Origin of the sequence: Nocardioides zhouii (assembly GCF_004137345.1) — a bacterium.
GTDB classification, from domain to species: Bacteria; Actinomycetota; Actinomycetes; order Propionibacteriales; family Nocardioidaceae; genus Nocardioides; species Nocardioides zhouii.
Genome location: NZ_SDWV01000016.1, coordinates 1 through 56,760, shown reverse-complemented (window position 1 = coordinate 56,760; position 56,760 = coordinate 1). Strand labels below are relative to the sequence as shown.

The window sequence follows — 56,760 nt, the reverse complement described above, 5'->3', positions numbered from 1 at the left end:
CGGGACGGTGACCGACGTCGAGCGTCCCTGGGTGGTCGGGAACTTCTCCTCACAGACGCCCACCAGGAACACCGTGTGCCACTCGAGGCCCTTCGCCCGGTGGACGGTCAGGAGCTTGACGGAGTCGGCCTCGCTGGGCGTCGCCACGTCGAGCCCCTGCCCGAACTCGTCCTCGGCCTCGAGCCACGCGAGGAGGGCGGCCAGGGTGATCTGGCCGTCGAGACCCTGGAACTCCGAGACGGCCTGGACGAAGAGGTCGAGGTTGTCGCGACGCGCAGCGGCCGCCGGCGAGCTCGACGAGGCGAGCTCGACGTCGATCCCCGTCACGTCGATGATGCGCCGGACGAGATCGAGGAGGGGCTCGCCCGCCGCCTGGCGCAGCCTCCGCAGCTCGTCGGACAGCAGCGTGAACCGCTCGCGCGCCTCGGGGCTGTAGTCGAGGTCGCCCGGGTCGGCGAGGGCGTCGGAGAGCGACGCGATCTCGGTGGGGTCGGCACCGTCGACGGCACCGAGCAGCTCGGTCTCCAGCGGCACCTCCGCGCCGTCAGACCCGTGCCTGCCGGCGATGTCGCGCGAGCGTCGGCCCAGGAGGGCGAGGTCGCGCGGCCCGACGGCCCAGCGGGCGCCGCTCAGGACGGTCAGCAGGTCGGCGTTGGCGGTGACGTCGCCGATGAGCGTGAGCATCGCGACGACCTCGGCCACCTCGGGCAGCCGGAGCAGCCCCTTCAGACCGACGATCTCGACGGGGATCTCGTGCTCGCTCAGCCGGTCGAAGACCGCCGCGGCGTGCGAGTTGTCGCGGGTGAGCACGCCGATGCCACGCCAGGCGGGCTCGTCCATCGTCGCGTGCGATCGGCGTACGCGGTCGGCGAGCCAGTCGAGCTCGTCGTCCCACGTCGCGTGGACGGTCACACCGACCTCGCCCGGGCCTGCATCGTCTGCCGGGACGAGACGTCCGGAGTCCGGCGTGGTGTCGTAGAGGGTGGCCGCGAGGTGGTTCGCGGTCTCGAGGATGCGGCGGTCGGAGCGACGGTTGACCGCCAGCGTGAAGCGCCGGGCGCGCCCCTCGCGGGCGGGGAAGTCCTTGTCGAAGTCGAGGATGTTGGAGACCGAGGCACCGCGCCAGCCGTAGATCGCCTGGTTGGGGTCACCGACCGCCGTCACGGCATGTCCCCGACCGTGCTCCGCGTCGGTGCCGGAGAAGAGGCGGCTCAACATCATCGCCTGGGCGACAGAGGTGTCCTGGTACTCGTCCAACAGCACGACCTTGAACTTGTCGCGCTCGGCCTCGCCCACCTCGGGGCACTCCTGGGCCAACCGCGCGGCAAGGGCGATCTGGTCCGAGAAGTCGACGAGTCCGAGCTGCGACTTGAGCGACCTGTAGCCGTCGATGAGCTCGAGCAGCTCCGCGCGACGGTCAATGGCGCTGATGGCCTTGAGGTTGCGGTCGAGATAGGTCTTGCGTGACTCCCCCACCATCCCCTCTTCGAAGCGCGCGCGATCAGCCGCGTCGTGGGCGCGCAGCACATCAGGGTCGACGAGGTGCTCGCTGAGCTGGCCGTCGAGCGCCAACAGTCCTGCGATCGCGTGGGGCGGGGAGTCGGTGAGGTGCTCGACGGGCCGTACGTGGCGCTGCACGGCACGCCCCGCGAGCTGGTAGCGGAGGGCGTCGGCGATGAGCCGGGAGTCGGGCTCGTGCCCGATGCGGAGACCGTGCTCGGCGAGGAGGTTCGCTGCGTAGGAGTGATAGGTCGAGACGGTCGGCTCATCGGCCTCGTCCGGTTCCTCCGCGTCGACCGCGCGCTGACGATCGGGGTCGATGAGGCGTGCCCGGGCGAGGTTGTCCCGGATTCGCGTGGCGAGCTCGGCCGTCGCCTTGGTGGTGAAGGTGAGGCCCAGGATCTCGTGGGGGGCGACACGTCCGGTCGCGATCAGCCAGACGACCCGGGCCGCCATGACCGTGGTCTTGCCGGAGCCGGCGCCGGCGATGATCACGGCCGGCTCGAGGGGCGCGGTGATGGCCTGGAACTGCTCGTCGCTGAAGACGAAGTCGGCGTCCATCACCTCGCGGAGCTGCTCGGGCGTGGTGATGTCGACGGGGGGCGGGGCGAGGGTGGTCATGACAGCACCGATCCGGAGGCCTTGGTGGGGCAGACGGCGTGGAACGGACACCGCTCGCAGTGGGGTCCGGGGCGCGCCACGAAGTCCTCGCTCCGGACCACCTCTGCCGCCTGCATGAGCTGGCGCTCGATGGTCAGGAGGCCGTCGGCGTCCGCGACCTGCGGTGCCTGCTGCTGCACCTTGGGAAGGTCGCTGCCCGCGCGCAGCTGCACCAGCGCGGCACCGGATGCCCGGGTCGGGCCGCCGAGGAGCTCGTCGACGGCGCCTGCGTTGACGGCGTACTGGTAGAGACCGAGCTGCGGGTTGTCGGGAAGCGACTTGTCAGTCGGGAGGTACTTGCCGGTCTTGAGGTCGATCACCACGACCTTGCCGTCGTCGTCGACCTCGAGGCGGTCGGCACGGCCGTTGAGCAGCACCCGCTGCCCGTCGGGGAGGCTCACCTCGGCGCGGAACGAGACCTCGGTCTCGACCCGGGTCGACGCCCCGGGTCGCCGGTGCCAGGCCAGGAAACGACTCAGGGCCGCGTGCAGCGCCACGCGTTCGCGGGACCGCGACCACGGCGTACGGAACGCGAGGCGGTCCCACACGTGGTCCACGTGCGCCATGAGGTCGTCCACCGCGGCGGCGACGTCTCCGTGCTGGGCGATCTCCCCGCGCGCCACCCGGTCGGCGAGGGCGTGCACGAGGTTGCCGAAGCCCTGGCTGGCCGAGCTGGTCTGCTCGCCACCGGCCTCGCGGGCGAGGAACCACTGGGCCGGACAGGTCAGCAGCCCGTCGAGGGCGCTCGCGGACAACGCCACCGGGGTTGCGTCCGGTCGCACCGGGCGGTCGGATCGCGAGAGGGCACGCATCCCCCACCAGGTGCTCGGGTCGGCGGCAGGTACGACCGGACGACCGTGCGCCTCCGTGTCGGCCAGGCGTACGAGGCGTTCGGCCGCCGCGTCGCGGAGGGCAGGCGCCGCCCCCGGGTCGCCGAGCACCTTGCGCAGGTCCGCGACCAGCCCCACGAGGGACAGTGGCCGCTGCGGTCGGCCGACCGCGTGGATCGGCTGGTGGCCCAGCTCGGCGAGGAAGCGGGACGGCTGCTCGCCGTCGTCGTCGGGAGACTTCTCGGCGGTGACGACCAGGCGCTGGCGAGCCCGCGTGCAGGCGACGTAGAACAACCGTCGCTCCTCCGCCAGCATCGCCGACCGGGTCACCTCGGGCAGGAGACCGTCACGAGAGATCCGGTCGGCGCCAAGCAGGCTGCCGCGTCGCCTGAGGTCCGGCCACCCGCCCTCCTGCACGTGGGTGACGACGACCAGGCGCCACTCGAGGCCCTTGGCGCGGTGGGCGGTGAGGAGTCGCACCGACTCGCCGCGTACGCCGTGGTCGGCGAGGGTGTCCCCCGGGATCTGCTGGGCGCGCAGCATGTGGAGGAACTCCGCGACCGACGACCGACGGATGCGTTCCTCGGCGCGCGCGGCCGTCTCGAACAGCGCACACACGGCGTCGAGGTCGCGATGGGCAAGCCTGGCCCCGTGTCCACCACGCTCGGTCAGGGAGCGCAGCCGCGCTCCCCATTCGGTGCCGGACCACAGTGCCCAGAGCACGTCCTCGACGGTCCCGCCCGACTCGTCGACCTCAGCGGCAGAAGCGAGCAGGCGCGCGAGGCGACGAGCCTTGTCGACACCGGCGACGACCTCGACCTCGTCGAGGTAGGTGGGATCCAGCACGGCACGCCGGACCAGCTGGGGAGACGATGCGCCGGTGTCGTCGTTCGCCCGGAGTCCGCGCGCCAGGCCCCGCAGGTCGGTCGCGTCGAGGCCGCCGAGCGGTGACACGAGCAGCGCCTCCACCCGCTCGGGCGTCACGAAGTCGGGGTCCTGGGGGTCGTCGACCTCCCGGTCCACCACGAGCCGGAGCGCATCGAGCAGGGGCACGACCGCGGGTTCGCGGACGAGTGGAACCTCGTCGCGGGCGACCTCGACGGGTATCCCGGCCGCGACCAGCGCCCGCCGCAGCGGCGGTACGGATGCGCGACCCGACCGCACCAGGACGGCCATCTCCCCCCACGGCACGTCGTCCTCGAGGTGGGCACGCCGGAGCAGGTCGGCGACGTGCTCGACCTCGGCGCGCTGGGTGTCGAAGGTGAGCACGTCGACGCGGCCGGGACCCCACTCGGTGCCGGCCGGCTCGGGGGCGCGGAACCGCTCGAACGCCTCGACAGGGATCGAGCCGCTGACCGCGATCCGGCCCGCCACCCGCCGGGAGACGGCGAGGAGCCGGGAGCCGAAACGGCGTGTGGTGCCGAGCGCGACGACCTCGGCGGGGCGACCGTCGGCCCGGGGGAACTCGCGGGGGAAGTCGAGGATGCCGCGCACCTCGGCGCCCCGGAAACCGTAGATGGACTGGTCGGGGTCGCCGACCACGGTGAGGTTGCGCCCGTCGCCGCAGATCTGGTGGAGGAGCTCGACCTGGCTGGGATCGGTGTCCTGGTACTCGTCGACGAAGACGTGGCCGAACTCGGCCCGCAGCTCGTCGCGGTGTCTGGTCGCCTCGATCACTGCCCGCGCGATCAGGTCGGGGTAGTCGATCGCGCTCTGTGCGGCCATCACGTCGAGGAACTGCTCCATGAAGTGGCCGGCGGCCTCGAACACCGGGAGGCCCTCCGCGCGGCCCAGCTCTACGAGGTCCTGTGGGTCGAGGCCCCGCTCGCGTGCGCGGGCGAGGACGTCCTGGACCTCGCGGGCGAAACCGCGGGTGCCCACGGCCGCTCGCAGGCCGTCAGGCCACACGACCGACTCCGGCGCCGTGGTCAACAGCTCGGACAGCACGACGTCCTGCTCGGGCGCCGACAGCAGTCGCAGCGGCGCGGCGTAGAGCTCGGTGGGCGCGTAGCGCCGCACCAGCGAATAGGCGAAGGAGTGGAAGGTGCTGCAGGTGATCGCCGTCGTGGTGGCGCCCATGCGCGCGGTGACCCGGTCACGCATCTGCTCCGCGGCCTTGCGCGAGAAGGTGAGCGCGAGGACGCCGCCACCGTGGTGGGCGCGGTCGACGATCGCCTCGACGAGGGTCGTCGTCTTGCCGGTGCCGGGTCCGGCGAGCACGAGGAGCGGACCGCCCTCGTGGTCGACCACGCGCTGCTGGTGCTCGTCGAGCTCGGGCACCACGACCTCGCGGTCGGGGGCCACCAGCCGGTAGCGCGTCGTCGTACTCACAGGGTCACCCCATCACGCGGGACCGACACTGCGGCGTCGGCCCCGCGGAGGGGTGTGGAGAAGATCAGGACATGTCGACGATCGCGGCGACCGGGCCGCCACCCTCGGGGCCCTGGTGGGCCGCGGAGACCGACACGAAGACGGCGGGGTCGCCGGTCACGGCAGCAGTGACGCCGCCGACGCACGCCTTGATCTGGCGGTGCCAGTGCACGTCGGAGTCGTCGAGCATCGCGTTGCGGCGCCCGCGGACCATGCCGTCCTGGCTGGCCTCGCACTTGAGGAAGACGTTGACCAGCTTGCCGTCGAGGTCGCTGGTGCGCGGGCGCTCGGGCAGGTCGAGGCCGGCCGAGCGGATCGCGTCCCAGATGCCGTCGGCGTCCAGCGCGTCCTTCATGACGGAGTGGCCGATGCGGTAGCGGCCGCCGACGCCCTTGGCGTTGCCGACGACCACGATCTGCGCCACGTCGAGCTCGACGCCCGAGGAGCACGAGGCGACGGCCGAGTAGAGCTCGCGGTTGTGCATCACGTCGGCGTCGGTGGGCATGTCGATCTCGCCGAGGGCGACGGCGATGCCGAGGCCGGTGGTGCCGTTGGAGAGGTCCATCGACTCGTGGGTGTGCTCGGTCCACACGCTCTTGCCGCGCGACTTGGCGTCGCGGATCGTGTGGATGGTGAGCAGCGGGGTCTTGGTCTGCACGTAGTGCACGTCGGCGGGGTCGGTGATGCCGGCGCGCTCCATCGCGACCTTCACGCCGGCGGCGACCTTCTCCACCATCGCGACGTAGCCGATCTCCTCCGGCAGCAGGGGCTCGCTCATCGCGAAGCCGGCGGTGAGCCGCATCTCCTCGCGCGACGGGTCGTCCTCGGGGACGTCCGTCGTGGCGAAGATCGTCGCGTGTGGGCTGATCACGCCGTCGGTGCCGCCGGACCACACGATCGGGACGCCCTTGACCTGCTCGGGGTCGGCGCCCTTGGCGACGAGCGCCTCGCGGAACGCCCGGTCCGCGATGATCCGCGTGTAGTCGTTGACGCCGCCGTTGCCCTCGGTCTTGCCGATGATGGCGAAGACGCGGTCGGCCGCGATCACACCGTCGTCGATGAGCTTCGTCAGCTCCGAGGCGTCGGCGACGGAGTGGATGGGGACCTTGCGGACTTCGATGGCGCTGGGCATGGGGTTCCTTTCAGGAGGGGCGTACGACGGTGCCGGCATCGCCGGCGACGGCTGAGGTGATCTGGTCGAGGCTGGTGATGACGCCGGTGCGGCCGGTGGACTCGACGAAGCGGCAGACGGCGTCGACCTTCGGGCCCATCGAGCCGGACGCGAAGTGACCGTCGGCGGCGTGGGCGCGCAGCTCCTCGACGCTCAGCCGGCCGAGCGGCTCGGCGTCGGGTTCGCCCCAGCGGATAACGGCGTTCGGGACGTCGGTGGCGATGACGAGCACGTCGGCGGCGGTGGTCTCGGCCAGCAGCGCGGCGCCGAGGTCCTTGTCGATCACGGCCTCGACACCGGCGAGCGACCCGTCGGGACGGCGTACGTGCGGGATGCCGCCACCACCGTTGGCGACGACGACGAAGCCGGCCTCGATGAGCGCGAGCACGGCGGGCGCGTCGAGGATCTCCAGCGGCTCGGGCGAGGCGACGACGCGGCGCCAGCCCTTCTCGCCGCGGTCCTCCCAGGTCTCGCCATGGCCCATCAGGAGCTTCGCCTCGGCCTCGGGCAGGTGGCGCCCGATCGGCTTGGTCGGCGTGGTGAAGCCCTCGTCGTCGGCGTCGACCAGCGTCCGGGTGACGACCGCGGCGCTGCGGCGGTCAAGGCCCCTCAGCGCGAGCTCGCGGTCGAGGGCGTCCATCAGCACGAAGCCGAGGGTGGCCTGCGTCTGCGCGCCGCACCAGTCGAGCGGGACGGGGGGTACGACGGCCGCGGCGAGCTCGTTCTTGACCAGCAGGTTGCCGACCTGGGGCCCGTTGCCGTGGGTGATGACGACCTCGTGGTCGTGCTCGATGAGACCCGCGACCGCGGCCATCGCGACCTCCGCCGCGGCGATCTGGTCCTCCGGGCGCGCCCGCCCGTCGGCGTTCGTCATGGCGTTGCCACCGAGTGCGAGCAGGACCCTCATGGCGCAACCGTAGTGTCGCCGCTCACGCCGACCCCACGGCACCATCAGCCAACAACGCGGGGTTTCGCTGGCAATGTTTGATACTGCTCGGGTGGGCGTGCGCAACTACCTGGTCGAGGGCGTCTCGACCGCCGGGAAGACGACGGTGGCGACCGAGCTCGAGCGGCGCGGGCACCATGTCGTGCACGGCGACCGCGTCCTGGCCTACCAGGGCGACCCGGTCACGGGCGAGCCGCTGCCCGGCTTCCACCACGAGCACCACGTCTGGGACGTCGCCCGCGTACGCGAGCTGGCCGCCGACCGGAGCGAGCCCGTCACGTTCTTCTGTGGAGGCTCGCGCAACCACGCCGCCTTCGTCGACCTCTTCGACGAGGTCTTTCTCCTCGAGGTCGACCGCGACACGTTGCTCGAGCGGCTCGACGCACGCCCCTTGGACGAGTTCGGCGCCCGGCCCGAGGAGCGCGAGCTGGTGCTCCGGGTGCACGCGACCCGCGAGGACCTCCCCGCCTCCGGCACGTCGATCGACGCCACCCGTCCGCTGGCCGACGTCGTCAACGAGATCCTGCGGCTGGCGGGCGTTCAACCCTGATAGGGCGGCGCGACGCCCCAGCCCCAGCGCGGCGTGGGTGCCTGCGCGGGTGGCTCGGCGCCGGGCTGCGAGTTCTCCATCGCCAGTCGCGTGCCCCACTCGAGGTAGCCGATGACCGCGGCCCGGAACTCCGGGTCGGCGGGCAGGCCCGCGTCGTCGGCGGCGAGGCTCATCGTGGCCGCGAACCGGTGCCGCTGCGCGGGTGTGATGGCGAGGCCCAGGTGGTGGCGGAGCATCGACTCGTAGCCGCCGTGGCGTTCGGTGTACGTCGGCGGCCCGCCGAGCACCTCGGCCCACCAGTCCGCGACGTGGGCGCGGTGGTGCTCCGAGACGCCACCCGGAAAGAAGCCGGCCAGGTCGTCGTCGGCCTCGACCCGGTCGTAGAAGCAGTCGATCATCCGGCGCAGCGGGTCAATGCCGCCGGCCCACTCGTACAGGGTCGGCAAACCCAGTTCGTCCACTCCTGCCATGCGGCCATTCCACCGCACTCACGCCTTGCGCGCGAGGTGCAGCCTGATGTCCCCGACGACGTGCACCCGCGGCGGCAGCGAGGCCAGCACGCTGCCCAGGGCGGCCTCGCGGTCGGCCGGTTCGAGCTCGAGGTAGGCCGAGACGGTCGACAGGAGGCCGACGTAGTCGCGCGCCGACACGGTCGTCCGCTGCTCGATCACGACCTGCGTGACATCGGTGAACAGGCCGGAGACGGCCATCTCGGTGCTCGGCCACTGCAGCGTGCAGTCCTCGGGCGTCCCGTCGGGTGGTGGCACGTCGTCGGCGGCGAGCCAGGGCGCGCGGGCGGCGCGTACGGCCTCCTCCAGCTCGGGATCCGCCAGGTCCCGGGGCGAGCCGAACGACGCAACGACGCCACCCGGACCGAGCAGCGCGGCCATGCGCTCCCACCGACCCTCGGGCCGGGTCCAGTGCAGCGCGGCCGCGGCGTAGACCAGGTCGTACGTCGTGGTCAGCGGCAGCTCCTCGAAGGTTGCCCGGACGGTGGCCACTCCCGGCACCCGCCTCCGCAGCTCGGCGAGCATCGCTGCGTCCGGCTCGGAGGCGGTGATGTCCAGACCGCGCGCGGCGAACGCGCGGGTCGCCTTGCCCGTGCCCGCGCCGATCTCCAGTGCCGTCGCGACGGGGCGCCCGGCGTACGCCAGCACCCCGTCGACGAGGTCCTCGGGGTAGCCGGGCCGGTAGCGCTCGTACGCCGCCGCGACGGATCCGAAGGTGAGGGCGCGCGCGGTCACGGCAGGTTCCACCAGGTGTCGAGGCGCGGGACGGCAGGCGTCGTACGCCCCTCGTGCAGCACCCGGCCCAGCCGCAGAAGGTAGGCCGCGATGCCGGCGGTGCCCTGCATCCAGCCGACTCCCGGGGGAAGCAGCGGGTCGTCGTTGCGGTGTTCGGTGAAGCGCCAGCAGGCGCGGTCGCCGTCAACGACCGCCCGCTCGACAAGCGCGTCGCCGAGCACCTGCGCGAAGGCGAGGTCGTCGTCCTCACCGCGCCGCTGCCACGCGTCGAGGACCACGTCGCCGACCCCGGCCGTGCCGCAGCAGCGGCCGTCGTTGTCCCAGAAACCCGGGTGCAGCCGCTCGGGGATGCCGGACGTGCGGAGGCTCTGCAGGCAACGGCGGTGCCACTGCGCCGTTGTCTCCCCCGCGACGTCGTCGACGCCGGCGTGCTCGAGCGCAGTGAAGAGCAGCGAGGTGCCGGTCGGGCCGTGGCACCAGGTGAACGTCACGTGGTCGACACCGGCCTGGTCCGGGATGACGTGCGGAACCACGAACCCGCCCTGTGCCGTGTCGCCCAGGGTGACCAGGTGCTCGGCGCCGCTGCGCGCAGCCTCGACGAGGTCGGGGCGTCCGAGCTCGGTCCCCGCCACCGCAAGGGCTGCCGCGATTCCCGCCAGGCCGTGCGACCAGTTCGGCATCTCGCGGTCGCGGCGTGCGGGCGGGACGTCTGCGGTGAACCGCCGCGGCACGAACTGCCAGTTGGTGCCCGCATCCGTCGGCTCGGCCTCGGCGAGCAGGATGCTCGCGGCCCTGGTCGCGAGTTCCTCGGCTCCCGGGATGCCGCGCCGGTGCGCCCACACCGCACCGAGCAGGTTGCCCGCGGTGCCGAGGGTGGCGTCGTTGATCCGGCTGTGCGGAGCGAACGGTGGGGACTCCATCCACGGCTGCTCCCAGCCGTCGTCCGTGGCGAGCTCCGCCAACCGGACGATCGCCTGCTCCGACCCGTCCGCCTCCAGGGCCGACAGGACGCCTAGGTCGCTGACCAGTCCGTCGAAGTACGAGTACGCCGTGGTGGTGGCGAGGTTGGCGCGGATCCGCGCGGCGATCCCGTCGGCGAGTTGCTGCTCCTCGTCCGTCCACGCACGGGCCTCGCGGACCTCCGCCAGCACGTGCGCGAGGCCGCCGATGCCGCTGTGCATCCCGTCGCGGTCCTCCGGCGGCCCGCCGTCGTACGGCACCGACTCGGGGATCCAGGGCCCGTCGTCGTCCCACCTGACCTGGTCGAGCACCCAGCGCCACGCGGCCTCGCCGAGGTCGGCGTACGTGTCCGAGGTCGTCACGCGCCGATCATGGCACCCGGTCATGCGCGCTCGCGACGTCATTCGGACGGCGTCGGCGCTGGCCCCGTCCATATGACGTCCTGGGATCAGGCGAGGAGGGAGGCCAACACTCGCGTGCCCACCGGCAGTCCGTGGTCGTCGTAGTAGGCGAACATCGCCGTCAGCCACGGATGGGTGCCCGGGTCCGGCACCTGCCGCACGTCCACCCCCGCCTCGGAAGCCAGCTCGCGCACTGTCGCGACGCGGGAGGCGAGCTCGTACGTCGCGCCGACGTGCCCGTCCTCCGTCAGCACCAGCGCCGCGACCGCGCCGAGGTCGGCGAGGTCGAGGAAGCCGAAGGGCACGTCGGGTGAGTACGGCAGGTCGATCGGCCCGCTCAGGTCGAGGTTCTGGAGGTAGGCGCCCGGCTGGAGGATCGTCCAGTCGAGGCCGGAGCGCCGCACGAGGTCCTCGCTGACTGCCTTGCCGAGGTGGTGCGGCATCGCGGGGATGTAGGGCGAGGCGACGGAGTGGTAGACGACGAGCCCGACGCCAGCCTCGGTCAGCGCGCGCAGGACGGAGTCGACGTACGCCGGCTCGTCGGGGTGCAGGTTGGGCGCGATGACGTACGCCGCCTTGGACCCGCCGACGGCCGAGGCGAGGTCCGGCCAGTCCGCGCGTCCCAGCGGCACCGGGTCGTCGAGTGCAGCGCAGACGGCACGACCGGTCTTGCCGTGACCACCCAGGACCGCGACGCGCACGTCAGATCCGGTCAACCTCGGCGGAGGCCGCACCGTCGGCCAGCGAGGCGTAGCCAGGACCGCGGTCGAAGAAGGCGTCGTCCTCTCGGCTCCACGCCGCGCGGCCGGAGCGCTCGGTGGCCGTCGCGGCCTCGTCGAAACCGAGGTCGCCCGCGTCGGCCGACCCCGTCAGCACGACGCCGTAGTCGCGCAGCGCGGCCTCAGCCGAGACCTTGCGCCACACCACGTCGCGCACGACGCTCTGCGGGTCGCGGGCCAGCGGATCGCCCCAGCCGCCGCCACCCGTCGTACGGATCCGGACGACCTGGCCGGCCTTGATCTCCTCGGCATCGGCGAGGGCGTCGACCTCGCGCTCGTCGGGACCGCCCGGGTCGATGACGACCTGGAAGGGCATGCCCGCCTTGCCGCCGCGCACTCCCCAGCAGGCCAGGATCGAGCGGTCGGCGATGGACATGAAGTGCGCGTCCTTGAGCATCCGAATCTGCTTCTCGTAGCCGAGGCCCCCGCGGTACTCCCCCGCGCCGCCGGAGTCCTGCGCCAGCCCGAGCCGCTCGACGATGAACGGGAAGCGCGACTCGGTGAACTCGGTCGGCAGGTTGCGCGAGTCGGGGACGACGTGGATGGTGTCCTCGCCGTCGGCGTAGTAGCGACCGCCCGAGCCGCCGCCGAGCACCTCGCGCATGAGGTAGTCGTTGCCGTCGAGGTCCTTGCCGTAGACGCCGGTGTAGCGGATCGTCTCCTGGTCGGCCGGCATCTTGCCGTCGACGGCCTTCGCCACGACGCCGGCGAGCACGCCGAGCAGCCGCAGGATCACGAACGTACGGGCGTTGGTCGGGCCGGGGTGGATCGGCGTGAGGAGCGTGCCCTTCTCGGGGAAGCGCATCTCGATCAGCGGCACGATGCCCTCGTTGACGTCGAGCTCGGCCATCCGCTCCGGGGTGTCGGCGAGGTTGCGCAGGATCGGCGCGAGCCACTTCTTGAGGAAGTTGCCGCCGACGTAGTCGCCGCAGTGGTTGATCGGCCCCCTGGCCTGCTTGCTCGTGCCGGTGAAGTCGATGATCAGCCGCGGTCCCGCGGGACGGCCGTTCTCCGGGTCCGCCGGGGCGTCGCTGACCTTGGTCAGGGTGATCCGCTGCGTGTGCAGCTGCGGCTCGTCGACGCCGTCGTGCTCGGCGTAGTCCTCCCAGACGTACGTGCCGTCGGGGATCTTGGACAGGATCTCGCGGCGGTAGGTCTCGGTCGTCGTGTCGAGGATCGCGTCGAACGCCGTCTCGATCGACTCGCGGCCGTAGCGGTCGAAGAGTTCCCCGAGCCGACGCGCCCCCATCAGGCAGGCCGAGCACTCGGCGTCGAGGTCGGCCGCGAGGCTGTCGGGCATCCGCGAGTTGCGCGTCATGATCCGCAGTGCCGACCTGTTGGGCACGCCGGCGTCCCAGAGCTTGATGGGCGGGACGGCGAGTCCCTCCTCGTACACCGTGGTTGCGTTGCTGGGCATCGAGCCCGGCACCGCGCCGCCGATGTCGTCGTGGTGGCCGAAGGCCTGCACGAAGGCGACGACCTCGCCCTGGTGGAAGACCGGGACGGTGACGCAGAGGTCAGGCAGGTGGCCGATGCCGCCCTCGGACTCGTAGACGTCGTTGTGGAAGAAGACGTCGCCCTCGACCATCTCGGCGATCGGGTAGTCGCGCACGATCGGGTGCACCAGGGCGCTGTACGAGCGACCGGTGAGCTTGCGCAGCTGGCGGTCGTGGATGCCGGCGCGGAAGTCGTGCGCGTCGCGGATCATCGGCGAGCGGCTGGTGCGCCCGATGGCGGTCTCGACCTCCATCTCGACGCTCGCCAGGGTGCCCTGGACGATCTCGACGAGGATCGGGTCGACGGCGGAGCCCTCGGCCGTCAGCCGGCCACCATGCTCGTACGACGTGGGAAGGCCGGCCGGGTTGACGGGCTTCGCGGTGACGTACGCGGGATCGACGGCGCTCATGACGCAGCCACCTTTCGGATCACGAGGTTGGCCCAGTCGTCGACCACGACCTCGAAGCCGGGGTGGACCGGGATGGTGGAGCCGAACTCCTCGACGATGGCGGGGCCGGTGAAGGTGTCGCCCGCGCCGAGGTCGCCGCGCCAGATGACCGGGGTGTCGACGTAGCCCTGGTCCGCGTCGAAGCAGACCTTGCGCTCGGTGGTCGAGTGAGGTCCCGCAGGTCCCAGGGTGGGGATCTCCGGCCGCGTGATCGGACCGATGCCGGTGACGCGGAGGTTGACCCACTCGACCTGCTGGGTCGGGTCGCCGCGGAAGTCGTAGCCGTAGAGCTGGCGGTGCGCGGCGTGGAAGGTGTCCGCCACCTGCTCGACGTACGCCCCGTCGACGCTCTGCCCGTCCTTGGCGACCGGTGCCGGCACGCTCACCTCGTAGGCCTGTCCGACGTAGCGGACGTCGATGGTGCGCTGGAACTGGTGCTGCTCGGCGGTGAAGCCCTCCTTGTCGAGCGCCTCGCGGGCCCGGTCGGTGAGGTCGTCGAGGATCGCCTGGACCGCCGCGTGGTCGAGCACCGACTCCTTGGCGACGTGGGTCTGGACGTAGTCGTTCTTCACGTCGACGGTCAGCAGGCCGAAGGCGCTGACGTTGCCCGGGTGGGGGGGGACGACGACGCCGGCGAGGTCGAGGATGTCGACGAGGCGGCAGGCCAGCAGCGAGCCGGAGCCGCCGAAGGTGGTCAACATGAAGTCGCGGACGTCGAGGCCGCGCTTGACCGAGACCTGCCGCAGGGCATTGGCCTGGTTCCACGCGGAGATCTCGAGGATGCCGGTGGCGCACCGCTCGAAGTCGAGGCCGAGCTGGTCGGCGAGGTCGGCGATGCCCTGGCGGGCCGCCTCGACGTCGAGCGGGATCTCGCCGCCGAGCAGGTGCGGTGGGATCCGGCCGAGGGTGACGTGGGCGTCGGTGATGGTCGGCTGCGTGCCGCCCTTGGCGTAGCAGAGCGGGCCGGGGTCGGCGCCGGCCGAGTGGGGCCCGACCTTGAGGGTGCCCTCGGGCGACAGCCAGGCGATCGATCCGCCGCCCGCGCCGACGGTGACGACGTCGATCATCGGGATCTTGCTCGGATAGGCACCGACGGTGCCCTCGGTGGTGAGCGTCGGCTCTCCGTCGAGCACGACCGACACGTCGGTCGACGTACCCCCGCCGTCGCAGGTGAGGATCCGCGGGAAGCCGGCGACCTTGGCGATCAGCGCGGCGCCCAGGGCGCCGGCGGCCGGTCCGGACAGCACGGTGGTGATGGGCTGGTGGACGACCTCGTCGGCCGACAGCACGCCGCCGTTGGACTTCATCACGTAGAACGGGATCACGTTGCCGGTGAAGTTGAGCAGCCGCTCGGAGATGTTGGTGACGTAGCGGCTGACGTTGGGCTTCACGGCCGCGTCGACCAGCGTGGTCATCGCGCGCTCGTACTCGCGGTACTCGCGGAGCACCTCGCTCGAGATCGAGACGATCGCGTCGGGGTGCTCGCGCCGCAGGATCTCCCGCATCCGGAGCTCGTGGGCGTCGTTGGCGTACGAGTGCAGGAAGCAGACACCGATCGTGGCGATCCCCTGCGCCTTGAACCAGCGCGCAGCGGCGACGGCCGCATCCTCGTCGAACGGGCGGATCTCGGCGCCGGTGAAGTCGAGCCTGCCCCCGACCGTACGCACCCGGTCGGCAGGCACGATGCGGTCGGGCTTGACCCAGAAGTAGGAGTTGCCGTAGCCGTCGGGCACCGACTGGCGGGCGATCTCGAGCATGAACTCGTAGCCCTCGGTGGTGATGAACCCGAGCGCCTCGACCTTGCCCTCGAGCAGCTTGTTGGTAGCGACGGTGGTGCCGTGCGAAACGGCCGTGATGTCGCGCCCCTCGGCCCCGACGATGCCAAGGATCTTCTCGATCCCGGCGATGAACCCGTCGGCCGGGTTGCCCGGCGTGCTCGGCGTCTTGGTCGTGACCAGCTCGCCCGAGTCCTCGTCGAACGCCACGACGTCGGTGAACGTGCCGCCGGTGTCGATGCCGATCCTGATCCGCCGCTGCTCAGCCATGGGGATGATTCAACCGATCCCGGCGCCGCGGCGACCACGGCAGAGCTTGCCGACGAACCGCCGGACCTTCGGCAATTCATGTCATGCCCCCACAACAGACGAAGGGCCCTCGGCAGTATGAGTGCCAAGGGCCCTTCGGTTGATGTCCAGGTCGCCGAAGCGTCCAGGTCATCGGGGTGATCGGTCGTGGTGATGATTCCGATCGATTGCTCTGGTCTTCCGATCCCAGTCACCGCATCACCCGGTGTCTGCGACTCCTCCCCAGCAAGCTGGTCGGGCGTCGTACGGATCCTCCATCCGGAGCCATCCCGCCTCCCTTGCGGGCTGCGTAGGGAGAGTTCTATGCCCTCGCAGACGGGCTGCACAAGGGCTTTCGGCAAGGATTCGCCACATACTTCGGGTTCCGGCGCGTCGTCCCCAAGCAGGCCGCCGTCATCCCCAGGAAAGCCGCCGTTGTGCACACCTCAGTCCACAGGTTCATGCACACCCCTCCCCCGGTAGTCCGGGAGGATCAGGTCAGGGTGTGGACGAGGCGAGGAGGGCCTCGACGGCCGCCGCGACCTCGAGGAGCCGGCGGTCGGCGCCGTGGCGGGCGACCAACTGGATCCCGACCGGCAGGCCGTCGGAGGTGCGGCCGGCCGGGATCGAGATCGCGGGGCAGCCGGTGACGGTGATGAAGTACGCCGAGCGCATCCAGGCCAGGTAGTCGGGCATCTCCTGGCCGTTGATCGTCTCCGGGAACTCTTGCTCGACCGGGAACGGCGGGACCTGCGAGGTCGGCAGCAGCAGCACGTCGTGGTCGCCGAAGAAGAGCCGCATCGTCTCGGACAGTGCGGTCCGCTGGGCGTACGCCCTGGCCACGTCGGCGCCGGTCAGCGACTCACCGGCCCGGATGTTGGCCTCGAGCGACGGCTTGAACAAGGTCGGGTGCTCGGCAAGCAAACGCCCGAGCTTGGCCTGGAAGTGCCACGCCCGCAGCGTGCGGAAGGTGTCGTCGGCCAGGGACAGGTCCGGTGCCGTCTCGACGACCGCCGCACCCGCGTCGGACAACCGCGTCGCGCTCGCGCGTACGACGGCTGCTACCTCGTGGTCGACCACGAGCGCGCCGCTGAGGTCGACCGAGCACGCCACCCGCAGCCCGGCGAGCGAGGCCGGGTGGAGCGGCGGCGCGAAGGACGAGCCGGGGTCGCCGAGCGCCTGCGGGGCGCGCGGGTCGGGCCCGGCGATGACGGAGAGGAGCAGCGCGAGGTCGCCGACGTTGCGCGCCATCGGCCCGCCGACCGACGTCGACTCCCACTGGTTGTAGAGCGGCCACTCCGGCACCCGGCCGAGCGACGGCCGCATGCCCACCACCCCGCAGAACGACGCGGGGTTGCGCAGCGAGCCGCCCATGTCGGAGCCCTCGGCGAGCGGCACCATCCCGGAGGCCAGGGCACAGGCCGCTCCCCCGCTGGACCCGCCGGCGGACCGCGTGGGGTCGACCGGGTTGCGGGTCACGCCGAAGACCGTGTTGAAGGTGTGCGACCCGGCCGCGAACTCCGGCACGTTGGTCTTGCCGACGAACACCGCACCCGCATGACGGATCCGCTCGACCAGCAGGTCGTCGCGGTCGGCGACCGACTCGGCGAAGATCGGTGAGCCGTACGTCGTCCGCCACCCGGCGAGCGCGTGGGTGTCCTTCACCGCGAACGGCAGGCCGTGCAGCGGGCCGAGCTCCTCTCCCGAGGCCTGGGCCTGGTCGGCGACCGCGGCCGCAGCCCGGGCGCGCTCGGCGTCGAGCGACACGATCGCGTTGAGCTCGGGGTTGCGCTCCTCGATCCGGTCGAGGTGCAGCTCGAGCAGCTCGGCCGCCGAGATCTCACCCGACCGTACGGCGGCGGCCTGGGCGCGCGCGGTCGAGTCGACCGTCAGGCCGCTCATCGCCGACGGCCGAAGATCCCGCCGACGATCACCCCGGCGAGCACCAGGCCCGCACCCACGGCCACGCCGGTGAGGAACTCCTGGCGCGAGCCGGCGGCAGCAACCGGGGCAGGGACAGTGAAGACCTGGCCGACGGCCGGAGCCTCACCGGCAGCAGCAACCGGCGCGGCGGGGACGGCCGGACCGCCGGCGATCGCCGCGTCGACGTTGCCGAAGAACTCCCCCGCCATCCGGCGCGAGACCGAGGTGAGCATTCGCTGCCCGACGCCGCCGATCATCCCGCCGACGACCGCGTCGGCGTCGTACGACACCCGCGTCGACGAGCCCTCGGGCGAGAAGCGGACGTTGACCGTGGCGCCGATCGTGCCGGGGGCACCCGCGCCGTCGAGCTTCATCACCAGCGACTCGTGCTCGACGAGGTCACGCAGCTCGCAGGAGCCGGCGTACGTCCCCTTGATCGAGGCGACGCCCGCGGTCACGGTCATCGCGTAGGCGTTCTCGCCCGTCGCCTCCAGCCGCTCGCAGCCCGGGATGGTGCGGACCAGGACAGCCGGGTCGAGCAGCGCGTCCCACGCCTGCTCGACGGGGGCGGCCAGGACGTTCTCGCCGGTGAACTTCATCGGGTCTCCTCAGCAATGGCTTCAGCGGGTACGTCGGCGTGCTCGAGGCGCAGGGCGAAGAGCTCCGACGGTGAGATCGGCATGGCGGTGATCGGGAAGCCCTCGGCGTCCTCGATGGCGGCCGCGAAGACGGCGGCCGACGGGATCACCCCGGCCTCGCCGGCGCCCTTGATGCCGAGCGGGTTGAGCGGCGACGGCGTCTCGAGGTGGTCGATGTCGATGGTCTTCGGGACCTCGGTGACGTAGGGCATGAGGAAGTCCATGAACGACGCGTTGAGCAGCTGCCCCGACTCGTCGTACGCCATCCGCTCGTAGAGCGCCCCGCCGACTCCCTGCGCGACACCGCCGTGGATCTGGCCCTCGACGATCATCGGGTTGATCAGGTGGCCGCAGTCGTGGACGACGGCGTACTTGAGGATCGTGATCTCGGCCGTGTCGGGGTCGGTCTCCACGATCACCGCGTGCATGCCGTTGGCGAAGGTCGAGCGCTCGGGCGAGTAGAAGTCCTTGCCCTCCAGGCCCGGCTCGTCGTCCTCGGCGACCGGCGGCTTGCCGGGGTCACCGACCGAGAACTGGGTCGCGGCCTTGGACGCCTCGTCGAAGGCGTAGCGCAGCGGGTTGGAGAGAACCGCGACGGTGCCGAGGTCGATCGACGCATCGGTGCCGCGCACCGTGACGACGCCGTCCGCGATCTCGAGGTCGTCCTCCGACGCCTCGAGCGCCTCGGCCGCGATCCGCAGCGCCTTCTCCCGGGCGCGCAGCGAGGCGAGGTGGATCGCGGAGCCGCTCATCACGGCCGCGCGGGACGCGAAGGTGCCCACCGCGTACGGCATCTTGCGGGTGTCGCCGGTGGTGATCTCGACGTCCTCGAACCGCACGCCGAGGGTGTCGGCGACGATCTGCGCGAACGCCGTCTGGTGGCCCTGGCCCTGGGTGGTGAGACCGGTCGCGACCTTGACCTTGCCGGACGTCTCGATGTGGACGTGCGCGCCCTCGTAGGGCCCGACGCCGGTGCCCTCGACGTAGCACGCGAGGCCGATGCCGACCCGGCGACCCTGCTCCGCCATCTCGGCGCGGAAGTCCTCGAACTCGTCCCAGCCGACCAGCGCCTTGAGCTTCGCCAGCGAGGCCGGGTAGTCGCCCGAGTCGTACGTCAGCGGACGGCCGTCCTGGAAGACGAGCCCGTGCTCGTAGGGGAACTCGTCGGGCTGGATGAAGTTGGTGCTGCGGACCTCGGTGCGGTCCTTGCCGAGGTACGCCGAGATCGCGTCCATCGTCCGCTCCATCACGAAGCAGCCCTGCGGCCGCCCGGCGCCGCGGTAGGGCGTGACGATGACGGTGTTGGTGTAGAGCGACTCGAAGACGACGCGGTAGTTGAGGGGCTTGTAGGGGCCCAGCAGCTGCGTCGAGGTGATGATCGGGACGATCAGCCCGTACGGCGTGTACGCGCCGTGGTCGTGCCAGAACTCGACGTTGAGGCCGAGCACGCGGCCGTCGTCGTCGAAGCCGACCTCGACGTGGTGCACCTGCGCCCGCTCGTGGGCCGACGAGATGAAGTGCTCGCGCCGGTCCTCGGTGAACTTCACCGGGCGGCCCAGCGTCATCGCCGCCAGCGGGACGAGCAGCTCCTCGGGCCACGGGTGGTTGATCTTCACGCCGAAGCCGCCGCCGACGTCGGGGGTGATCACGTCGACCTTGGCGAGGTCGAGGCCGAGCTTGGCGGCCACGCAGCCGCGTACGCCGGTCGAGGTCTGCGTCGACGACCACACGGTGAGGCGGGAGGTGTCGGGGTCCCAGCGGGCGACGGTGCCGCGGCCCTCCATCGGCGTGCAGGCCGAGCGCTCGACGTCGAGCTCGAGGGTCAGGGTGTGCGGGGCGTCGGCGATGGCGGCGCGCGCATCGCCGTTCTCCTGCTCCATCCGCGCGCCGACGTTGCCGGGTACGTCGTCGTGGACGAGGCGGTCGGCCGCGCGCGCGGCAGCGATGCCGACCACCGGCTGGAGGTAGTCGTACGAGACGCGGATCCGCGCCACCGCGTCCTCCGCGACGTAGCGGTCCACCGCGACCACGAAGGCGATCGCCTCGCCGACGTAGTTCACCTCGTCCTTGGCCAGTGCGTACTGCGTACGGCCGTGGGTGAGGGTCGGGTGCGGGATGAGCAGCGGCAGCGGCTCGGCCATAGCGTCGACGAGGTCGTCGTACGTCCAGACGGCCAGCACGCCCTCCACGTCGAGCACGTCGGCGACGTCGATGTCGGTGATCCGCGCGTGGGCGTGCGGCGAGCGCAGCACGGCCGCGTGCAGCAGCCGCGGGTCGTCGGTGAGCAGGTCGTCGACGTAGCGGCCCTGTCCGCGCAGGAAGCGCTGGTCCTCGACGCGCGGGACCTTGGTGCCGAAGAGCTTCGTGGTCACTGGTCGCCACCTCGCTCCCGCTCGATCTCGGCCGCGCGCAGCACCGACTTCACGATGTTCTGGTATCCGGTGCAGCGGCAGAGGTTGCCGGCGATCATGTCGCGCGCCTCGTCCTCGGTCGGGTCGGGGTTCTCGCGCAGTCCGGCGGTGATCGTGGTCAGGAAGCCCGGCGTGCAGAACCCGCACTGGAGGCCGTGGCAGTCCATGAACCCCTGCTGGACCGGGCTCAGCCGCCCCTGCGCGGTGCCGTCCGACTCGGTGAGGCCCTCGACGGTGGTGATCTCGGCGTCGACCGCGGAGACGGCGAACATCAGGCACGAGCGCACCGGCGCCCCGTCGACGAGCACGGTGCACGCCCCGCAGACGCCGTGCTCGCAGCCGACGTGCGTGCCGGTGAGTCCGCAGTCGTGACGCAGTGCGTCGGAGAGCAGCCGCCTCGCGGGCACCTGCACCTCGTGCACGGAGCCGTTGACGTGCAGCCGGACGTCGTGGAGCTGCTCGCTCATGACTTCTTCCTCTGTGCCGTCTTCTGGCGCGCGTGGTGGATGGCGTCGGCCAGGACGCGGGGGGTGAGCACCTTGACCAGGTGGGCACGGTAGGCCGCGGTGGCGTGGATGTCCTCGGCGGGCTCGAGGTCGGCGAGCGCCTTGCCTGCCGGGTCGTCGAGCGCGTCGGTGACGTCGACGACGACGGGCACGTCGCTCACCGAGACGTAGCCGAGCCGGGCGCGGACGACCTCCCCGCCCTCGGTCTCCACCATCGCGGCGACCCCGACGAGGGCGTAGTCGCCGTGGCGGCGGGCGATCTCGGCGAACGCGACACCGGCTCCCGCGGGCAGGGCCGGGAAGAACGCCTCCACGGCGATCTCGTCGTGCGCGAGGGTCGACTCGAGGGGACCGGCGAACAGCTCGGCCGCCGGGACCGTACGACGACCGCGCACCGACGCGACGTCCACGGATCCCTCCAGGAGTCGCAGCACCATCGGCATCTCTGCCGCGGCGTCGGCGTGCACCAGCGAGCCGACGGTGGTGCCGCGGTTGCGGATCGTCGGGTGCGCCACGTGCGAGAGCGCCATCGCGAGGAGCGGCTGGACCTCCGCCGCCTCGGCGGACGCGAGCACGTGGGCGTGCCGTGCGAGCGCCCCGATGCGGACGCCGGCCGCGTCGACCGAGACGTGACCGAGGTCCGGCAGGGCATTGATGTCGACGAGCATCGACGGTGCGGCGAGCCGCATCGAGAGCAGCGGGACCAGTGACTGACCGCCGGCCAGCACCTTCGCCCCCGGCTCCCGCGCGAGGGCCGCGAGGGCTTCCTCGAGGGCGGCGGGGCGCAGGAAGGCGAAGGGTGCTGGCTTCACGGGCTACTTCGTCTCGTCGGTGTGCGGGTGGTCGTGGTCGTGACCGTCGTCGTGCGTGTGGTGGTGGGCGTGCCCGGCGGCGTGGTCCTCGGCGTGCACGCCCTGCGTGCCGACGGACAGCATCGTCCCCTGGTCACGCTCGGAGGCCGGAGCCACCGCGCGGGCCAGGTGGTAGCCGCCGACGGCCACGATCGTGCCGAGCGCGATGCCGCTGAGGATGAAGTCGTCGGTGACCTTCAGGGCGCCGTCGCCGATCGCGAGGATGATGCCCGCGGAGATCGGGACGAGGTTGATCGGGCGGCCGAAGTCGACACCGTTCTCCTTCCAGATCTTGGCTCCCAGGAGACCGATCATGCCGTAGAGCACCAACGTGATGCCGCCCAGGACGGCCGGCGGAGTGGCGTTGACGATCGCGCCGAACTTCGGCACCAGGCCGAGCAGGATCGCCACACCGGCGGCGACGAAGTACGCCGCCGTGGAGTAGACCCGCGTCGCGGCCATGACCCCGATGTTCTCGGCGTACGTCGTGGTGGGCGAGCCACCGACGGTGGAAGTGATGACAGTGGCGATGCCGTCGGCAGCGACCGCGCGACCCATGACCGGGTCGAGGTCGACCTTGGTCATCTCGGCGACGGCCTTGACGTGGCCGAGGTTCTCGGCGACCAGCGCGATCACGGCCGGCAGGGCCAGCAGGATGAACGCGATGGAGAAGCTCGGCAGGTGCCAGCCCACGTCGGCGTAGCCGGGCGTGAAGGCCTGGTTGCCGATGAGGCCGTCCTTGGTCTGGCTCGGGAAGCCGAACCAGTCGGCGCCACTGACCGACGACCAGTTGACCCGGTCGTGCGGGCCGGGCTCGGGGTTGCCGGGCAGGGGCAGGGAGGTCTGGCCCCAGATGAGGTCGACGACCCACGAGAGGACGTAGCCGAAGATCAGGCCGAGGAAGACGGCGATGCGGCCGAAGAATCCGCGCAGGCCGACGGCCATCAGGACCACGGCCAGCATGGTGATGATCGCGACCCACGGGTCGGACGGCATGTAGGTCTTGGTGGCGACCGGCGCGAGGTTGAAGCCAATCAGCATCACGACGGCGCCCGTCACGACGGGCGGCAGCACCTTGTTGACCGCGTCGGCACCAAGGACGTGGATGACCACGCCGACCAGCGCAAGCACGACACCGGCGACGAGGATCGCGCCGGTGACGTCGGACGGTCCACCCGGACCGCCCTCGCCGCTGTAGGCGTAGATGGCGGTGGCGGCGCCGACGAACGACGCACTGGTGCCGAGGTAGCTCGGGACCTTGCCCTTGACGATCAGCAGGAAGCAGATCGTCGCGATGCCGCTCATCATGATCGCGAGGTTGGCGTTCAGGCCCATGATCAGGGGGAACACGAACGTCGCACCGAACATCGCGACGACGTGCTGGGCTCCCAGGCCGATCGTCTTGCCCCAGGCCAGGCGCTGGTGCGGAGCCACTGCCTCGCCGGGCGCGGGATCGACCACGTCCCACTTGAACATCGACATCTTCAGGCCTCCAGATTTCGCAGGGGTGGTGTACCCGAGAAGCCACAAACTAGTGCGCCACATCTCACACCCTCACTGGCAGGATCTGCCGAAGGAACGCCGAGGGCGATGACAAGTTCTTCTGCGGGGCGGGCCCATCCGTAGGATGCTGCACATGGCTGCGCCCCTCACCGTGGACGTCTGGCCGGTCGCCCCGATCCGTACGCCGCGCCTGGTCCTGCGTCCGCCCGAGGCCCGCCACCGGGAGGCGTTCCTCGACCTCGGATCGGACGACGAGGTCAACCACCACCTCGGCGGCGGCCGCGACCGTGCCGACCTCGACGCGAAGCTGCCCACTGTGCCCGCCGACCGCCCCGGCCAGTTCGTCGTCGAGCACGACGGCGACTTCGTCGGGTGGGTCGGCCTGGGCCGGCGCGACCCCGACCGCCCGGGCAGCGCCGAGGCGGGCGGCGTCGACCTCGAGCTCAGCTACGTCACGCCGGTGTCCGCCTGGGGCCACGGCTACGCCACCGAGGCCGCCACCGCCGTGCTCGCGTGGGCCGACGAGGTGATCGGCGAGCCCGTCGTCCTCTGCACCCAGGGCGCCAACACGAGGTCGCTCGCCCTCGCCGGGCGGCTCGGCTTCACCGAGGTCGCCCGCTTCGAGGAGTTCGGGGCCGAGCAGTGGTTCGGCGTCCGGCAGCCGGCTCTCCGGCGCGCCACAGCCGCCGACGCGCCGCGCCTCGCGTACGTCGCCGAGGAGGCGTACGCCCCCTACCTCGAGCGGATGGAGGGCCTGCGCCCCGGCCCGATGGACGCCGACTACGCCGCGGCGGTCGCGGACGCCGAGGCCTGGGTGGTCGAGCGCGCCGGGGAGGTCGTCGGCTTCGTCGTCCTCGTCGCGGAGCCGGACGGGATGCTGCTGGACAACGTCGCGGTGCTGCCGTCGCACCACGGCCTGGGCGTCGGACGATCGTTGCTGGAGCTGGCCGAGCGGCGAGCCCGGGCCGCCGGTCAGACCCGGATCCGGCTCTTCACCCACGTGACCATGGTCGAGAACCAGCGGCTCTACGAGCGCACCGGCTGGGTCGAGACCCACCGCACCACCGAGCGCGGCTTCACCCGGGTCTTCTACGACAAGCGGCTGACGGCTCAGCAATAGATCAAGGCATGGTCTAGATCTGTCGAAGATATTCCGCATTTGAGCGTAACGGGCGGGCTCGCCACGGCGCTGAAGGTTCTGACGAGGCACGGCGAGGGAGCCGTGCCGGAACCGTGAGGATCCCCATCATGCCGCTCTCCGTCCGCCTCGCCGGTCTCACCGCGACCGCAGCGATCACCCTGGCCGGCCTCGGTGCCGCCGCCCACGCCGACGAGGTCCCGCCGAGCGACCCGTGCGCCCAGCAACAGGCCAAGGTCGACAAGGCCAGCGAAGCCCTCGCCCGCGTCACGGCCGTGTTCGCGCGCCAGCAGGAGCGCGTCGAGACGGCGAAGGAGGACGTCGTCGAGGCGTCCGCCGGCCAGGAGAAGGCCGCCGCCCGCAAGGCCCTCGCCGCCGCCCGCAAGGCCACCACCGAGACCAAGGTGACCAAGCGCGCGCAGCAGCAGCGCCTCGCCAAGGCCACCGAGCGGCTGACCGCCTGCCAGACCCCGGAGACCACCGAGGCACCCGTCCCCGCCTGACCGGACCTCGTCCCGGTCAGCCGACGATCTCCAGCGCCCGCAGCGCGACGGCGACGTCGAGACGCAGGTGCGGGTCGGTGGCCACGGGGCCGAGGAGCCGCTGCAGCTTGCCGACGCGGTAGCGCATCGTGTTGTAGTGGAAGAACTGGGCGCGGGCGGCCTCGGCGACGTTGAAGTTCGTGTCGAGCAGCACCTGCAGCGTCTCGCGCAGGTCGGCTGCCTCGGGCGTGCGCTCGGCGAGCGGGCCGAGCACGTCGGAGGCGAACGACGTCAGCTCGGCAGGGTCGGGCACCAGGGCCAGCAGCCGGTGGAGGCCGAGCTGGTCGAAGCGGGTGATCGACCCGCCGCCGTGGACGCGGCGGCCGATCTCGACGGCGCGCTGAGCCTGCCGGAAGGCCTCGGGCAGCTGGCCGAGGTCGCCGGCGACGCGGCTCACCCCGGCGGAGAACGCGATCCGGCCGCCGCCGCGGTCACCGCGTACGGCCGCCGTGATCCGGTCGACCGCCGCGTGGCCGGCCGCGGCGCTCGCGTCGGGGTCGACCGGGACGAGGGTGACGACCTCCTGGCTGAAGGCGACCGACGCGATGCTCTCGTCGACGGTCGCGGACACCTGTCGCCAGGCGTTGGCGAAGCGGTCCTGCCAGGCGCGCCGCTCCTCAGGGCCCGGGGCCAGGGCGGCGATCGCGTCGGGGTCGAGCACCGCGACCACCACCATCACGGGGCGGTCCAGCTGCCATCCGAAGGCCTGCGCGTGCTCGGCGACGTACGCCCCCTCGCCGGCGCGACCGAGGAACACGTCGCGCAGGAAGTCGCCGCGGTACTTGTTCTCCACCGCCGTGATCGCCTCCTGGCGCGTCACCAGCAGCGCGGCCACGATCGCCGCGCGCTCGAGCGCCTGGGCGTCGGAGGAGTGGATCGTGCCGTCGGGTCGCAGCGCCACGAGCCGCGCGAGGTCGACGCCTGCGGCCACCACCCGGCGCAGGAGCGCCTCCCCCTTGCCGACCGGGGTGCCGTCGGGATCGATCCGCTCGACCCGCAGCCGACCGCTCGGGTCGAGCAGGTGGGCGTCCGCGAGCGCCGCGCGCTGGGCCTCGTCGAGGTGGGCCGCCCGCTCGCGGCCGTCGGTCGAGGTGAAGACGACACCGCAGCCGAGCGCGTCGCCCACCGCCTCGGCGATCGCGGCCAGGTCGCCGCCCTCGAGCACGATGTGGGTGAGCGCGGTGTGGAGTGCATCGGCACGCTCCAGCGCGGCGACCGCCTCGGGGTCGCTTATCAAGTCTTGGCCCACTTCTGCCCCTTGCTCCAACAAGATGTGACATTCGCGAGTGTGTCACGGGCCGATACCGTCTGGGGAGTGATCCCCCGCCAGATCCCGGTGGCCGCGCCGACCCGAGTGCGGCAGCGGCTGGCCGAGGCAGCGCCCGGCCCGAGGCCGGTGCTGCACGCGAGCGCGACGGCGATCTACGTCGACCTCGACGGCCTTGCCCTCGGGCTGGTCTCCGCGACGGCGAGCCGGGTGCCGTGCGCCCTGTGGTCGACGCTGCCCGATCTGGGCGACCTCGCGGGCCAGCCGGTGACCGTCGGCTACGGGGCCCTCACGATCGGCGGCACCGAGGTGCGGATCAGTCGCCTCGTCGATCCCCGGATCACCACCGTCGGACGTCATGGGACACCGCGGATCGAACCTCTTCTCGCGGTGCCCTCGGGCTGGGACCTGCCCGCCGACGGCAGGCTCACGACCGCCCACCTCGATCGGCTCATCGGCCGCGGTCCGGGCCTGACGCCCCTGGGCGACGACGTGCTGGCCGGATGGCTCGCCACCCGCGCCGCCCTCGGCCGCCCGGACCCCGTGCTCGCGGGGGCCGTACGCCGCCGCATCGGCGTCACCACCCTTCTCTCCGCGACGCTCCTCGACTGCGCCCTGCACGGCGAGGCGTTCCCCCAGCTCGCCGACTGGCTCGCCGACCCGTGCCGCGACACCCGCGCGGCGCTGCTGGCCGTCGGCGCGACATCGGGGGCCGGGCTCCTCGCCGGCGCCTCCCTCGCGCTCGCCTCCGTCGCCACCGAACAGCCCACCGACCGCCCAGGAAGGGCCGCCGCATGAGCACACCCCACGACGTTCTTCTCCTCCGCTCCGCTCCCCCGAACAACGCCGCGGGGACCCCGTGACAACGGACCACGTCGAGCTCCGCAGCGGCGCGTACGCCGACTCGGTGACGCTGCTGCAGGTGAGCCGGGCCGTCCAGTCCGCGCCCGGGGTGGTGGCGGCCCAGGTGGCAATGGCCACCGGCCTCAACCTCGAGGTGCTCGAGGGCATGGGCTTCGCCGTGCCCGACTCCTCCCCCAACGACATGGTCGTCGCGCTCCGCCTCGACGACGACGCCGAGGTGGCGACCGCCCTCGCGGCGGTCGACGCCGCACTCGTCCCCACCCGGCCATCCTCCGGCGACACCTCCGTGGCACCCCCGCGGACGACCGCTTCGGCGCTGCGCGGCGGAGCACCGGACTCGCTCGTGCTCGTCTCGGTGCCGGGTGCCAGCGCCACGGTCGAGGCGATGGACGCGCTCGAGGCCGGCCACGACGTGATGATCTTCAGCGACAACGTGCCGGTGGCCGAGGAGGTGGCCCTCAAGCACTACGCCGCCTCCCGCGGCGCCCTCGTCATGGGCCCCGACTGCGGCACCGCGGTCATCGACGGGGTCGGACTGGGCTTCGCCAACGCGGTGCGTCCCGGCCGGATCGGCATCGTCGCCGCCTCGGGCACCGGCTGCCAGCAGCTGCTGGCCCTGCTCCACCACGCCGGTGCGACCCTCGAGGGAGTCGGCGTACGCCACGCGCTCGGCGTCGGCGGTCGCGACCTGTCGTCCGCCGTCGGCGGCATCTCGACCCGCGAGGCCCTGCGCAGGCTCGACGCCGACACCGACGTCGACCTCGTCTTGGTGGTCTCGAAGCCGCCGGCCCCCGAGGTCGCCGAGGCGCTCGGCCGCGACGCCGAGGCGCTGGACACCCCCGTCGAGCTGGGCCTGCTGGGTCGCGGTCAGCGCGACCTCACCGCGGTCGCCGAGGCGGTCCTCGCGCGGCTAGGCCACGACGCCCCCGACTGGCCGGTCGTCGGTACGGACAACATCGGCGCGGCCACGGGTCCGTTGCTGCGCGGCCTCTTCGTGGGCGGCACCCTGTGCGACGAGTCGATGCTGATGGCGACCGAGGCCCTCGGCCCGATCCGCAGCAACATCCCCCTGTCCGACGACCTCTCCCTGGGCGACGACCTCTCGGCCGACACCCACACCATGGTCGACTTCGGCGACGACGCCCTCACCCAGGGTCGGGCGCACCCGATGATCGACCCGACGCTGCGCAACGAGCAGCTGGCCCGAGCCGCCGCCGACCCGACGACCGGCGTGATCCTCCTCGACCTCGTGCTCGGCCACGGCGCCGAGCCCGACCCGGCGGCCATGCTCGCGCCCGCGATCTCGGCGGCGCGCGCGCACCGGCCGATCCCCGTGATCGTCAGCCTCGTGGGCACCGACCTCGACCCGCAGGGCCTTGCGGCCCAACGGGACGCCCTGGTCGCAGCCGGCGCGGAGGTACACCTCTCCAACGCGGCCGCCACCCGCCGCGCCCTCGACCTGATCGGAGCGTTCCAGTGAGCGAGCCCACCGTCGTCACCGTCGGCGCAGGCATGTTCGCCGACGCCGTGGCCGGCCAGGCCGTCGGCGTCGAGCGCGTCGACTGGCGCCCGCCGATGCCGGGCACCGAGGCCCACCTGGCGACCGTCGCCACCGACCCCCGCCGCCCCGAGGCCAACCGGCGGGCCGTCGAGGCGATGCTCGGCGTCACCGCCCACCTCGTCGACGTCGCGCCGGCGTCCGAGGTGCTCGGCCTCGAGCCCGGCCAGTTCCTCCACGCCGGACCGCCGATCGAGTGGGACCGTACGTCCGGCCCGCTGCGCGGCGCCCTCATGGGCGGCGCCGCACTCGAGGGTCTCGTCGACGACCCCGAGGACGCGGTCGCGCTGTTCGAGTCCGGCAGCAGCGTCAGCCTCGAGCCGTGCCACCACCGCAGCGCGGTCGGCCCGATGGCCGGAGTCGTCACGCCGTCCATGTGGATGTGGGTCCTCGAGGACCGCGCCACCGGGCGTCGGACGTACTGCTCGCTCAACGAGGGCCTCGGCAAGGTGCTGCGCTACGGCGCGTACGGCCCCGAGGTGCTCACCCGCCTGCGCTGGATGAGCGACGTGCTCGGGCCACTCCTGCAGGCCGCGGTGCGCGGCACCGCCGAGGCGACCGACGTCACCGGCGTCCTCACCCAGATGCTGCAGATGGGCGACGAGGCCCACAACCGCAACCGCGCCGGCACCCTGATGCTGCTGCGTGACCTCGCCCCCGCCATGGTCGGGAGCGGCTTCGACGCCGGTGACGTGGCCGAGGCGCTGCGCTTCGTCGGCGGCAACGACCACTTCTTCCTCAATCTCGCGATGCCGGCGTGCAAGCTCGCCCTCGACGCCGCGCGCGACATCCCCGGCTCGACGATGGTGGTCGCGATGGCCCGCAACGGCACCGACTTCGGCATCCAGGTCTCGGGCACCGGCGACGAGTGGTTCACCGGCCCCGCCCAGGTCGCGGAGGGCCTCTTCCTCGGCGACTACGGCCCCGACGACGCCAACGCCGACATCGGCGACTCCGCGATCACCGAGACCGCCGGCATCGGCGGCTTCGCGATGGCGACCGCCCCGGCCATCGTCCGTCTCGTCGGCGGCTCGGTGCCCGACGCCCTCGCGACCACGCGCCGGATGCACGAGATCACCCTCGCCGAGAACCCGCGCTGGACGGTGCCCGTCCTGGAGTTCCAGGGCACGCCCACCGGCATCGACGTGAGCCGGGTCTGCCGTACGGGGATCCTGCCGCAGATCAACACCGGCATGGCCGGCCGCGTCGCCGGCGTCGGCCAGGTCGGCGCCGGACTCGTCACGCCGCCCGCGGAGATCTTCCCGAAGGCGCTGGCCGCGCTCGCCTCCCGATCAGCGGTGGTCCAGCCACCTTCCTGATCTGAGGACTGTGGCTCCACCACCGCCCGCGGGCGCGCGACGCCCCGACGCGCAGGTCGGCGGTGGTCCAGCCACCTTCCCGACCGCAGGAATGTGGGTCCACCACCGCCCAACCGGGACGAGAAGGTCTGGCGGAGGGACTACGAAGCGTCCGCCGGCCGCTCGTTGTAGACCCCGGCGAGCTCCTGCCCGCTGAGGCCGGCGATCGCGGCCATGATCCGGTCGGTGAGCTCGCGGCGGGCGCGGCCGGTGGGTACGCCGTCGTACTCCCCCGCGACCGTGATCGGCTCGCCGAAACGGACCGTCACGTCCACCCGGCCGAGCCGGGGTCGGTTGGCGCCGACGGGCTGGATGTCCTCGGTGCCGACGAGCCCGACCGGCACGACCGGCGCGCCGGAGGTCAGCGCGAGGTGCGCGACGCCCGTACGACCGCGGTAGAGGCGGCCGTCGCGCGAGCGGGTGCCCTCGGGGTAGATGCCGAACGCACCGCCCTTGCCCAGCACGTCGAGCGCGGTGTCGAGGCTGGCGATCGCGGCCCGGGTGTCGTCGCGGTCGACCGGCAGCATGCCGAGGCCCTCGAACCACGCGCGCACCAGCGTGCCCTTCACGCCGGTGCCGGTGAAGTAGTCGGACTTGGCGAGGAAGGCGACCTTGCGCGGCACCACGACCGGGATGACGACGCTGTCGAAGAACGACAGGTGGTTGCTCGCCACGATGACCGGACCCGACATCGGCACGTGGTGCAGCCCCTCGACCGTGGGGCGCCACACGGCGCGCGCCACGGGAGGGATGACGCCGTACGCGACCGTCGAGAGCATGGGGCTCATTGTGCCCGCAGGGTCGGGGCGGCGAACGCACGTCCCAGATCAACCGCTCCGCTCGGCCGCAGGGGCGTGCCCTCCTCGAGGTACGCCTGCCGCGCCTCCTCGTCGTGTGACGGCGGGAGCGAGCCGTCGGCACGGACGACCCGCCACCACGGCACCGCCACACCCTGGTGCGCCAGGACCGATCCGACCAGGCGGGGTCCACCGCGACCGAGCCGGTGGCCCACGACGTCGGCGATCGCGCCGTAGGTCGTGACGTGGCCGCGGGGCACCGACTCGGCGCACTGCAGTACCAGCTCGGCGTACAGCTCGCGCTCCTCCTCGGTGGTCACTGGGCACCGGGTCCCGACGTACGGGCGGCGCGCCCGACGTCGGAGAGCAGACCGTCGTGACCCTCGGCCTGCATCAGCCGCGAGGTCACCGCCAGGAGCAGGCCGGTCGCCACCGCCGCCGTCATCCACAACCACGGTGGGGCGAGGTCGGCGTCGAGGCCGCGCAGCGCGAGCCAGGTGACCGGCAGCGGCACCAGCGCCAGCAGGCCGCGGGCGAGCCACAGCCGGGCCAGGCGCGGGTCCACCGCGAGTGCGTCGGGCCCGTAGGACAGCAGGGTCGCGACCACGTGCGCGGCGAGCAGCAGCACGCCGACGACCAGGATCCGCCAGTCCAGCACGTCGTGCACGGTCCACCAGGCGACGACGAGGGCGAGCGAGACCGCGCCCGCGAGGTGGTCGGGCACGCGAGCCCACAGGGCGGAGCACAGCACCACCAGGACGACCACGACGACGTGGGGACGCTCGGGCAGGGCGAGTGCCAGCGCGGCGCAGGGCAGCACCAGGAGCAGCGCCCGCAGCGCGAGCGACGGAAGGGTGAGTCCCGGCGGCAGGTGCCGGGAGACGGACGAGGTCATCGCGCACGCACCTTCGGCACCTGTGCCCGGCGGGCCAGCTGGTGCAGGACGGTGTCGAGGGTGCCGGGGCCTCGCCACGGCACGACCGGGCAGCCGAGTGCCGCCAGCTGCTGCAGCCGGTCGTCGCGCTCGACCTGCTGCATGCGCGCCGCGAGGGTCGACAGCGCGAGCCGGTCGGTGGAACCGGCGCGCTCTCCGAGGGTGTCGATGACGACCACGGATGCCCCGCTGCGCTGCAGGCTCGCGGTGGCCGTGACGAGAGGGGTGAACAGCATCGGCGAGAGCACGTAGACCACGCTCCCGGCGCCCGCGCCGAGGTCGAGCCGGTCGGGCGGCACGCTGCGCGACTCCGTACGGACCCGGGCCAGCGTGCCCTGCAGCCGGTGCAGGTGCCGCGCGCCCGCACCGAGGCGTACGCGTGCGCCGTCCGAGGCGATGACCAGCAGGCCGACCCGGTCGCCGGTGCGGACGTGGTGCTCGGCGAGGGCGGCCGCGGCCCGCACGGTGAGGTCGAGGGTGCTGGCAGCGCCGTCGATGCCGCCGGAGACGCCGATGTCGCGCAGCCCGTCGACGACCAGCCAGACGCCGGCGTCCTGCTCGGCCCGCGTGGTGATCACATGCAGCTCACCGGTGCGGAGCGAGACCGGCCAGTTGATCCGCTTGAGCCGGTCACCGGTCGCGAACGGCCGGATCCCCTCGAACTCCGTGCCGCTGCCGATCCGGCGCGAGCGGTGCCGACCGACGAGGCCGTCGGGCTGCGGCACCTCCGCGCGGCTGTCGTACGGCGTCGACTGCGGCAGCACGCTCAGCCCGTGCTCGGGCATGTCGGCCGGACCGCACCGCCAGCCGGCCCACGTGCTGGTCAGTGCCACCCGCTCGGCTCCGATGACGCGGCGCCCCCAGCGGCGTGGGCTGAACTCGAGGATCGGCAGGCCGTCGGCGACGAGTGAACCGGCGGCGCCGTACGTCGGCCGCGTGGCGACGTGCGGTGCCGGAGCTGCGACCCGGGTGACGTGCTCGACCCCCGCGAGGTCGGTGATGTCCAGGCGGGAGGCGGTGCCCTGCCCCTCGTGGAGCCGGTGGTGGTCGATCAGTGTGCGGACCTCGGGCACGTGGCGGGGCCGGCCGAGCAGCCCCATCACGCCGAGCACCACGAAGGGGGCGGCCAGCACCACCAGCACGTCGAGGCCGGCCACCACGCCGCCGGCGATGCCGACGAGCGCGAGCAGGCAGGCCCGGACGAGCGACGGTGTCGGCCGCCAGGTGTTCACCGGCGCGACTCCAGCGTGCGTGGCGTCTCGACGGAGGTGAGCACGGAGTCGACCACGCGAGCCCCGGACGCCTGGCTCATCCAGAGCTCCGGCTTGACGGTGACCCGGTGCGACAGCACCGCCCGCGCCACCACCTTGACGTCCTCGGGCACCACGAAGTCGCGGCCCCGGATGGCCGCCCAGGCGCGCGCGGTCAGGACCAGGCCGAGGCTGCCGCGCGGCGAGGCGCCGGTCAGGACGTCGGCGTGGCTGCGGGTGGCGGCCACGAGGTCGACGCAGTAGCGCGCCACCGACTCGTCGACCGCGACCGCCTCGACGGTCGCCTGCACGGCGGCCAGCCCGGCCGCGTCGGTGACCTGCTCGATGTCGACCTCCTCGCGCCGACGGTCGAGCCGGCGCCGGAGGACGTCGTACTCCTCGCCTGCCGTGGGATAGCCGAACGCGACCCTCAGCAGGAAGCGGTCGAGCTGGGCCTCCGGCAGCGGGTAGGTGCCTTCGTACTCGACCGGGTTGGCGGTCGCCAGGACGTGGAACGGGGTGGGCAGCCGGTGGGTCTGGCCCTCGACGGTCACCTGGCCCTCCTGCATCGCCTCGAGCAGCGCGGCCTGGGTCTTCGGGGGCGTGCGGTTGATCTCGTCGGCCAGCAGCAGGCCGGCGAAGATCGGGCCGGGGCGGAAGTCGAACTCCGCGCGGCGCTGGTCGTAGACGTACGACCCGGTGAGGTCGGCCGGCAGCAGGTCGGGGGTGAACTGGGCGCGGGCGAAGTCCAGCCCGAGCGCACCGGCGAACGACCGCGCGGCCAGCGTCTTGCCGAGCCCCGGGAAGTCCTCCAGCAGCACGTGGCCCTTGGCGAGGATGCCGGCCAGGACGAGCGTCAGCGGCTCCCGCTTGCCGACGACGGCCCGGCCCACCTCGTCCAGGACGCGCTCGGCGAACTGGGCCACGCTCTCCGGGTGATCAGCTTCGGTCACGGACTTCCTCGATTCGGGTCAGGATGCGGTCGATCTCTGCGGGCGAGAGCCTGCGGACCGGGGTGAGCTCGTGGCGGACGGTCGCGGCCAGGTCGGGGTCGCGGGCCCGGGCCAGCGCGACGAGCCGGTCCCGTACGGCCTCGGACGGGACGCTCGCCTGCTGGTGGCTGGTGAGGATGCGGAGGTCGGACGTGGCCTCGTCGACCCGGTCGCTCGCCGAGGGCAGCGCCGGTGTCCACTGGGCCGGCTCGGACTCGACCGTGTCGAAGACCAGCCAGACCAACATCAGCACCACGGACGACATCACGACGTACGGCACGGGCTCCGGCCCCAGCTTCAGCCAGACCGCGAGGGGATAGCCGGCCGCGCAGATCGTGGCGCCTATGAGCAACCGGTCGCGCCACATGCGTGGGATCCGCGGCCGCCTCACGTACGCGCTCCGAGGCTGCGTCGGATCCCGGCCAGGGCCTCCAGCGCGAGGGTCCGGTGCTCCTCGGTGAGCGGGTGGTCGGAGAACCGCGCCTCGCGGTAGAGCCCGGCGAGGCGATTGACCGAGCCGGAGTCGGCGGCGACGAGGTCGAGGATCCGGATGGCGTACTCCGACGACGTCTCCCACGACCTGCGGCCGACCCCGACCGAGGCGCCCTGCACCTCGAAGCGCTGCCAGGCCGCCACGATGGCGTTGCGGGGGTCGCCCTCGCGGAGCAGGTCGTCCTGCTTCTCGGCGTCCGCAGTGATCGCCTCCACGAGCCGGGCGGGGCCGTCGAGGGTCGTGAACTCGACCGCCTCGCGCGCGGCTCGGCGGCTCCGGGTGCCGCGCTGGTCGCGCACGAGCAGGGCGACGTAGCCGATCACGACCACGATCATGGCGAGGATGCCGACCAGGAAGGTCCAGGTGAGGACCTTGATCCACAGCGGTGGGGCGTCCTGGCTGGTCGGCCGCGTCGCCCGGGGCTCGGCGACCGCCTCGTCGCAGACGGGCAGGCGGTTCGGGTTGTCGGGCTTCACCGTCTCGGTCGTCCCGTCGGCACGGGTGGTGACCACCTCGAGGGGTACGCAGGTCTGCTCCGCGGTCCGGAGCGTGCGCTCCACGACCCCGGGGCCGGTGAAGACCCGGTCTGGTCCGATCAGCGTCGCCCATGCGACCAGCACCATGAAGAGGCTGGTCGCGGCCACCGCCACGACTGCGCGCACGGCGGGCGAGACATCGCGGAGCGCACGCATGGCGCGACCCTAGGTGACCGGGTCGCGCCATGCGAGAGGGGTTGGCTCAGAGGATCGGGCTGAACGGCTCCGTGCCGGGCACCAGGCGCAGACCGGCGATGCCGCCGTTGGCCTGCGCGTAGGCGAGCTCGCGGGCCAGGTCGCCGACGCCGTTCGAGCCGGCGAGCGGCGCGAGCGCGAGGGTCGACAGGGTGCCGAGCGCGTTGCCCTCGGCGTCGAGGAAGGCGCTGCCCGAGTCACCCGGGACGCCGGGCGTCACGGTGTAGACCGGGTGCGTCCAGCCGCTCGGGTCGGTGCCCAGGCTGATGCCCTGCTTGGGCGAGAGCTGCTCGATCCCGGCGCGGAGGCTGGAGTTGCCGTAGCTGTAGACGGTGTCGCCCGCCGCCGTGCCAGTGGTGTTGAGGCCGACCGGGCCGCCCCAGAACGGGATCGACGGGTTGACCTTGCCGACGTCCGCGGCGTCGACCTTCACCAGGGCGAGGTCGTTGTAGGCGCAGGCGTCCGCGTCGGTCTCGCCGCGCTGCTGCATCGTGAGCCACGAGGAGTACACGAGCGTGCCGCCGCCGACGCGGGTGCCGTCGGAGACCAGCGAGCCACCCTCGACGAAGTCGACCTTGGTGCCGAGCGGCAGCGAGCCGGAGGTGCAGCCGTCCGTGTCGGTGGCCTCACCGAGGCCGGCGCAGTGCGCGGCGTAGCCGACGTACGTCGTGCCGGCCGTGTCGGTGTAGACGAAGTTGGCGGTGCACTGGGCACCGTCGGTGTACATCATCGTGCCGGGGTGGATCGTCGCCGAGTCGGCCGGCGCGTACGCCGCGAGCGCCTGGCGCTGCTGGGCCGGAGCGGCGGAGGCGGGCGTGCTGGCCGCGGCGGCGGCCAGCAGGCCGGCCGCAGCCGCGAGGGTCAGGACCTTCGTGGAAGTGGGCATGCCACTCCCAACGAGGCCCCACCCGAACGGGTTACGCGCGAGTAGCCCGAACGGGCTACTAGTACGTCGGCTGGCTCGGGTCGATCTGGCTCACCCAGGCGACCACGCCGCCGCCGACGTGCACCGCGTCCGCGTACCCCGCGCCCTTGACGATCGCCAGGGTCTCGGCCGAGCGCACGCCCGACTTGCAGTGCATGACGACCTGCTTGTCGCTGGGCAGCTGAGAGAGCGCGTTGCCGTTGAGGAACTCGCCCTTCGGGATCAGCACGGCGCCGGGGATGTGGTTGATCTCGGCCTCGTTGGGCTCGCGCACGTCGACGAGCACGAAGTCGCGCTCGCCGGCCTCGCGCTCCTCGAGCATCTTCTCGAGGGTGACGACCGAGATCGTCGAGCCGGCGGCTGCCTCGGCAGCCTCGTCGGAGACGGCGCCGCAGAAGGCGTCGTAGTCGATCAGGCCGGTGACAGTGGCGTTCTCGCCGCACAGCGCGCAGTTGGGGTCCTTGCGCACCTTGAGCTTGCGGTACTCCATCTCGAGGGCGTCGTAGATCATCAGCTTGCCCGCGATCGGGTCGCCGATGCCGGTGATCAGCTTGATCGCCTCGTTGACCTGGATCGACCCGATGCTCGCGCACAGCACGCCGAGCACGCCGCCCTCGGCGCAGCTCGGCACCATGCCCGGCGGCGGCGGCTCGGGGTAGAGGCAGCGGTAGCAGGGCAGGTCGTCGCCCAGCGACGGCGCGAAGACGCTCGCCTGGCCGTCGAAGCGGTAGATCGAGCCCCAGACGTAGGGGATCTTCAGGAAGTACGCCGCGTCGTTGACCATGTAGCGGGTGGCGAAGTTGTCGGTGCCGTCGACGATCAGGTCGTAGCCCTCGAAGACCGACATCACGTTGTCGTTGTCGAGGCGCTCCTCGTGGAGGACGACCTCGACGTAGGGGTTGATCTCGGCGATCGACTCCTTGGCGGACTGCCCCTTGGGCTTGTCGATGTCGCTCACGCCGTGGATGACCTGGCGCTGCAGGTTGGACTCGTCGACCGTGTCGAACTCGGCGATGCCGAGGGTGCCGACGCCCGCGGCGGCGAGGTAGAGCAGCGCGGGCGAGCCGAGTCCCCCGGCGCCGATCACGAGCACCTTGGCGTTCTTCATCCGCTTCTGCCCGCTCATCCCGACGTCCGGGATGATCAGGTGGCGGCTGTAGCGGCGCACCTCGTCGGTGGTGAGCTCGGCAGCCGGCTCGACGAGCGCGGCCAATCGAGACGAGGACTGCGACACGGGTGACTCCTTCGTGGGACGACCTGGCTCCAGTGACAACCAGTGGGACCGCATCCATGTTCCCGCCGGGTGCCGCACCGGTCGTACGACGTCCCGCCATCCGGACCCCCGCCGCAGCGTGACCGCGTACGCCCCCACCGGCCGAAGGTCTTGCGGCCGCACGGAAAATCGGCAGGAAATCCTTGCCATCCGGACGTGGCGTGGGGTGGAGTGGGTCGCTGGTGGACCGGGCCGCCTCTACGGGTTGTGCTCCGGACCGCCGAAATCATCACTCTCGGAATTTCGTCTCCCACACCCAGGAGTTCTCCCTCGTGAAGAAATTGGCAACCGGCCTCCTCGCCGGCACTGCAGCGCTGGCCCTGAGCGCCACCGCGCTCCCGTCCGCCGTGGCCGTCCCCTCCCACGACGCACCGACGGCTCGCGACGCCGCCCGTGCGAAGCCCGACAACCGTCCGGGTCCTCTGACCAAGAAGCAGGACCGGCTGCGCGCCAAGGCGCTCGCCATGCTGGACAACGGATCCGCCAAGCTCCGTCAGCGCACCGAGGGCGCGACCGTCAACCTCGACCCGGGTGCCGCCAGCCCGCAGTTCTACGAGTTCCCGACCGACAAGAACGACAAGATCTGGACGGTGCTCTCGGAGTTCTCCGACGTCAAGCACGACCAGATCCCGAAGCCCGACCGAACGCTCGACAACTCGACCTACTGGGAGTCGGACTTCGAGGTCCCCCACTACGAGGAGCTCTTCAACGGCTCCGGCGAGTCGATGAAGAGCTACTACGAGGACCTCTCCTCGGGCCGCTACTCGGTCACCAACACGGTCGAGGACTGGGTGACCGTCCCCGGTGGTCTGGCGACCTATGGCGCCAACGACGTCGAGGACGTCGGCGGCTCGTGGTCCTTCATCGCCGACACCGTCAACGCGTGGTACGCCGCGCAGATCAAGTCCGGCAAGACCGCCGAGCAGGTCGACGCCTATCTCGCATCACTGGACACGTGGGACCGGTACGACTTCAACGGCAACGGCAACTTCAACGAGCCCGACGGCTACATCGACCACTTCCAGGCCGTGCACGCCGGCGAGGGCGAGGAGGCCGGTGCCTCCGCCGACGCCATCTGGTCGCACCGCTGGTACGTCAACGGCGACGACTTCGGCACCACCGGACCCACCGTCGGCGGCAGCCAGAACAAGCTCGGCGGTGCCCGGATCGGGACCTCCAGGCTCTGGATCGGTGACTACACGGTGGAGCCGGAGAACGGTGGGCTCGGTGTCTTCGCGCACGAGTTCGGCCACGACCTCGGACTCCCCGACTACTACGACACCAACGGGGGCGACAACGGCACGTCCTTCTGGACGCTCATGTCGTCCGGCTCGTGGCTGGGCCACGGCCCGGCCGACCAGGCCATCGGCACCACCCCGGGCCTGATGGGCGCCGAGGAGAAGCTCGAGCTCGGGTGGCTGGACTACACCGAGGTCGACCCGGGCGAGGCGTACACAGCCAACCTGGGTCCGTCGCAGCACACCTATGACGACACCAGCACCGAGGCCAACGAGTCCGACCAGGCGGTGAAGGTCAACCTGCCCGACAAGAAGACCGTCACCCCCTACACGACCCCGCCCGAGGGCACCAACGCCTGGTGGTCGGGTCGCGGCGACAACCTCAACAACACGTTGACTCGCTCGGTTCCTTCCGCTGGCAAGGTCACCGTCACCACAGCCGCCTGGTACGACATCGAGGCCGACTACGACTTCCTCTATGCCGAGTACTCCACCGACGGCACGAACTGGACCAAGGTCGGCACTCCCGTCGACGGCACGTCGAAGGGCAAGTGGACCAAGCTCCGCTACACCTACAACGCCGGAGGCGTCCCCTCACAGTTCCGGTTCCGCTACCAGACCGACGGTGGGCTGAACCTCGCCGGCGCATTCCTCGACGAGATCACGGTCGGCACCGTGACCGACGGCGCCGAGAACGGTGACAACGGCTGGACGGCCAAGGGCTGGAAGGTCTCCACCGGCACTGAGACCGTGATGAGCAGCCGCTACTACCTGCTCGAGAACCGCCAGTACGTCGGCTACGACCAGACGCTGGACGAGGGTCCCTACAACTTCAGCAACGGGATCACCAAGCCCAACTGGGTCGAGTTCTTCCAGTACCGCCCCGGACTGCTGGTGTGGCTGGTCGACGACGGCTTCGCCGACAACAACACCTCAACGCACCCCGGTGGAGGTGCGGCCCTTCCGGTCGACGCCTTCGCGGCGCCGTTCACCTACCCCGACGGCACCTTCCCGGGCAACCGGCGCCAGCCGTTCGACGCGACCTTCGGGATCGATGCCAACCCGGAGACGTGCCTCCACAAGGAGGTCCTGGTGGGCAAGGGCAGCAAGCAGGCGGTCCAGTCGGTGGCCGCGTGCGCCCCGGCCCGGGCACAGCAGCCCGCGTTCGACGACACCGACGCGCTGCGCTACTGGTCCGCGGCCAACCCGCAGAACTCGGTGAAGGTCGCCGGCGTGGGTGTCACGGCAACGGTCAAGGCGAACAACAGTGGATTCCTCACGGTCGACGTCGTGAACCCCGCCACGCCCGTTGGCTGACGCCCCGGGGCACCGCACGACCGACACGCAGGGAGGGACCCCGGGAGACCGGGGTCCCTCTCCGCGTCCGGGGGGACGGATAGGCTCGGCTTCACTACTCAGCAGTACACCCAGCAGCAGGAGCACGACGTGACCGCAGGCAGCCCCGACACCTCGTCCGACGGTGCGTACCCGCGACCGCGCGGCGGGCGGATGCCCCGGCGCGAGCGGCGCGCGCAGCTGCTCGAGTCGGCCCTCGAGGTCTTCGTCGCGCAGGGCTACCACGCCGCCGCGATGGACGACATCGCCGAGCGCGCCGGCGTCTCCAAGCCCGTGCTCTACCAGCACTTCCCCGGCAAGCTCGACCTCTACCTCGCGCTGCTCGACACGTCCTGCGACCTGATCATCGACAACTGCCGCGCGGCACTGGCCTCGACGACCGACAACAAGGATCGCGTCGCGGCGACGATGCAGGTCTTCTACAGCTACGTCGCGTCCGAGGAGGGCGCGTTCCGGCTGGTCTTCGAGTCCGACCTCACGAGCGAGCCCGACGTACGCGAGCGCGTGGACCGGGTGACCGTCGAGTGCGCCTCGATGATCGCCGACGTGATCCGCACGGACACCGGCCTGCCCGACGAGCCGTCGGAGCTGCTGGCGGTCTCGCTGGTGGGAATGGCGCAGGTCTCCGCGCGGTTCTGGCTGGCGGGCCGCGGCAGCATCCCCCAGGACGACGCCGCGGCACTGATCGCCGGCCTGGCGTGGCGCGGGATCCGCGGCTACCCGCGGTCCGACGACCACCCGGACGCCTGATCCGCCCAACCAGGGACCCGACACACTCGAGCCACACCCCCGAGACCGAACTGAAGAAGGAGCACCACGTGGAGGTCAAGATCGGCGTGCAGCACGCCCAGCGAGAGCTGGTGGTCGACACCGACAGCACGCCCGAGGACGTGGAGACGCGACTGAGCGAGGCGCTGGCCGGCAACGGTGTGCTCCGGCTCTCCGACATCAAGGGCCGGACCGTCATGGTGCCCGCCGAGAAGATCGCCTACCTCGAGCTGGGTTCCCCCACCTCGAGCACCGTCGGCTTCCGCTGACCAGCTGGCCCGGAAGGACTATTGACACGCCTACCCTTCCGGGCGTCCGGTAATTGCTCCCAGGCCGTCCGAGCGGGATGATCGAGGAGATCAATCACCCGGCATCGAGCCGGGGGTGAACCGAAAGGTGGGGCACTCATGCTCTGGACCATCCTCTTCTACCTCGTGGTCGGCGCCATTGTCGGTCTGCTCGGCAAGCTCGTCGCGCCGGGCGACAAGGACAACATCCCCCTGTGGCTCACCGTCGTCTGCGGCATCGGCGGCATGATCCTGGGAGGCGTCATCTACAGCGCGTTCGGCGGCAACGGCAGCAAGGGCCTCGACTGGACCCAGGGCCTCGTCGCCATCCTGACCGCGGCCGTGCTCGTCGTGATCGCCTCCACCCTCACGGGTCGGAGCCGCACGCGCGTCTGAGCACCACCACGTAGGACAGCGAGGCCCCGCATCCATCGGATGCGGGGCCTTGTCGTTCGTGCGGGGGTCGGGGCCTCAGGCCTCCAGGCCGAGCTCGGCCATCCGGGCGGTGTGCAGCTCGGTGAGCCGGGCGAACATCCGCCCCAGCGCCGCGAGGTCGAGCCCGGGTCGGTCCACTCCCCCGGCCAGCAAGGCAGTGAGGGAGTCGCGGTCGCCAGCGACGCGCTGGGCCTGGGTGAGCGCCTCGCCCATCAGCCGCCGTCCCCAGAGCGCGAGCCGGCCACCGAGCCGGTGGTCGTGGGCGATGCCGGCGCGCACCCGCTCCACGATGAACGCCGTCTGGCCGGTGTCCTCGAGCGAGGCGATGATCACCTCGCGGGTCTCGGGGTCGAGGTAGGCGGCGATCTCGCGATAGAAGTCCGCTGCGAGGCCGTCGCCGACGTACGCCTTGATCAGCCCCTCGTAGAAGTCGGAGGGTGCCGTGTGGGCATGGAAGGCGTCGAAGCTCGCCCGGAACGCCTGCATCGCCTCGCCCGGGTCGGCACCCAGCTCCTCGAGCCGCCCGACCAGCTTCTGCAGGTGCGCGAACTCCGCGGTCGCCATCGCACCGATCGCGATCTTGTCGTCGATCCCGGGCGCCATCTTGCCGTCCTCGACCAGTCGCTCGAATGCCGAGAGCTCGCCGTAGGCGATGGCACCGAGGAGGTCGACGGCAGCGCGGCGGTAGTCCTCGTCGGGCGATTCAGTCATGCTCGCACCCTAGCGATACCATCGAGAGGACCGAGCCCCGGCGAACCCGTCCGGTGGCCGCCTGTATGTGCGCGGTTGGCAGAGCTTTCGTGAGTGGGCTGACCGCATACGCGTGGGACATCCAACTCCTTCTTCGAAAGCGACACCGACCTCGTGACGACCACCTTCCGTGAACTGGGCGTGCATGCCCAGATCTGCGACGCGCTCGACCGCGCCGGCATCACCACCCCCTTCGCCATCCAGGAGATGACCCTCTCGGTCGCGCTCCTCGGCACCGACCTCATCGGCCAGGCCCGTACGGGCACCGGCAAGACCCTCGCCTTCGGCATCCCGGTGCTGCAGCGCAGCGTCGCGCCGTCCGACCCGGCGTACGCCGACATGCCGCAGGGCAAGCCGCAGGCGCTGATCGTCGCCCCGACCCGCGAGCTCGCGCTCCAGGTGTCCAGCGACCTCGCGCTCGCCAGCAAGGACCTGGGCCTGCGCGTCCTCACCGTCTACGGCGGCGTCGGCTACGACACCCAGCTCGAGGCCCTCGAGTCCGGTGTCGACATCGTCGTGGGCACCCCCGGTCGCCTCATCGACCTCGCCAACCGCCGCGCACTCGACCTGTCGCACGTGCACGCGCTCGTGCTCGACGAGGCCGACGAGATGCTCGACCTCGGCTTCCTCCCCGACGTCATCACGCTGCTCTCCAAGACCCCCGAGACCCGCCAGACGATGCTGTTCTCGGCCACGATGCCGTCCGCGATCGTCGCGCTGGCCCGCACCCACATGCGCCACCCGATGAACATCCGCGCCGAGTCGTCGTACGACACCACGATGGTGCCGGCGACCGCGCAGTTCATCTACCTGGCCCACGACCTCGACAAGCCCGAGATCATCGGCCGCATCCTGCAGGCCGAGGACGCCGAGAAGATCATCGTCTTCACCCGCACCAAGCGTCAGGCGCAGCGGGTCGCCGACGACCTCGCCGAGCGCGGCTTCAGCTCCTCGCCCCTGCACGGCGACATGGCCCAGGTCGCGCGCGAGAAGGCGCTCGCCAAGTTCCGCGAGGACAAGATCCGCGTGCTCGTCGCCACCGACGTCGCCGCCCGCGGCATCGACGTACGCGGCGTCTCGCACGTCATCAACTACACGTGCCCCGAGGACGACAAGACGTACGTCCACCGCATCGGCCGCACGGGCCGCGCGGGCGCCTCGGGCATCGCGATCACCTTCGTCGACTGGGCCGACCTGCACCGCTGGAAGATGATCAACAAGACCCTCGACCTGCCGTTCCCCGACCCGCAGGAGACCTACTCCACCTCCGAGCACCTCTTCCACGACCAGGGCATCCCGGAGGGCACCAAGGGCCGCATCGTGCCGCCGGCGCCGGTGGAGAAGAAGGAGCGCCCGGCCCGCGAGCGCGGCTCGCGTGACGGCGGCTCCCGCGACGGTGGTTCCCGCGAGGGCTCGCGCGACAGCGGCCCCCGCGAGAAGGCTGCCGGTGACGCACCGCGTCGTCGCAACCGCAGCCGGAGCCGCACGCGCAGCGGCGCCCCGGTCAAGGACACCCCGAGCCAGGGCTGATCGCTAGCGGGCCGCCGTCTTCTTGGCGGCGGCCTTCTTGGCGGGCTTCTTCTTCGCCTTCGGGCGGGCCGCGCGCTCGACCAGGTTCTTCGCGACCTCGCGGTAGGCCTGCGCGCCCTTGTTGGTGCGGCTCGTCGCCAGGATCGAGCGCCCGGCAGCGGGCGCCTCGGCGAACTTGATGGTCTTGGGGATCGGCGGCTCGACGACCTCGAGGTCGTACGTCTCGCTGATCGTCTCCAGGACCGTACGGGCGTGGTTGGTGCGGCCGTCGTACAGCGTCGGGAGCACGCCCCACACCTCGAGACCGCGGTTGGTGAAGCGGCGTACGTCGTGGACGGTGTCGAGCAGCTGCCCCACGCCGCGGTGCGACAGCGTCTCGCACTGCAGCGGGATGAGGACTCCGTCCGCGGCCGTCAGCGCGGCGACCGTCAGCACGCCGAGCGACGGCGGGCAGTCGAGCAGGACCCAGTCGTACGCCTCGTCGCCGAGGTCCTCGGCGAGCTGCTCCAGCGCACCCTTGATGACGTGCTCGCGCCCGGTGCGGGTGAGCAGGTCGGCCTCGGCGCGGGCCAGCTCGATCGTCGCCGGGAGCAGGTCGACCCCGTCCTCGGTCTCGATGATGATCTCCGCCGGATCGACGCCCTTCGTCAGCACGTGGTGCACCGACACGTCGAGGTCCTCGGGGTCGACCCCGAGCGAGAAGGTCAGGCACGCCTGCGGGTCGAGGTCGACCAGCAGCACGCGGTGGCCGAGCTCGGCCAGGGCGGCGCCGATGGACGCGACGGACGTCGTCTTCGCCACGCCGCCCTTCTGGTTCGCGACGGCCAGTGTGACGGAGGCCGGGGTCTGGGTGCTCATCGTGGCCCATTGTGCAGGACGGGGGTCGCGGGACCTGCGGTCGTCCTGAAATGCTGGGGCCATGCCTCCCTCCCAGACGACTGCCCTCATCACCGGCGCGACCGCCGGCATCGGCCACGAGTACGCCGTCCAGCTCGCCGCGCGCGGCGACGACCTGGTCCTGGTCGCCCGCAACGGCGACCGGCTCGAGCAGGTGGCCGAGGAGCTCCGCCGCGCCCACCAGGTCGAGGTCGAGGTGCTCGTCGCCGACCTGACGGACCGCGCCGACCTCGCCCGCGTCGAGGCCCGCCTCGCCGACCACGACCGGCCGATCGACCTGCTCGTCAACAACGCCGGCTTCGGGCTGAAGAAGCGCTTCCTCGACAACACCGTCGACGAGGAGACCGAGATGCTCGAGGTGCTCGTCACGGCGGTGCTGCGGCTGACCCACGCCGCCCTCGGCCCGATGGCCGAGCGCGGCCGCGGTGGCATCATCAACGTCTCCAGCGTGGCCGCCTTCCTGCCGCGCGGCTCGTACTCCGCCGCCAAGGCGTGGGTGAACAGCTTCAGCGAGTGGGCGCACATGGAGTACGGCCCGCGCGGCGTGCAGGTCATGGCGCTCTGCCCCGGCTTCACCAAGACCGAGTTCCACGAGCGGATGCAGGTCAAGCGCGGCGACGGCTTCCTCTGGCTCGACGTGGACTTCCTGGTCCGCAAGTCGCTCGAGGACTTCGAGAAGGGCCGCGCCTACTCGATCCCCGGCGCGCAGTACAAGACGATCATCGCCCTCACCAAGGCGGTCCCCAACCGGGTGCTGCGCCTCGCACAGTCGATGGGGCGCCGCTGACCGCCCCGCAACGTCATGAGAAATCGGGGTTCGAACCGCCATTTCTCATGACGTCCGGCTCAGCACCGAGAGCCAGGGGTGACCGGGGTGCGCCATCTCGAGCGCATCGCGCAGCCACGCGCGCGAGGCCGCATCGAGCAGCGGCGCGCAGACCTCGAAGTCGACCTGGTCCTTCGCCCGCACCGCCCGCGCCTTGTGGAGCAGCTGCACCTCGGGGCGCAGGTAGGTGATCCCGTCCCGCTCCCACAGGATCTCCGCCAGCGGCAGCCTGATCCGGGCATCGCGCTTGAAGGTCCAGGTCGTCGGCGTCGCGTGCATGAGGATGACGTCGTACTCCCACGGGTCGCCACCGCTCGGGCGCAGCCAGAGGTTCTCGCACTCCTCGGAGAGCAGGTCCTCCCCCGGCGCCAGCGGGCGGAGGGTGCCCGAGTCCGCCTGCCAGACATCGAGCCGACCCGCCAAGTGCTGGCGGAGCGCGTGGGCGTCCGAACGGAGGATGCTCGGGTCCACGTCATCGTGCGGTCTCGCGACACCCGTGTACGCCTCGATCGCCCAGCCGCCGGCGATCCACCACGGCCGGTCGTAGCCCTGCATCAGGTCGACGGCGTCCTGCGGGGTCCGGGCCAGCCACGGGCCGTAGAGGCGGACGATCTCGTCGTGGTCGTGCACGCGGAGCAGACTAGACGTCGCCTCGCGAAAGTGTCGCGAGCCACGACTCCAGCTCCCGCGGGTGCCGGAAGAGCCGCACGTCGGGCCCGTCGGGCGAGGCGGCCCAGGCCCGCATCCGCGCACGCTTGCGGGCGAAGGACTGGAAGTGCCAGACGATGATCGAGTCGCGCGCGAAGACCTTGCCGAGGGTCTCGACGTTGCCGTTGCACATCGGCTCCTTCGTGATGACCCGCGACGCCGTACGTCGGACCAGACGCGCGAGCGAGAGCCAGCGCGGGTAGTCCAGCCCGACCACCAGCTCGACGCGTGGGAGCACGAGGTCGAGGTGCGCGCCGTACGCCGTGTCGAGCACCCAGCACTCCCCCGCCACGATCTCCCCGATCACCTCGCGTTGCACCGAGTCCTCGACCGGCACCCAGCCGGGCAGCCAGGTGAGCTCGTCGACGAGGGTCACCGGCAGACCCGTGCGCTCGCCGAGGGCGAGGGCGGCCGTGCTCTTGCCGCTCCCCGTCACGCCGTACACGAGGACCCGGCGAGGGACCTCAGCCACCGAGAGGGCCCGAGGCCAGGGACACCAGGCGCTCGTACTGCTCGGGCTCCGTCGTGTTCACGCCCAGGTCGTGGTCGACCTTGCCGGTCCCGTGGTGGTCGCTGCTGCCCGTGACGACGAGGTCGAGGTCCGCAGCAATCTCGCGCAGCCGGGCGCGCGCCTCGGGCGGGTGGTCCTGGTGGTCAACCTCGATCCCGGCGAGGCCGATCGCCTTCAGGGAGGCGATGGCAGCGGCGTCGAGCACGGTGCCGCCCCGGCGACCCCAGGGGTGCGCGATCACGGCGACGCCGCCGGCCGCGGTCACAAGCGGGATCATCTCCTCGAGCGGCACGGCGTAGCGGTCGACGTAGCCGGCCTTCCCCGGGTTGAGCCACTCGTGGAAGGCCGAGGTCCGGTCCTCCACCACACCGAGCCGGACGAGCGCGTCGGCCACGTGCGGCCGCCCCGCGGCAACGGACCCGCCCGACTCGCGGCGTACGTCGTCCTCGGTGATCTCGATGCCGGCCGACCGGAGCGCCGAGACGATGGCGGGCGTACGCGAGGTCCGGCCGGCCAGCACGCGGTCGAGGACGGCGACGAGGGGCGCGTACGTCGGGTCGGGGAGGTAGCCGAGCAGGTGCACGCCGCGGTGGCGGAACTTCGTGCTGATCTCCAGCCCGGGCACCAGCGTGATGCCGACCTCGTCGGCGGCCTGCCGCGCCTCGTCCCAGCCGGACATCGCGTCGTGGTCGGTCAGCGCGACGACGTCGAGCCCCGCGGCCGCGGCCGCGCGCATGAGGTCTGCAGGTGTGTCGGTGCCGTCGCTGGCGGAGGAGTGCGTGTGGAGGTCGATCCGCACGTCAGCTGTTCCACTTCAGCAGCGCCGGGTGCTCGCGCTCGAAGCCGAGGACCGAGATGGTCGAGGTGTCCAGCTTGAAGAACCTGCCCTCGTCGGCCGGCTGCTCGAGCCACCGCGCGGTGAGCACCCGCAGCGAGTGGCCGTGGGCGAAGACCAGCACCCGGTCGTGCCCGCGCGCCCGCTCGACGACCCGGTCCAGTCGCGCGGTCACCTCGTCGGCGGTCTCGCCGCCGGGCGACGGGTGCGTCCAGACCGACCAGCCCGGCACCGTCTCGCGGATCTCGGCGGTCGTGATGCCCTCGTAGTCGCCGTACGCCCACTCGACGAGGTCGTCGTCGACCTCCGCGTCGGCGAACCCCGCCAGCTCGGCCGTACGCCGCGCGCGCTGGCGCGGACTGGTCAGGACGAGGTCGAACTCCACGTCGTAGAGCCGCGGCCCCAGCAGGATCGCCGCCTCCTCGCCGTCGGACGTCAGCGGAAGGTCGGTGGTCGAGGTGTGCCGGCCGTCGCGGCTCCACTCGGTCTCGCCGTGGCGGACCACCCACAGCTCGGGACCGTCGGGGTGCGAGCCGGAAGACATGCCGCGAGTCTGCCACGGGCGGACGGGCGGCCTGCCACGATGCTCGCCATGAGTGCAGACCCCCGCGCACACCTTGGCAGGGCCCGCCTGGCGATCGCGGCGGCGTTCCTCACGCAGGGCCTGGTGTTCATCAGCCTCACCACCCGCCTGCCGCGGATCCAGGACCGCTGGGACCTCGACGAGCTCGAGCTGTCCGGCGTGCTGCTGATGATGGTGCTGCTCGCCGGCGTGGGCTCCTTGGTGGCCGAGCGGCTCGCGCCGCGGCTCGACAGCGCGGTCGTGCTGCGCGCCGGCCTGGTCACCGTCGCGGTCTCGGTCGCGGTTGCGATCCTGGCGCCGACGACGCTGGTCTTCGTGCTCGGCCTGGCGGCGTACGGCGTCGGGCTGGGGCTGGTCGACGCGACCGGCAACATGCAGGCGGTGGCGCTCGAGCACCGACTCGGCCGGGTCGTGCTGCCGTCCTGCCACGGCGCATGGACGCTCGGCGGCGTCATCGGCGCCGTCCTCACGCTGGCCACGACGGACGTGCCCTGGTCGGCGATCGCCCTGGTCGCGGTGCTGCCGCTCCTCGCGGCGGCCGCGCCGTACCTCTCCCGCGACCACGGTGAGGCGGCGACCGTCACCGAGACCGACGTGCCGTGGCGGGCGATCGTGATGGTCGGCCTCGCGCTGGTGGTCTTCTACACCGTCGACACCGCGGCGGCGACCTGGGGACCGGTCTACCTCGACGACGTCTTCGACGCTCCCGAGGAGCTGGTCGCGCTGGCGACCCTCCCCTACCTCGTGGCGAGCGGGCTCGTCCGCCTGGTGGGCGACCGGCTGACCGAGCGGGTCGGCGCCGTACGGCTGCTGCGGATCGGCGCCGGCATCGCCTTCGTGTCGCTCGCCGTCGTCGTCGCGGCTCCGTCGTGGCCGGTCGCCGTGCTCGGCTTCACGCTGCTCGGCTGTGGCGTGGCCGTGGTCGCCCCGCTGAGCTTCTCCGCCGCGGCCGCGCTCGCAGGGCGTGACGCGGATCCCGCGACACGGCAGGCACGCGTGGACGCGGTGGTGGCGCGGTTCAACCAGTTCAACTACGCCGGTGCTCTCCTCGGCGCGGTGATGACGGGTGCGGTCGGCGCGAGCTCGCTGCGCATCGGCTTCGCGGTGCCGCTGGTGCTGGTGCTCGCCCTCTTCTGGCTGGCGCGGGCCTTCGCGCCGGCGGACGAGCTGTCCGCCGGCGCGCAGGACCACACGGGGGGCTAGCGGTCAGGCGCCACCGCCACCGGCCTTGCGGCGGTGCATCGGCTTGGCGACGTTCTTGTCGTTGACCTCCGAGCCGTGGGCCTTCTCCTTGGAGTCGGCACTGTCGTCGGGGTGGCGGTGACCCTTCTTGCGATCGAGCGCCTCCCGCATCTTCGCCTTGAGGTCTGCGTTCGGGTCCTGATCAGCCATGGGGCTTCCTCCTCGGTTGGCGGTCTACCGGGCCACCCTGCCAAACGCGTCAAGCCCGGGTCGAGCGGTTAACGACGAGCCGGTCGCTGCAGCACGTCGATACGCCCGGCGAGCTTGCCCATCATCCGGTAGACGTGCCAGCGGCAGTCGCCCACCATCACGTCGTACGCCGCGTCGCCGAACTCGGCGCGGTATCGCTCCGGCTCGCGCAGGAGCCGGGCCAGGTGGAGCAGCGCCTGCCCGGCGCGGCCCTCGTGCTCCTCGCCCCACTCCCCCCACTCGCTCGCCAGGTCGATGGTCTCCACGACCTCGAGGCCGGACCCGGCGATCGCGTCGTCGAGCACGCGCGGGTCCGCCGAGGTGGGCACGACGCCCATCACGTCGAAGAGCCAGTCGGCCTCCTCCGGGGCGAGCAGGTCGGTGGCCACCATCGAGTAGGCGACGACGTACGCCGACGGGCGCAGCACGCGCGCGAACTCGAGGTACGCCTCGGCCGGGTCCGCGACGTGGACCATCACGTCGCGGCACCAGACCAGGTCGAGCGAAGCGTCGGGCGCCGGCAGGTGCGTCGCGGTGCCGCGCTCGAAGGACACGCGCGTGGCGATGTCGGGCGCCTGCTCGCGGCGCGCCTCGCGGGCCAGATCGAGATGGCGCTGCACGGGGTCGATCCCGAGCACCCGGAAGCCGAAGTGCGTCGCGAGCCGGAAGGCGTGGGCGCCCTCGCCGCACCCCACGTCGACCACCCGGCTGTCGGGGCGGAGGTCGAGCTCGCGCACCACCTGCAGCAGCACCGAGGGGTCCCGCGGCGACAGGCTCTCGTCGAGGCGCGCAGCGAATGCCTCCTCCACGCGCGGGTAGCTGTCGTAGAAGAAGTCGCGATCCCAGGCCACGACAGGAGTGTGCCCTGAGTAGGGTCGCGGGCATGGCCCGGCGCGCGTTCCTCCACGTCGGGACCGCCAAGTCGGGCACGTCCTACCTGCAGGACCTGTGGTGGCGGCACCACGACGAGCTGCGGGAGCGCGGCCTCCTGCTCCCGGGTCGCGCGCGCCGCGACCACTTCACCGCCGCAGCCCTGGTGAAGGGCATGTCGTCGGTCGTCGACGACCTCGACGAGCACGATCGCGGAGCCTGGGACCGGCTCGTCGAGGAGGCCCGCGCCTGGCCCGGGGACGTGCTGGTCAGCAACGAGCACTTCGCCGACACCCCCGCCGATCGCGCGTCTGCGGCGCTCGCCGACCTCGGCTCGGCAGCCGACGAGGTGCACGTCGTGGTGACCGCGCGCGACCTCGGCCGCGTGCTGCCGTCGGCGTGGCAGCAGCGAGTCAAGATGGGCGCCCGCATGCCCTACCGCAAGTTCCTCGGCAGCGTCCGGCGCGAGGACGGCGACCACAAGTTCTGGCGCTACCAGGACATCATCGCGATCCTCGACACCTGGACCGCCGGTATCTCCCCGGAGCGCGTGCACCTCGTCGTCGTACCCGCGCCGGGGGCGCCCCGCGACGAGCTCTGGCTGCGAGCGGCGTCCGTCCTCGGCCTCGACGTCGCCGGCCTCGACACACAGGCCGAACGCCCCAACGACTCGCTCGGCGTCGTGGAGGCCGAGCTGCTGCGACGGGTCAACGACGTCGTGCCCCGCGAGCGCCGCACGCCGGCGTACTCCCGGCACGTGAAGGGCTCGTTCGTCCCCGGCCAGCTGGTCGGAAGCGCACCGCGGGACTCCTTCGCCGTGCCCGACAACCACGTGAAGTGGATCGAGGACTCATCCGCCACTGTGATCGCCGCGCTCCGAGCACGTCCGTACGACGTCGTGGGCGACCTCGACGACCTGCGTCCCTCACTGGCCGACGACGGCCGCACTCCAGATCAGGTGAGCGAGGACGAGCTGCTCGCGGCTGCCACGACCGTGCTCGCCCGGCTCGAGCTCGCTCCCGCCGACTCCCTCGACGCGGCCCTGGACGCGATCGCCGCGCACCTGTTAACGCGGACCTCGGCCACCGGGCGGTGAGTGAGGGGCAGATCAGCGCGGGATGAGCGCCCAGTAGTCCAGGTCGAGAAGCACGCCGTCGGCGTACGCCCCGTCGTCGGAGCGCAGGGTCATCGACTTGTCGCGGCCCTTCGTGGCCACCAGCCGCAGCCGGATCGCGCCGACTCCGGGAGCGTCGAGGGTCGCGGTGTCGAGCACCTCGGACCAGGCGTGGATCGTGTCACCGGCGAACGCCGGGGCGACGTGCGCGCCGGCGTTGATCGCCGCGACGAGCTGGGCGTTGGCCAGGCCGTTGAAGGAGAGCGCGCGGGCCAGCGAGATCACGTGGCCGCCGTAGACCAGGCGCCTGCCGTCGGGGCGGGCGTCGGTGGAGAAGTGCACCTTGGCGGTGTTCTGCCACAGCCGCGTCGCCATCATGTGCTCGGCGTCGGTGAGGGTGACGCCGTCGACGTGGTCGATCCGCTCCCCCACCTCGTAGTCGCCGAGCCTGTACGGGGAGCCCGCGGCGGCGGCGTCGTACGCGCTGAGGTCGAGGCCGGCCGGCACGACGAGGTCGTCGGGCGCCACGACCGACGCCAGCGCGGGTACGACCGTCTCCGGGGCCGGCGCGTCGGCGTCACGCTTGTGGACCATCACCCAGCGCGCCCAGTCGATCGCGACCTCGCCGCGCTGGTTGGTCGCCGTCGAGCGCACCCACACGACGCCCGTGCGGCCGTTCGAGTTCTGCTTGAGGCCGATGACCTCCGAGCGCGTACGCAGCGTGTCGCCCGGCACGACCGGCACGTGGAAGCGGCACTCGGCGTAGCCCAGGTTGGCCACCGCGTTCAGCGAGACGTCCGGCACGGTCTTGCCGAAGGCGACGTGGAAGCCGATCAGCTCCTCGACCGGGTGGGGCGCCAGGCCGACCGAGGCGGCGAACTCCGCCGACGAGGCGACCGCGAAGCGGGTGGGGTAGATCGCGCCGTAGACGGCCCGGTCGCCCTCGGTGAGGGTGCGCGGGGTGGCGTGCTCGATCACCTGCCCGACGGTGAAGTCCTCGAAGAAGTTGCCGGGGTTCGTCTTCATGCCGGACATCGTGCCGCAGCCGCCGGCGCAGGGGTGGCGGTGGTCACGTGGGATTGCTCACCCTTCGTTCGGGAGCGCGCGGACCTGCGACCCCTGAGGGGTGCTCTCGAGGGAGGCCTTGTCCGAGGAGCCGTTGCGGACATGGATCGTCACCGAACCCACTGCGTCGGGCGTCGGGCGCACCTCGACGCGTTGCACCCGGGCGTCGGACACCCCCAGGTCGCGCCGGGCGACCTCGGCATTCTCGAACAGCTGCTGCACGTCCAGCGTCCCGAGGTCCACCGTCGCCGCGCTGCCCGTGACGGGCTGCGCAGCCGCATCGCGCCGCCATCCGCCGTCCCAGGACCAGACCTCGAACCGCGGCTGGGAACCGCCCACGGGGACGTGCACCTCCACGCGGATGTCGAAGAAGGTCACCTCGTAGGCGTCCGTCGTGTCGAACTTTCCCTGGTAGCGCCGCAGGAAGCGCCGTACGTCGGCGTCCGCGAGCTCGTATCCCCCGGCCGAGGAGATGTCCGGGACCTCCTCCAGCTGCGAGTAGTCCTGCTGCGGGTACAGCGGCTCGAAGTCGTCCTGCGACGACGGCGCCAACGCCAGCACGGAGAGTCCGAGGACGCCGGCCACGACGAACCCGACGAGCCTGGGTGGCATCCCGGTCCTCGGCGGCGCGGGCCATCGCATCGGCTCCGGCGGTGCGGCCGGCTGCTGCAGTGCGGCCCGCTCCGCCTGGATGATCACGGGCCCCGGGGTCCGGCGCACGACCACGGGCGAGGGCTGGTTCTGGAGGTCCCGGATGAGCGCGTCGAGCTCGTCGAGCGTCTCGGCGGTCAGCGCGCGGCCGACCCGCAGCTCGCGGTCCTGCTCGCCCAGCTGCCCGTCGACGTACGCCGACTCGAGGATGTCGACATACCGGTCCCGATCAGCGTCCTTGGCCCGGAACCCGCTCATGCGGCGAGAGTCTAGGACTCGTAGGGATGACGCCGCATGATCTCGCCCGCCGGCGTGCTGCTGAGGTAGCCCGACTCGCTGAACTCGTTGCCGACGTAGATGTTGAGCTCCGTCGGCTCGTCGCCCCAGCGGATCAGTAGCGCGTGGGTGAACCGGCCCTTCTCGACCTCGAGCGTGCGACGGGCAGCCGCGATGTTGTCGAACAGGCGGCCCACGTCGACTGCACCGAGGTCGACGCGCTGGTACGGGCCCCTCACGGTGGTGGCCGTCGTGTCCTGGCGCCACTCGCCGGTCCACGACCAGCGCTCCATCCGCGGACGAGAGCCACGCACGGGCACCTGGACGCCCACGCGCTCGGGGTAGAAGCCGACCTCGAAGGCCTCGAGCGTGCCGAACTCCTCCTCGTAGGCCCGGACGAACGCGCGCACCTGCGGGGCGGACATGGCGAAGCTCGGCGCCTCGGGGACCTCGGCGACGATCTCCTCGGACTCGATCGGCGCGGGCGCCGTCTCGACCCCCTGCGAGGTCGCCGAGTCGTTCTCGCCGGGCACGGCGAACATCGCGAGGGCCACGATCCCGGTGACCCCCGCAACGACCAGCACCACGAACATGACCAGCCCCACGAGCACGCCGGTCGCCCGCCGCGACCGCGAGGGCGACGTGGACGGCGACGTGGAGGGCGCCGCCGGTGGCACGTAACCCGGCGGGAGCTGGAGGTCGCGCGTCAGGGTCTCGAGCTCGTCGAGCGTCTCGGCCGACAGTGCCCGGCCCACCCGGAGCTCGCGGTCGGCCGCACCGAGCTGCCCGTCGACGTACGCCGCCTCGATCAGCTCGATGAAGCGGTCGCGATCAGCGTCCTTGGCCCGGAAGCTCCCCATGCGCGGGAGTCTAGGGCCTAGTCAGAGGCGTTGAAGGCGGCGTCGAACGAGGCGTCGGGAGCGTCGAAGGCCAGGCGTCGTACGAGCTCGAGGGCCTCCGGCGCCCCGACGAGGCGGTCCATCCCGGCGTCCTCCCACTCGACCGAGATCGGTCCGTCGTAGCCGATGGTGTTGAGCATCCGGAAGCACTGCTCCCACGGCACGTCACCATGCCCGGTCGACACGAAGTCCCACCCGCGACGCGGGTCGGCCCACGGCAGGTGCGAGCCCATCCGACCGTTGCGGCCGTTGCCGACCTGCTTCTTCGCGTCCTTGCAGTCGACGTGGTAGATCCGGTCCTTGAAGTCCCAGAGGAACCCGACCGGGTCCAGGTCCTGCCAGACGAAGTGGCTCGGATCCCAGTTGAGGCCGAACGCCTCGCGGTGGTCGACGGCCTCGAGGGCCCGCACGGTCGTCCAGTAGTCGTAGGCGATCTCGGAGGGGTGCACCTCGTGCGCGAACCGCACCCCCTCGCTGTCGAACACGTCGAGGATCGGGTTCCAGCGGTCGGCGAAGTCCTGGTACCCGGCGTCGACCATGGCCTGGGACGCCGGCGGGAACATCGCGACGTACTTCCAGATCGAGGAGCCGGTGAACCCGACCACCACGTCCACGCCGAGCCGTCGCGCGGCCCGCGCGGTCATCTTCATCTCCTCCGCGGCACGCTGGCGTACGCCCTCGGCGTCGCCATCACCCCAGATGCGGTCCGGGAGGATCCCGCGGTGGCGCTCGTCGATCGGGTCGTCGCAGACCGCCTGGCCCTTGAGGTGGTTGCTGATCGCGAACACCTGCAGGTCGTGCTTCTTCAACATCTCCAGCTTCGCCGGGACGTACGAGTCGTCCTCGACGGCGGCCCACGGGTCGAAGTGATCGCCCCAGCAGGCGATCTCCAGGCCGTCGTAGCCCCAGCCCGAGGCGAGCCGGCAGACCTCCTCGAACGGCAGGTCGGCCCACTGGCCGGTGAACAGGGTGACGGGGCGAGTCATCAGGTGTCCCTTCTTCGATGGAGCCGGATCGGTGTCATGCGGGGATGTCCTGCCAGGCCGAGCTGAGCGAGCTCGCCTCGACAGCTGCCAGGACTCGCTGGACCTGCAGGCCGTCGGCGAACGACGGCGCGGGGTCCAAGCCCTTGGCGATGTCGGTGACGAGATCGACGACCTGGTGGGTGAAGCCGTGCTCGTAGCCCAGCAGGTGGCCGGGCGGCCACCACGCGGCGACATAGGGGTGATCCGGCTCGGTCGCGAGGATCCGCCGGAACCCGGCCGTTGCCGAGTCGTCGTCACCGTCGAAGAAGTGGAGGACGTTCATGTCCTCGAAGTCGAAGGCGAGGCTGCCGCGCGACCCGTTGATCTCGATGCGGATGGCGTTCTTGCGGCCGTTGGCGAAGCGGGTCGCCTCGAAGACGCCCAGCGCGCCTCCCCGGAAGTGCGCGAGGAACGCGGCCGCGTCGTCGACGGTGACCTCGCCCCGGCCGGTGGCGTCCGCCGTGCCCGACAGTCCGGTGTGGGACTCCGCGGGGAGCGGTCGCTCCTTGACGAAGGTCTCGAGCCGTCCGGTGACCGTGGCGATGGTGTCGCCGGTGATGTACTGGGTCAGGTCCACGATGTGCGCGCCGATGTCGCCCAGTGCCCCGGACCCGGCCTTCGCCTTGTCCAGGCGCCATGACAGGGGCGCCTCCGGATCGACGATCCAGTCCTGGAGGTACTGCGCACGGACGTGGTGGATCGTCCCGATCCGGCCGGCGGCGACCAGCTGCCTGGCCAGCCCGATCGCCGGCACCCGGCGATAGGTGAAGCCGACCATCGAGCGCACGCCGTTGGCCCTGGCCTTCTCGGCAGCGGCCACCATCGCCTCCGCCTCCTCGACAGTGTTGGCGAGCGGCTTCTCGCAGAGCACGTGCTTACCGGCCTCGAGGGCCGCGATGGCGATCTCGGCATGGGTGTCGCCCGGGGTGCACACGTCGATGAGGTCGATGTCGTCGCGCGCGATGAGCGCCTGCCAGGAGGTCTCGGTCGACTCCCAGCCCAGCCGCGCCGCCGCCGCGGTGACCTTGGCCTGGTCGCGACCCGCCACCGCGGACATCCGTGGTCTCAGCGGCAGGTCGAAGTAGCGCGGCGCGTTGCGCCACGCCTGGGAGTGAGCCGCTCCCATGAAGGCGTAGCCCACCATCCCCACGGACAGCGTGTCGTGCTCGAAGGTCATCAAGGAATCCTGTTCTGTCGTCGACCGGCTCGATGGGTGGGCCGCGTCCGGCGCCCCCAAGTGTGGGGGCGCCGGACGCGGCTCGACCTCAGGACTCGAAGGCGGAGTCGATGTACTGGTCGACGTTGTCGCCGGTGACGACCGGCGCGTAGAGC

At 71.8% G+C, this 56,760-nt stretch carries 53 protein-coding genes (1 of these 53 only partly in view); 14 read left to right on the top strand and 39 right to left on the bottom strand.

Features of this window, described 5'->3' with window-relative positions:
* From EUA94_RS15295 to EUA94_RS15280, 4 genes are all read right to left on the bottom strand, one after another.
* Window positions 1-2,121, bottom strand: the 5' portion of a protein-coding gene (locus EUA94_RS15295; protein ID WP_129427751.1) for an ATP-dependent helicase. Its footprint begins 1,113 nt before the window's first position; 2,121 of the gene's 3,234 nt are visible here — the first part of the coding sequence; its start codon is at window positions 2,119-2,121; its stop codon lies off the left edge, out of view.
* Window positions 2,118-5,321, bottom strand: a complete 3,204-nt coding sequence (locus tag EUA94_RS15290) for an ATP-dependent helicase (RefSeq protein WP_242494906.1) — start codon at window positions 5,319-5,321, stop codon at window positions 2,118-2,120. Before EUA94_RS15290 ends, EUA94_RS15295 begins: the two co-directional genes overlap by 4 nt.
* Before the next feature lie 64 nt (window positions 5,322-5,385).
* On the bottom strand, window positions 5,386-6,492 hold the full coding sequence (gene bar / locus EUA94_RS15285; protein ID WP_129427750.1) for a barbiturase: 1,107 nt from the start codon (window positions 6,490-6,492) through the stop codon (window positions 5,386-5,388).
* Window positions 6,493-6,502: 10 nt separating this feature from the next.
* A complete protein-coding gene (locus tag EUA94_RS15280; RefSeq protein ID WP_129427749.1) occupies window positions 6,503-7,438 on the bottom strand; it encodes a carbamate kinase in 936 nt (311 codons plus the stop codon).
* A 91-nt stretch (window positions 7,439-7,529) separates the two neighbouring features.
* On the opposite strand from EUA94_RS15280, the gene EUA94_RS22750 reads away from it, so the two are divergent.
* Window positions 7,530-8,027 (top strand): nucleoside/nucleotide kinase family protein, encoded by a 498-nt coding sequence (locus EUA94_RS22750; protein WP_242494905.1) that lies wholly within the window; start codon window positions 7,530-7,532, stop codon window positions 8,025-8,027.
* On the opposite strand, the gene EUA94_RS15270 is transcribed toward EUA94_RS22750, so the two are convergent.
* From EUA94_RS15270 to EUA94_RS15215, 12 genes are all read right to left on the bottom strand, one after another.
* Window positions 8,018-8,497, bottom strand: coding sequence for a group II truncated hemoglobin (locus EUA94_RS15270; RefSeq protein WP_129427747.1), 480 nt, complete (start codon window positions 8,495-8,497; stop codon window positions 8,018-8,020). The two genes, EUA94_RS22750 and EUA94_RS15270, sit on opposite strands and share 10 nt — an antisense overlap.
* 18 nt (window positions 8,498-8,515) lie before the next feature.
* Window positions 8,516-9,271 carry a class I SAM-dependent methyltransferase gene (locus EUA94_RS15265; protein WP_129427746.1) on the bottom strand — a complete coding sequence of 252 codons (756 nt, stop codon included), beginning with the start codon at window positions 9,269-9,271 and terminating at the stop codon, window positions 8,516-8,518.
* On the bottom strand, window positions 9,268-10,593 hold the full coding sequence (locus EUA94_RS15260) for a lanthionine synthetase LanC family protein (protein WP_207210571.1): 1,326 nt from the start codon (window positions 10,591-10,593) through the stop codon (window positions 9,268-9,270). The genes EUA94_RS15265 and EUA94_RS15260 overlap by 4 nt, the downstream gene beginning before the upstream one ends.
* Before the next feature lie 86 nt (window positions 10,594-10,679).
* Complete coding sequence (locus tag EUA94_RS15255) at window positions 10,680-11,333, bottom strand: SDR family oxidoreductase (protein WP_207210570.1); 654 nt, start codon at window positions 11,331-11,333, stop codon at window positions 10,680-10,682.
* Between the two features lies 1 nt (window position 11,334).
* Window positions 11,335-13,317 (bottom strand): hydantoinase B/oxoprolinase family protein, encoded by a 1,983-nt coding sequence (locus EUA94_RS15250; protein WP_129427744.1) that lies wholly within the window; start codon window positions 13,315-13,317, stop codon window positions 11,335-11,337.
* Window positions 13,314-15,401 (bottom strand): hydantoinase/oxoprolinase family protein, encoded by a 2,088-nt coding sequence (locus tag EUA94_RS15245; RefSeq protein ID WP_129427743.1) that lies wholly within the window; start codon window positions 15,399-15,401, stop codon window positions 13,314-13,316. Before EUA94_RS15245 ends, EUA94_RS15250 begins: the two co-directional genes overlap by 4 nt.
* A 516-nt stretch (window positions 15,402-15,917) precedes the next feature.
* Window positions 15,918-17,321, bottom strand: coding sequence for an amidase (locus tag EUA94_RS15240; protein WP_129427742.1), 1,404 nt, complete (start codon window positions 17,319-17,321; stop codon window positions 15,918-15,920).
* Entirely contained in the window at window positions 17,318-17,941 is a 624-nt protein-coding gene (locus EUA94_RS15235) for an SRPBCC family protein (RefSeq protein ID WP_129427741.1), read from the bottom strand. Before EUA94_RS15235 ends, EUA94_RS15240 begins: the two co-directional genes overlap by 4 nt.
* Window positions 17,938-20,352 carry an aerobic carbon-monoxide dehydrogenase large subunit gene (gene cutA, locus EUA94_RS15230; RefSeq protein WP_129427740.1) on the bottom strand — a complete coding sequence of 805 codons (2,415 nt, stop codon included), beginning with the start codon at window positions 20,350-20,352 and terminating at the stop codon, window positions 17,938-17,940. The genes EUA94_RS15235 and cutA overlap by 4 nt, the downstream gene beginning before the upstream one ends.
* The gene (locus tag EUA94_RS15225) at window positions 20,349-20,858 is read right to left on the bottom strand and encodes a (2Fe-2S)-binding protein (protein ID WP_129427739.1); all 510 of its coding nucleotides are present in this window, start codon (window positions 20,856-20,858) and stop codon (window positions 20,349-20,351) included. The genes cutA and EUA94_RS15225 overlap by 4 nt, the downstream gene beginning before the upstream one ends.
* Entirely contained in the window at window positions 20,855-21,709 is an 855-nt protein-coding gene (locus tag EUA94_RS15220; protein WP_129427738.1) for an FAD binding domain-containing protein, read from the bottom strand. The genes EUA94_RS15225 and EUA94_RS15220 overlap by 4 nt, the downstream gene beginning before the upstream one ends.
* Window positions 21,710-21,712: 3 nt before the next feature.
* Window positions 21,713-23,230: a uracil-xanthine permease family protein gene (locus EUA94_RS15215; protein ID WP_129427737.1), complete on the bottom strand. Its 1,518-nt coding sequence runs from the start codon at window positions 23,228-23,230 to the stop codon at window positions 21,713-21,715.
* A gap of 154 nt (window positions 23,231-23,384) precedes the next feature.
* On the opposite strand from EUA94_RS15215, the gene EUA94_RS22435 reads away from it, so the two are divergent.
* Window positions 23,385-24,371, top strand: a complete 987-nt coding sequence (locus tag EUA94_RS22435) for a GNAT family N-acetyltransferase (protein WP_207210569.1) — start codon at window positions 23,385-23,387, stop codon at window positions 24,369-24,371.
* A 128-nt stretch (window positions 24,372-24,499) separates the two neighbouring features.
* Window positions 24,500-24,892: a hypothetical protein gene (locus EUA94_RS15200; RefSeq protein ID WP_129427736.1), complete on the top strand. Its 393-nt coding sequence runs from the start codon at window positions 24,500-24,502 to the stop codon at window positions 24,890-24,892.
* A 16-nt stretch (window positions 24,893-24,908) separates the two neighbouring features.
* Here EUA94_RS15200 and EUA94_RS15195 read toward each other — a convergent pair whose 3' ends face one another.
* On the bottom strand, window positions 24,909-26,168 hold the full coding sequence (locus EUA94_RS15195) for a PucR family transcriptional regulator (RefSeq protein ID WP_129427735.1): 1,260 nt from the start codon (window positions 26,166-26,168) through the stop codon (window positions 24,909-24,911).
* Between the two features lie 78 nt (window positions 26,169-26,246).
* On the opposite strand from EUA94_RS15195, the gene EUA94_RS22180 reads away from it, so the two are divergent.
* The 3 genes from EUA94_RS22180 (at window position 26,247) to EUA94_RS15180 (ending at window position 29,939) form a co-directional block, all read left to right on the top strand.
* A complete protein-coding gene (locus EUA94_RS22180) occupies window positions 26,247-26,996 on the top strand; it encodes an oxamate carbamoyltransferase subunit AllH family protein (RefSeq protein ID WP_165356912.1) in 750 nt (249 codons plus the stop codon).
* A gap of 61 nt (window positions 26,997-27,057) precedes the next feature.
* The gene (locus EUA94_RS15185) at window positions 27,058-28,542 is read left to right on the top strand and encodes an FdrA family protein (protein WP_129427734.1); all 1,485 of its coding nucleotides are present in this window, start codon (window positions 27,058-27,060) and stop codon (window positions 28,540-28,542) included.
* Entirely contained in the window at window positions 28,539-29,939 is a 1,401-nt protein-coding gene (locus EUA94_RS15180) for a YlbE family protein (RefSeq protein WP_242494904.1), read from the top strand. The genes EUA94_RS15185 and EUA94_RS15180 overlap by 4 nt, the downstream gene beginning before the upstream one ends.
* A 140-nt stretch (window positions 29,940-30,079) precedes the next feature.
* Here the strand turns inward: EUA94_RS15180 and EUA94_RS15175 are convergent, their stop codons facing one another.
* From EUA94_RS15175 to moeZ, 9 genes are read right to left on the bottom strand one after another with little or no spacing between them, the layout of a single operon-like run.
* The gene (locus EUA94_RS15175) at window positions 30,080-30,757 is read right to left on the bottom strand and encodes a lysophospholipid acyltransferase family protein (protein ID WP_129427733.1); all 678 of its coding nucleotides are present in this window, start codon (window positions 30,755-30,757) and stop codon (window positions 30,080-30,082) included.
* A 5-nt stretch (window positions 30,758-30,762) separates the two neighbouring features.
* Entirely contained in the window at window positions 30,763-31,095 is a 333-nt protein-coding gene (locus EUA94_RS15170; protein ID WP_129427732.1) for an MGMT family protein, read from the bottom strand.
* Window positions 31,092-31,670, bottom strand: coding sequence for a hypothetical protein (locus EUA94_RS15165; RefSeq protein WP_129427731.1), 579 nt, complete (start codon window positions 31,668-31,670; stop codon window positions 31,092-31,094). Before EUA94_RS15165 ends, EUA94_RS15170 begins: the two co-directional genes overlap by 4 nt.
* The gene (locus tag EUA94_RS15160; RefSeq protein WP_129427730.1) at window positions 31,667-32,941 is read right to left on the bottom strand and encodes a DUF58 domain-containing protein; all 1,275 of its coding nucleotides are present in this window, start codon (window positions 32,939-32,941) and stop codon (window positions 31,667-31,669) included. The genes EUA94_RS15165 and EUA94_RS15160 overlap by 4 nt, the downstream gene beginning before the upstream one ends.
* A complete protein-coding gene (locus EUA94_RS15155) occupies window positions 32,938-33,912 on the bottom strand; it encodes an AAA family ATPase (RefSeq protein ID WP_129427729.1) in 975 nt (324 codons plus the stop codon). The genes EUA94_RS15160 and EUA94_RS15155 overlap by 4 nt, the downstream gene beginning before the upstream one ends.
* On the bottom strand, window positions 33,899-34,318 hold the full coding sequence (locus EUA94_RS15150) for a hypothetical protein (RefSeq protein ID WP_129427728.1): 420 nt from the start codon (window positions 34,316-34,318) through the stop codon (window positions 33,899-33,901). Before EUA94_RS15150 ends, EUA94_RS15155 begins: the two co-directional genes overlap by 14 nt.
* Before the next feature lie 20 nt (window positions 34,319-34,338).
* Window positions 34,339-35,136: a DUF4129 domain-containing protein gene (locus tag EUA94_RS15145; RefSeq protein ID WP_129427727.1), complete on the bottom strand. Its 798-nt coding sequence runs from the start codon at window positions 35,134-35,136 to the stop codon at window positions 34,339-34,341.
* Between the two features lie 46 nt (window positions 35,137-35,182).
* The gene (locus EUA94_RS15140) at window positions 35,183-36,061 is read right to left on the bottom strand and encodes a hypothetical protein (protein ID WP_129427726.1); all 879 of its coding nucleotides are present in this window, start codon (window positions 36,059-36,061) and stop codon (window positions 35,183-35,185) included.
* A 58-nt stretch (window positions 36,062-36,119) separates the two neighbouring features.
* The gene (moeZ, locus tag EUA94_RS15135; protein ID WP_242494903.1) at window positions 36,120-37,334 is read right to left on the bottom strand and encodes an adenylyltransferase/sulfurtransferase MoeZ; all 1,215 of its coding nucleotides are present in this window, start codon (window positions 37,332-37,334) and stop codon (window positions 36,120-36,122) included.
* Between the two features lie 311 nt (window positions 37,335-37,645).
* Between moeZ and EUA94_RS15130 the strand changes: the two genes are divergently transcribed.
* From EUA94_RS15130 to EUA94_RS15115, 4 genes are all read left to right on the top strand, one after another.
* The gene (locus tag EUA94_RS15130) at window positions 37,646-39,928 is read left to right on the top strand and encodes an immune inhibitor A domain-containing protein (protein WP_129427724.1); all 2,283 of its coding nucleotides are present in this window, start codon (window positions 37,646-37,648) and stop codon (window positions 39,926-39,928) included.
* Window positions 39,929-40,120: 192 nt separating this feature from the next.
* A complete protein-coding gene (locus EUA94_RS15125) occupies window positions 40,121-40,717 on the top strand; it encodes a TetR/AcrR family transcriptional regulator (RefSeq protein WP_129427793.1) in 597 nt (198 codons plus the stop codon).
* A gap of 68 nt (window positions 40,718-40,785) precedes the next feature.
* The gene (locus EUA94_RS15120; protein ID WP_129427723.1) at window positions 40,786-41,004 is read left to right on the top strand and encodes a DUF3107 domain-containing protein; all 219 of its coding nucleotides are present in this window, start codon (window positions 40,786-40,788) and stop codon (window positions 41,002-41,004) included.
* 138 nt (window positions 41,005-41,142) lie between these two features.
* Window positions 41,143-41,418 (top strand): GlsB/YeaQ/YmgE family stress response membrane protein, encoded by a 276-nt coding sequence (locus EUA94_RS15115; RefSeq protein ID WP_129427722.1) that lies wholly within the window; start codon window positions 41,143-41,145, stop codon window positions 41,416-41,418.
* 75 nt (window positions 41,419-41,493) lie between these two features.
* Here the strand turns inward: EUA94_RS15115 and EUA94_RS15110 are convergent, their stop codons facing one another.
* Entirely contained in the window at window positions 41,494-42,168 is a 675-nt protein-coding gene (locus EUA94_RS15110) for a ferritin-like fold-containing protein (RefSeq protein ID WP_129427721.1), read from the bottom strand.
* A 153-nt stretch (window positions 42,169-42,321) separates the two neighbouring features.
* Between EUA94_RS15110 and EUA94_RS15105 the strand changes: the two genes are divergently transcribed.
* Entirely contained in the window at window positions 42,322-43,737 is a 1,416-nt protein-coding gene (locus tag EUA94_RS15105) for a DEAD/DEAH box helicase (RefSeq protein ID WP_242494902.1), read from the top strand.
* Window positions 43,738-43,740: 3 nt separating this feature from the next.
* Here the strand turns inward: EUA94_RS15105 and EUA94_RS15100 are convergent, their stop codons facing one another.
* Window positions 43,741-44,595, bottom strand: a complete 855-nt coding sequence (locus EUA94_RS15100) for a ParA family protein (protein WP_129427720.1) — start codon at window positions 44,593-44,595, stop codon at window positions 43,741-43,743.
* A 61-nt stretch (window positions 44,596-44,656) separates the two neighbouring features.
* Between EUA94_RS15100 and EUA94_RS15095 the strand changes: the two genes are divergently transcribed.
* Window positions 44,657-45,421: an SDR family NAD(P)-dependent oxidoreductase gene (locus tag EUA94_RS15095; RefSeq protein WP_129427719.1), complete on the top strand. Its 765-nt coding sequence runs from the start codon at window positions 44,657-44,659 to the stop codon at window positions 45,419-45,421.
* Between the two features lie 45 nt (window positions 45,422-45,466).
* Here EUA94_RS15095 and EUA94_RS15090 read toward each other — a convergent pair whose 3' ends face one another.
* Genes EUA94_RS15090 through EUA94_RS15075 form a run of 4 tightly spaced genes read right to left on the bottom strand, consistent with a single transcriptional unit; the run spans window position 45,467 to window position 48,058 of the window.
* Window positions 45,467-46,090 (bottom strand): nucleotidyltransferase domain-containing protein, encoded by a 624-nt coding sequence (locus EUA94_RS15090; protein WP_242494901.1) that lies wholly within the window; start codon window positions 46,088-46,090, stop codon window positions 45,467-45,469.
* A gap of 10 nt (window positions 46,091-46,100) precedes the next feature.
* Entirely contained in the window at window positions 46,101-46,640 is a 540-nt protein-coding gene (locus EUA94_RS15085; RefSeq protein ID WP_129427718.1) for a P-loop NTPase family protein, read from the bottom strand.
* Window positions 46,633-47,478 (bottom strand): PHP domain-containing protein, encoded by an 846-nt coding sequence (locus EUA94_RS15080; protein WP_129427717.1) that lies wholly within the window; start codon window positions 47,476-47,478, stop codon window positions 46,633-46,635. The genes EUA94_RS15085 and EUA94_RS15080 overlap by 8 nt, the downstream gene beginning before the upstream one ends.
* A gap of 1 nt (window position 47,479) precedes the next feature.
* Window positions 47,480-48,058, bottom strand: a complete 579-nt coding sequence (locus tag EUA94_RS15075; protein WP_129427716.1) for a histidine phosphatase family protein — start codon at window positions 48,056-48,058, stop codon at window positions 47,480-47,482.
* A 48-nt stretch (window positions 48,059-48,106) separates the two neighbouring features.
* Here EUA94_RS15075 and EUA94_RS15070 point away from each other — a divergent pair, with 48 nt between their 5' ends.
* A complete protein-coding gene (locus EUA94_RS15070; protein ID WP_242494900.1) occupies window positions 48,107-49,300 on the top strand; it encodes an MFS transporter in 1,194 nt (397 codons plus the stop codon).
* 3 nt (window positions 49,301-49,303) lie between these two features.
* Here the strand turns inward: EUA94_RS15070 and EUA94_RS15065 are convergent, their stop codons facing one another.
* The gene (locus tag EUA94_RS15065; protein ID WP_129427714.1) at window positions 49,304-49,489 is read right to left on the bottom strand and encodes a DUF5302 domain-containing protein; all 186 of its coding nucleotides are present in this window, start codon (window positions 49,487-49,489) and stop codon (window positions 49,304-49,306) included.
* 68 nt (window positions 49,490-49,557) lie between these two features.
* Window positions 49,558-50,379: a class I SAM-dependent methyltransferase gene (locus EUA94_RS15060; RefSeq protein ID WP_129427713.1), complete on the bottom strand. Its 822-nt coding sequence runs from the start codon at window positions 50,377-50,379 to the stop codon at window positions 49,558-49,560.
* Between the two features lie 32 nt (window positions 50,380-50,411).
* On the opposite strand from EUA94_RS15060, the gene EUA94_RS15055 reads away from it, so the two are divergent.
* Window positions 50,412-51,494 carry a hypothetical protein gene (locus tag EUA94_RS15055; protein WP_129427712.1) on the top strand — a complete coding sequence of 361 codons (1,083 nt, stop codon included), beginning with the start codon at window positions 50,412-50,414 and terminating at the stop codon, window positions 51,492-51,494.
* A gap of 12 nt (window positions 51,495-51,506) precedes the next feature.
* Here EUA94_RS15055 and EUA94_RS15050 read toward each other — a convergent pair whose 3' ends face one another.
* The 5 genes from EUA94_RS15050 to EUA94_RS15030 are packed head-to-tail and all read right to left on the bottom strand — an operon-like array spanning window position 51,507 to window position 56,605.
* Window positions 51,507-52,538: a MaoC family dehydratase gene (locus EUA94_RS15050; RefSeq protein WP_242494899.1), complete on the bottom strand. Its 1,032-nt coding sequence runs from the start codon at window positions 52,536-52,538 to the stop codon at window positions 51,507-51,509.
* A 57-nt stretch (window positions 52,539-52,595) separates the two neighbouring features.
* Window positions 52,596-53,486, bottom strand: coding sequence for a DUF1707 SHOCT-like domain-containing protein (locus tag EUA94_RS15045; RefSeq protein ID WP_129427710.1), 891 nt, complete (start codon window positions 53,484-53,486; stop codon window positions 52,596-52,598).
* 11 nt (window positions 53,487-53,497) lie between these two features.
* Entirely contained in the window at window positions 53,498-54,364 is an 867-nt protein-coding gene (locus tag EUA94_RS15040; RefSeq protein WP_129427709.1) for a DUF1707 SHOCT-like domain-containing protein, read from the bottom strand.
* 17 nt (window positions 54,365-54,381) lie between these two features.
* Complete coding sequence (locus EUA94_RS15035; RefSeq protein ID WP_129427708.1) at window positions 54,382-55,389, bottom strand: sugar phosphate isomerase/epimerase family protein; 1,008 nt, start codon at window positions 55,387-55,389, stop codon at window positions 54,382-54,384.
* A 34-nt stretch (window positions 55,390-55,423) separates the two neighbouring features.
* Complete coding sequence (locus tag EUA94_RS15030) at window positions 55,424-56,605, bottom strand: Gfo/Idh/MocA family protein (protein ID WP_129427707.1); 1,182 nt, start codon at window positions 56,603-56,605, stop codon at window positions 55,424-55,426.
* Window positions 56,606-56,760: the final 155 nt, after the last annotated feature.

What these genes read in the sequence shown, in the direction of transcription:
- bar (WP_129427750.1), bottom strand. Translation starts at nt 6,492, where the DNA reads ATGCCCAGCGCCATCGAAGTCCGCAAGGTCCCCATCCACTCCGTCGCC.
- EUA94_RS15280 (WP_129427749.1), bottom strand. Translation starts at nt 7,438, where the DNA reads ATGAGGGTCCTGCTCGCACTCGGTGGCAACGCCATGACGAACGCCGAC.
- EUA94_RS15270 (WP_129427747.1), bottom strand. Translation starts at nt 8,497, where the DNA reads ATGGCAGGAGTGGACGAACTGGGTTTGCCGACCCTGTACGAGTGGGCC.
- EUA94_RS15250 (WP_129427744.1), bottom strand. Translation starts at nt 13,317, where the DNA reads ATGAGCGCCGTCGATCCCGCGTACGTCACCGCGAAGCCCGTCAACCCG.
- EUA94_RS15245 (WP_129427743.1), bottom strand. Translation starts at nt 15,401, where the DNA reads ATGGCTGAGCAGCGGCGGATCAGGATCGGCATCGACACCGGCGGCACG.
- EUA94_RS15240 (WP_129427742.1), bottom strand. Translation starts at nt 17,321, where the DNA reads ATGAGCGGCCTGACGGTCGACTCGACCGCGCGCGCCCAGGCCGCCGCC.
- EUA94_RS15235 (WP_129427741.1), bottom strand. Translation starts at nt 17,941, where the DNA reads ATGAAGTTCACCGGCGAGAACGTCCTGGCCGCCCCCGTCGAGCAGGCG.
- EUA94_RS15225 (WP_129427739.1), bottom strand. Translation starts at nt 20,858, where the DNA reads ATGAGCGAGCAGCTCCACGACGTCCGGCTGCACGTCAACGGCTCCGTG.
- EUA94_RS15215 (WP_129427737.1), bottom strand. Translation starts at nt 23,230, where the DNA reads ATGTCGATGTTCAAGTGGGACGTGGTCGATCCCGCGCCCGGCGAGGCA.
- EUA94_RS22435 (WP_207210569.1), top strand. Translation starts at nt 23,385, where the DNA reads ATGGCTGCGCCCCTCACCGTGGACGTCTGGCCGGTCGCCCCGATCCGT.
- EUA94_RS15200 (WP_129427736.1), top strand. Translation starts at nt 24,500, where the DNA reads ATGCCGCTCTCCGTCCGCCTCGCCGGTCTCACCGCGACCGCAGCGATC.
- EUA94_RS15175 (WP_129427733.1), bottom strand. Translation starts at nt 30,757, where the DNA reads ATGCTCTCGACGGTCGCGTACGGCGTCATCCCTCCCGTGGCGCGCGCC.
- EUA94_RS15165 (WP_129427731.1), bottom strand. Translation starts at nt 31,670, where the DNA reads ATGACCTCGTCCGTCTCCCGGCACCTGCCGCCGGGACTCACCCTTCCG.
- EUA94_RS15150 (WP_129427728.1), bottom strand. Translation starts at nt 34,318, where the DNA reads ATGTGGCGCGACCGGTTGCTCATAGGCGCCACGATCTGCGCGGCCGGC.
- EUA94_RS15145 (WP_129427727.1), bottom strand. Translation starts at nt 35,136, where the DNA reads ATGCGTGCGCTCCGCGATGTCTCGCCCGCCGTGCGCGCAGTCGTGGCG.
- EUA94_RS15140 (WP_129427726.1), bottom strand. Translation starts at nt 36,061, where the DNA reads ATGCCCACTTCCACGAAGGTCCTGACCCTCGCGGCTGCGGCCGGCCTG.
- EUA94_RS15125 (WP_129427793.1), top strand. Translation starts at nt 40,121, where the DNA reads ATGCCCCGGCGCGAGCGGCGCGCGCAGCTGCTCGAGTCGGCCCTCGAG.
- EUA94_RS15115 (WP_129427722.1), top strand. Translation starts at nt 41,143, where the DNA reads ATGCTCTGGACCATCCTCTTCTACCTCGTGGTCGGCGCCATTGTCGGT.
- EUA94_RS15110 (WP_129427721.1), bottom strand. Translation starts at nt 42,168, where the DNA reads ATGACTGAATCGCCCGACGAGGACTACCGCCGCGCTGCCGTCGACCTC.
- EUA94_RS15100 (WP_129427720.1), bottom strand. Translation starts at nt 44,595, where the DNA reads ATGAGCACCCAGACCCCGGCCTCCGTCACACTGGCCGTCGCGAACCAG.
- EUA94_RS15095 (WP_129427719.1), top strand. Translation starts at nt 44,657, where the DNA reads ATGCCTCCCTCCCAGACGACTGCCCTCATCACCGGCGCGACCGCCGGC.
- EUA94_RS15075 (WP_129427716.1), bottom strand. Translation starts at nt 48,058, where the DNA reads ATGTCTTCCGGCTCGCACCCCGACGGTCCCGAGCTGTGGGTGGTCCGC.
- EUA94_RS15070 (WP_242494900.1), top strand. Translation starts at nt 48,107, where the DNA reads ATGAGTGCAGACCCCCGCGCACACCTTGGCAGGGCCCGCCTGGCGATC.
- EUA94_RS15065 (WP_129427714.1), bottom strand. Translation starts at nt 49,489, where the DNA reads ATGGCTGATCAGGACCCGAACGCAGACCTCAAGGCGAAGATGCGGGAG.
- EUA94_RS15055 (WP_129427712.1), top strand. Translation starts at nt 50,412, where the DNA reads ATGGCCCGGCGCGCGTTCCTCCACGTCGGGACCGCCAAGTCGGGCACG.
- EUA94_RS15050 (WP_242494899.1), bottom strand. Translation starts at nt 52,538, where the DNA reads ATGAAGACGAACCCCGGCAACTTCTTCGAGGACTTCACCGTCGGGCAG.
- EUA94_RS15045 (WP_129427710.1), bottom strand. Translation starts at nt 53,486, where the DNA reads ATGAGCGGGTTCCGGGCCAAGGACGCTGATCGGGACCGGTATGTCGAC.
- EUA94_RS15040 (WP_129427709.1), bottom strand. Translation starts at nt 54,364, where the DNA reads ATGGGGAGCTTCCGGGCCAAGGACGCTGATCGCGACCGCTTCATCGAG.
- EUA94_RS15035 (WP_129427708.1), bottom strand. Translation starts at nt 55,389, where the DNA reads ATGACTCGCCCCGTCACCCTGTTCACCGGCCAGTGGGCCGACCTGCCG.
- EUA94_RS15030 (WP_129427707.1), bottom strand. Translation starts at nt 56,605, where the DNA reads ATGACCTTCGAGCACGACACGCTGTCCGTGGGGATGGTGGGCTACGCC.